This window comes from Teredinibacter waterburyi, assembly GCF_001922985.1.
Classification (GTDB): domain Bacteria; phylum Pseudomonadota; class Gammaproteobacteria; order Pseudomonadales; family Cellvibrionaceae; genus Teredinibacter; species Teredinibacter waterburyi.
Window position 1 is genome coordinate 346,029 of record NZ_MRUH01000022.1, and the last position, 48,928, is coordinate 394,956.

General features: G+C 48.3%; 38 protein-coding genes (1 of these 38 running past the window's edge). 27 read left to right on the top strand and 11 right to left on the bottom strand.

All coding sequences use genetic code 11. The features are described from left to right. The 6 genes from IDZ20_RS04455 to IDZ20_RS04480 form a co-directional block, all read left to right on the top strand. Positions 1 to 1,355, top strand: the 3' portion of a protein-coding gene (locus tag IDZ20_RS04455) for a cellulose binding domain-containing protein (RefSeq protein ID WP_188150209.1). Its footprint begins 625 nt before the window's first position; the window shows 1,355 of its 1,980 coding nt (coding positions 626-1,980); its start codon lies off the left edge, out of view; it ends in the stop codon at positions 1,353 to 1,355. 28 nt (positions 1,356 to 1,383) lie between these two features. Beyond that, positions 1,384 to 4,587 carry a DUF1592 domain-containing protein gene (locus tag IDZ20_RS04460; RefSeq protein WP_188150210.1) on the top strand — a complete coding sequence of 1,068 codons (3,204 nt, stop codon included), beginning with the start codon at positions 1,384 to 1,386 and terminating at the stop codon, positions 4,585 to 4,587. A gap of 87 nt (positions 4,588 to 4,674) precedes the next feature. Continuing rightward, positions 4,675 to 5,961, top strand: coding sequence for a DUF1552 domain-containing protein (locus IDZ20_RS04465; protein WP_188150211.1), 1,287 nt, complete (start codon positions 4,675 to 4,677; stop codon positions 5,959 to 5,961). 103 nt (positions 5,962 to 6,064) lie between these two features. Continuing rightward, complete coding sequence (locus tag IDZ20_RS04470; protein ID WP_245792101.1) at positions 6,065 to 7,003, top strand: Lcl C-terminal domain-containing protein; 939 nt, start codon at positions 6,065 to 6,067, stop codon at positions 7,001 to 7,003. Positions 7,004 to 7,049: 46 nt separating this feature from the next. Beyond that, a complete protein-coding gene (locus tag IDZ20_RS04475; RefSeq protein ID WP_188150212.1) occupies positions 7,050 to 7,580 on the top strand; it encodes an Lcl C-terminal domain-containing protein in 531 nt (176 codons plus the stop codon). Positions 7,581 to 7,668: 88 nt separating this feature from the next. Then, positions 7,669 to 7,875, top strand: coding sequence for a cold-shock protein (locus IDZ20_RS04480; RefSeq protein WP_188150213.1), 207 nt, complete (start codon positions 7,669 to 7,671; stop codon positions 7,873 to 7,875). 124 nt (positions 7,876 to 7,999) lie between these two features. On the opposite strand, the gene IDZ20_RS04485 is transcribed toward IDZ20_RS04480, so the two are convergent. Next, entirely contained in the window at positions 8,000 to 8,431 is a 432-nt protein-coding gene (locus IDZ20_RS04485) for a DUF4124 domain-containing protein (RefSeq protein ID WP_188150214.1), read from the bottom strand. Between the two features lie 247 nt (positions 8,432 to 8,678). Continuing rightward, positions 8,679 to 10,127 carry a glycosyltransferase family protein gene (locus IDZ20_RS04490; RefSeq protein ID WP_245792102.1) on the bottom strand — a complete coding sequence of 483 codons (1,449 nt, stop codon included), beginning with the start codon at positions 10,125 to 10,127 and terminating at the stop codon, positions 8,679 to 8,681. A gap of 293 nt (positions 10,128 to 10,420) precedes the next feature. On the opposite strand from IDZ20_RS04490, the gene IDZ20_RS04495 reads away from it, so the two are divergent. Continuing rightward, positions 10,421 to 11,836: a methyltransferase family protein gene (locus IDZ20_RS04495; RefSeq protein WP_245792104.1), complete on the top strand. Its 1,416-nt coding sequence runs from the start codon at positions 10,421 to 10,423 to the stop codon at positions 11,834 to 11,836. A 407-nt stretch (positions 11,837 to 12,243) separates the two neighbouring features. On the opposite strand, the gene IDZ20_RS04500 is transcribed toward IDZ20_RS04495, so the two are convergent. Beyond that, positions 12,244 to 12,963 carry an OmpA family protein gene (locus IDZ20_RS04500; protein ID WP_188150215.1) on the bottom strand — a complete coding sequence of 240 codons (720 nt, stop codon included), beginning with the start codon at positions 12,961 to 12,963 and terminating at the stop codon, positions 12,244 to 12,246. Between the two features lie 388 nt (positions 12,964 to 13,351). Here IDZ20_RS04500 and murJ point away from each other — a divergent pair, with 388 nt between their 5' ends. The 12 genes from murJ to IDZ20_RS04560 all read left to right on the top strand — a co-directional run bounded on the left by murJ (position 13,352) and on the right by IDZ20_RS04560 (position 28,274). Continuing rightward, positions 13,352 to 14,887, top strand: coding sequence for a murein biosynthesis integral membrane protein MurJ (gene murJ / locus IDZ20_RS04505; protein WP_425443414.1), 1,536 nt, complete (start codon positions 13,352 to 13,354; stop codon positions 14,885 to 14,887). A gap of 58 nt (positions 14,888 to 14,945) precedes the next feature. Beyond that, complete coding sequence (gene ribF, locus IDZ20_RS04510; protein WP_188150216.1) at positions 14,946 to 15,926, top strand: bifunctional riboflavin kinase/FAD synthetase; 981 nt, start codon at positions 14,946 to 14,948, stop codon at positions 15,924 to 15,926. A gap of 69 nt (positions 15,927 to 15,995) precedes the next feature. Next, a complete protein-coding gene (gene ileS / locus IDZ20_RS04515) occupies positions 15,996 to 18,788 on the top strand; it encodes an isoleucine--tRNA ligase (RefSeq protein WP_188150217.1) in 2,793 nt (930 codons plus the stop codon). Beyond that, entirely contained in the window at positions 18,781 to 19,311 is a 531-nt protein-coding gene (gene lspA, locus IDZ20_RS04520; protein WP_188150218.1) for a signal peptidase II, read from the top strand. Before ileS ends, lspA begins: the two co-directional genes overlap by 8 nt. After that, the gene (locus tag IDZ20_RS04525) at positions 19,304 to 19,756 is read left to right on the top strand and encodes an FKBP-type peptidyl-prolyl cis-trans isomerase (protein WP_188150219.1); all 453 of its coding nucleotides are present in this window, start codon (positions 19,304 to 19,306) and stop codon (positions 19,754 to 19,756) included. Before lspA ends, IDZ20_RS04525 begins: the two co-directional genes overlap by 8 nt. A gap of 61 nt (positions 19,757 to 19,817) precedes the next feature. Beyond that, positions 19,818 to 20,753, top strand: a complete 936-nt coding sequence (gene ispH, locus IDZ20_RS04530; protein ID WP_188150220.1) for a 4-hydroxy-3-methylbut-2-enyl diphosphate reductase — start codon at positions 19,818 to 19,820, stop codon at positions 20,751 to 20,753. 324 nt (positions 20,754 to 21,077) lie between these two features. Further along, entirely contained in the window at positions 21,078 to 21,635 is a 558-nt protein-coding gene (locus IDZ20_RS04535; RefSeq protein WP_188150221.1) for a GspH/FimT family pseudopilin, read from the top strand. Further along, a complete protein-coding gene (pilV, locus tag IDZ20_RS04540; protein WP_188150222.1) occupies positions 21,626 to 22,165 on the top strand; it encodes a type IV pilus modification protein PilV in 540 nt (179 codons plus the stop codon). The genes IDZ20_RS04535 and pilV overlap by 10 nt, the downstream gene beginning before the upstream one ends. Before the next feature lie 10 nt (positions 22,166 to 22,175). After that, the gene (locus IDZ20_RS04545) at positions 22,176 to 23,231 is read left to right on the top strand and encodes a PilW family protein (protein ID WP_188150223.1); all 1,056 of its coding nucleotides are present in this window, start codon (positions 22,176 to 22,178) and stop codon (positions 23,229 to 23,231) included. A 95-nt stretch (positions 23,232 to 23,326) separates the two neighbouring features. Beyond that, positions 23,327 to 23,968, top strand: coding sequence for a pilus assembly PilX family protein (locus IDZ20_RS04550; protein WP_188150224.1), 642 nt, complete (start codon positions 23,327 to 23,329; stop codon positions 23,966 to 23,968). A gap of 51 nt (positions 23,969 to 24,019) precedes the next feature. Then, positions 24,020 to 27,700: a pilus assembly protein gene (locus IDZ20_RS04555; protein WP_188150225.1), complete on the top strand. Its 3,681-nt coding sequence runs from the start codon at positions 24,020 to 24,022 to the stop codon at positions 27,698 to 27,700. A 34-nt stretch (positions 27,701 to 27,734) separates the two neighbouring features. Further along, a complete protein-coding gene (locus tag IDZ20_RS04560; protein ID WP_188150226.1) occupies positions 27,735 to 28,274 on the top strand; it encodes a type IV pilin protein in 540 nt (179 codons plus the stop codon). 95 nt (positions 28,275 to 28,369) lie between these two features. Here the strand turns inward: IDZ20_RS04560 and IDZ20_RS04565 are convergent, their stop codons facing one another. The 3 genes from IDZ20_RS04565 to IDZ20_RS04575 all read right to left on the bottom strand — a co-directional run bounded on the left by IDZ20_RS04565 (position 28,370) and on the right by IDZ20_RS04575 (position 32,098). Then, on the bottom strand, positions 28,370 to 28,936 hold the full coding sequence (locus IDZ20_RS04565) for a GspH/FimT family pseudopilin (protein ID WP_188150227.1): 567 nt from the start codon (positions 28,934 to 28,936) through the stop codon (positions 28,370 to 28,372). A 199-nt stretch (positions 28,937 to 29,135) separates the two neighbouring features. After that, positions 29,136 to 30,503 (bottom strand): sigma-54-dependent transcriptional regulator, encoded by a 1,368-nt coding sequence (locus IDZ20_RS04570; protein ID WP_188150228.1) that lies wholly within the window; start codon positions 30,501 to 30,503, stop codon positions 29,136 to 29,138. A gap of 2 nt (positions 30,504 to 30,505) precedes the next feature. After that, positions 30,506 to 32,098 (bottom strand): sensor histidine kinase, encoded by a 1,593-nt coding sequence (locus IDZ20_RS04575; protein ID WP_188150229.1) that lies wholly within the window; start codon positions 32,096 to 32,098, stop codon positions 30,506 to 30,508. Positions 32,099 to 32,370: 272 nt separating this feature from the next. Between IDZ20_RS04575 and IDZ20_RS04580 the strand changes: the two genes are divergently transcribed. Further along, positions 32,371 to 33,999 (top strand): NAD+ synthase, encoded by a 1,629-nt coding sequence (locus IDZ20_RS04580; protein ID WP_188150230.1) that lies wholly within the window; start codon positions 32,371 to 32,373, stop codon positions 33,997 to 33,999. Positions 34,000 to 34,161: 162 nt separating this feature from the next. On the opposite strand, the gene IDZ20_RS04585 is transcribed toward IDZ20_RS04580, so the two are convergent. Continuing rightward, positions 34,162 to 35,073, bottom strand: a complete 912-nt coding sequence (locus IDZ20_RS04585) for an outer membrane protein assembly factor BamD (protein WP_188150270.1) — start codon at positions 35,071 to 35,073, stop codon at positions 34,162 to 34,164. Between the two features lie 396 nt (positions 35,074 to 35,469). Here IDZ20_RS04585 and rluD point away from each other — a divergent pair, with 396 nt between their 5' ends. Both rluD and pgeF read left to right on the top strand, forming a co-directional pair. Beyond that, positions 35,470 to 36,534, top strand: coding sequence for a 23S rRNA pseudouridine(1911/1915/1917) synthase RluD (gene rluD, locus IDZ20_RS04590; RefSeq protein ID WP_188150231.1), 1,065 nt, complete (start codon positions 35,470 to 35,472; stop codon positions 36,532 to 36,534). A gap of 71 nt (positions 36,535 to 36,605) precedes the next feature. Continuing rightward, positions 36,606 to 37,316 carry a peptidoglycan editing factor PgeF gene (gene pgeF, locus IDZ20_RS04595; RefSeq protein ID WP_245792106.1) on the top strand — a complete coding sequence of 237 codons (711 nt, stop codon included), beginning with the start codon at positions 36,606 to 36,608 and terminating at the stop codon, positions 37,314 to 37,316. A gap of 51 nt (positions 37,317 to 37,367) precedes the next feature. Here the strand turns inward: pgeF and IDZ20_RS04600 are convergent, their stop codons facing one another. Further along, on the bottom strand, positions 37,368 to 38,105 hold the full coding sequence (locus IDZ20_RS04600) for a hypothetical protein (RefSeq protein WP_188150233.1): 738 nt from the start codon (positions 38,103 to 38,105) through the stop codon (positions 37,368 to 37,370). A gap of 313 nt (positions 38,106 to 38,418) precedes the next feature. On the opposite strand from IDZ20_RS04600, the gene clpB reads away from it, so the two are divergent. Further along, positions 38,419 to 41,052 (top strand): ATP-dependent chaperone ClpB, encoded by a 2,634-nt coding sequence (gene clpB, locus IDZ20_RS04605; RefSeq protein WP_188150234.1) that lies wholly within the window; start codon positions 38,419 to 38,421, stop codon positions 41,050 to 41,052. A 126-nt stretch (positions 41,053 to 41,178) separates the two neighbouring features. Here the strand turns inward: clpB and IDZ20_RS04610 are convergent, their stop codons facing one another. Together IDZ20_RS04610 and IDZ20_RS04615 are read right to left on the bottom strand one after the other, a co-directional pair. Then, positions 41,179 to 41,628: a DUF4124 domain-containing protein gene (locus IDZ20_RS04610; RefSeq protein ID WP_188150235.1), complete on the bottom strand. Its 450-nt coding sequence runs from the start codon at positions 41,626 to 41,628 to the stop codon at positions 41,179 to 41,181. A gap of 172 nt (positions 41,629 to 41,800) precedes the next feature. Then, positions 41,801 to 42,784 carry an SDR family oxidoreductase gene (locus tag IDZ20_RS04615; protein WP_188150236.1) on the bottom strand — a complete coding sequence of 328 codons (984 nt, stop codon included), beginning with the start codon at positions 42,782 to 42,784 and terminating at the stop codon, positions 41,801 to 41,803. A gap of 573 nt (positions 42,785 to 43,357) precedes the next feature. Here IDZ20_RS04615 and IDZ20_RS04620 point away from each other — a divergent pair. Further along, entirely contained in the window at positions 43,358 to 45,094 is a 1,737-nt protein-coding gene (locus tag IDZ20_RS04620) for an acetolactate synthase 3 large subunit (RefSeq protein WP_188150237.1), read from the top strand. Further along, positions 45,094 to 45,585 carry an acetolactate synthase small subunit gene (gene ilvN / locus IDZ20_RS04625; protein ID WP_188150238.1) on the top strand — a complete coding sequence of 164 codons (492 nt, stop codon included), beginning with the start codon at positions 45,094 to 45,096 and terminating at the stop codon, positions 45,583 to 45,585. Before IDZ20_RS04620 ends, ilvN begins: the two co-directional genes overlap by 1 nt. Before the next feature lie 144 nt (positions 45,586 to 45,729). Here the strand turns inward: ilvN and ilvY are convergent, their stop codons facing one another. Beyond that, on the bottom strand, positions 45,730 to 46,605 hold the full coding sequence (gene ilvY / locus IDZ20_RS04630) for an HTH-type transcriptional activator IlvY (protein WP_188150239.1): 876 nt from the start codon (positions 46,603 to 46,605) through the stop codon (positions 45,730 to 45,732). Between the two features lie 146 nt (positions 46,606 to 46,751). Here ilvY and ilvC point away from each other — a divergent pair, with 146 nt between their 5' ends. Both ilvC and pssA read left to right on the top strand, forming a co-directional pair. Beyond that, complete coding sequence (gene ilvC, locus IDZ20_RS04635; protein ID WP_188150240.1) at positions 46,752 to 47,768, top strand: ketol-acid reductoisomerase; 1,017 nt, start codon at positions 46,752 to 46,754, stop codon at positions 47,766 to 47,768. 152 nt (positions 47,769 to 47,920) lie between these two features. Further along, complete coding sequence (pssA, locus tag IDZ20_RS04640; protein ID WP_188150241.1) at positions 47,921 to 48,769, top strand: CDP-diacylglycerol--serine O-phosphatidyltransferase; 849 nt, start codon at positions 47,921 to 47,923, stop codon at positions 48,767 to 48,769. Positions 48,770 to 48,928: the final 159 nt, after the last annotated feature.

The window sequence follows — 48,928 nt, forward strand, 5'->3', positions numbered from 1 at the left end:
CGGGCTGGGATAACTTTGTTGGTTGGGTACATAACAATACCAATAACAATGTTAACCAAGCTAACTACGCTCTAGTTGACGATACTCGCGCCTATACAGGTTCTCGATCTGTGCACTTTAAAGGCGGTGCTAGCCCAGCTCAGATCATCCAGGCGTTACCTGCTGGTGTTGAAACCCTATACATGAAGGCTCATGTTTATATGAGCAAGAAGTTGGGTAATGAAGCTGGCGATAACCACGAGCATATTTTTGCGATTAAGGCCGATGCGAGCGCAAATAATGAAGTTCGTTTTGGCCAAATCAAGGGTGTCCTAGGAACTAACGAAGTGCCTAGTGATGACATTTCTCCACGTCAAAACCAGTGGGAGAGTGGTCCAGAAATCACCGCAAATGAATGGCACTGTGTTGTGGTTGAAGCACTGGGTGGTAATCGTTCTTATCACCAATTAAATGCCTATGTTGACGGCGTACTTGTGCATACTATTGATTCCGCAGATGACTGGAATAATGGTAGCCCTGGCACTAATTCTTGGTTAGACGGCAAGTTTAGCTATGCGGCATTTGGCTGGCATTCCTTTAGCGGGAACGATGCTGATGTTTGGATGGATGATATCGTCTATTCCGACGCGCCAATTAGCTGTGATACACAGACTAGCTCTTCTTCAAGTTCTAGTTCTTCTTCAAGCAGCAGCTCTAGTTCTTCTTCAAGTTCTAGCTCTTCTTCAAGCAGCAGCTCTAGTTCTTCTTCAAGTTCTAGCTCTTCTTCAAGCAGCAGCTCTAGCTCTTCTTCAAGTTCTAGTTCTTCTTCAAGCAGCAGTTCTAGCTCTTCTTCAAGTAGCGGTAGTGCAGCCTCTTTGGATAGCTCTGCGTCTTACTTGAACTTTGTAACGATCAAAAATACTCACAAAGTTGAGAGCCATATTTTTGAAGCGTTATCGGGTTCTATTGATACCGCCGGCGATGCCACTTTGGTGATCGATTTGTCGAGCGTTAACACGAATAACACCACGCGTGATCCACGCATGCGTAATATTCTGTTTGAAGTGGATTCATATCCAGAAGCTGTTATTACTATTGATAACGCGACTAGTTTGATCCCTTCTGACGTTGGTGCCACTCAAATAAGCGATGTAACTGCAAGCATATCTCTACACGGAGTTAACGGTGTTGTTGAAACCCAACTTCTTGTACAGCGTTTGTCGGCGAACCGCGTGATGGTGAAGAATGTTTCACCTATCTTAGTAACAGCAGCAGACTACGGTCTCGATGTTGGTATCGAAGAATTGCGCAACCTCGCAAGTCTTAGTGTTATCAGCACCGTAGTGCCTGTCGACTTTGTTCTGTTTTTTGAGTGAACCTAACGAAAACTAAAGAGTATTAGTCATGAATAAATTTATAAAACAAGCAATGCTCTCGCTAGGGTTCGTAGCATCAGGTACTGCGTTCGCGCAGGACGAGTTGTGTACAGTTTCCTACGAGGCCGCCAATAGCTGGGGCAGCGGAGCACAAATTGCCGTTGAAGTTACCAACAATGGCTCAGCGATTAGTAGCTGGGACCTGGGTTGGACCTACAATGGTTCCGAAACAATCCAAAACCTTTGGAATGGTAGTTACACCCAAAGTGGCGCTGATGTAGTTGTATCCGACTCTGGGTACAACGGCAGCGTCGCCTCTGGCGGCACCTTTTCATTCGGCTTTATTTTAAGTAGTGGTTACAGCACCAACTTCCCTACATCATTCACTTTAAACGGTGAATCATGTAGCGGTGGCTCTAGCAGCTCTTCCAGTTCTTCTAGCTCTAGTTCTTCTAGCTCTAGCAGTTCTAGTAGTTCATCTAGCTCAAGTAGCAGCTCAAGCGGCGGCAACTTGGCGTGGGTAATGAACGAAAATGCTTCCACTATGAAGTTTGTTACTGTTAAGAAAGAACACACCTTTGAAGTTCAGAACTTTGATAGTGTTTCTGCGACAATCGACACCAGTGGTAACGCTGTACTTGAATTGCCGCTAGACAGTGTAAACACCAACAACACTACGCGTGATCCACGTATGCGCAGTATCCTGTTTGAAACAGGTATCTTGCCGAACTTGTACTACGCGGTACAGTTGGACCTAAATGCAATTAGTAACCAGTCTGCAGGTACTTCTACGGTGATGAGCCTAGACGGTACTTTGACACTACACGGCGTGAGCAAAACACTTGCTACCGACGTACTGGTAACTAAGTCTACTAGCTCTAAAGTCAGTGTTAGCAACGTTAAGCCCATTTTGGTTAATGCTGCTGATTTCGATCTTGCTGGTGGTGTAGAAGCTTTGCGTTTGGTTGCTAGCCTAAGCAGTATTTCTCAGGTTGTTCCAGTTTATTTCTACATGGAAATGAATCAGAACACTGATCCTAATGCCGCAGCCTTGGCCGTGTCAGCTGCTCCAGCTGCTCCGTCTAACTTGGGTGGTCAGTACGATTCAACTAACGAAGAAATTGACCTCACTTGGAACGACAACGCTAATAACGAAACTGGCTACTTGGTTCGTAACTTGGATGAAAATGGCTACTGGGTAACCGCAGCTGATTTGACTTCCAATGCACGTAACTTTAGTGACGTTGCGTTAAACGAAGGCGATTACACCTATAAAGTATTGGCTTACAACGGTAGTGTTCCATCTACTGCTACAGACGCTTTAACTGTAAATGTGACCTTTACCGGTGAACCAACTCCAACACCAGACGAAACTGATCCGGTACAAGCTGGCCACGATCTCTATATGGATCAGTGTTCTAGTTGTCACGGAGAAACTGGTGATGGCTTCCCGATTGGTGTACCTCTAGATAGTGCTACTGACTTAAATAGCATGATCAGCTACATCGAAACTAATATGCCAGCTGGCGACTCATCTAGTTGTGATGCGACCTGTGCTGCCAATATTGGTGCCTTTATCGAAGCAACTTTCTGGTCGACTGAAGAGCCTCCTCTTGTTTGTGAAACAACTAACTATGGTGTACGCCAGTTGAAGTTGTTGACTACAGCAGAGTACCAGTACTCTCTAGAAGACTTGGTTGGCTTGAACTACAGTGCTGCTGATGGTTTGGCTGCTGATACGGTAGTAGGATACTTCGTCAACAACGCTCAAAAGGCTGTTGTATCAAGTATTTACGATCGCTATTTGACTGTTGCTAAAGATGTGGCGCAGTGGTCTGCAGACCGTAACTTCCAGGACGCACTAAGTTGTGGTGGTAACTTCAACCAGTCGTGTGCTACTCAATTCGTTGACACCTTTGCACCTAAGGTATTCCGTCGCGCATTGGATACAACTGAGCGTTCTACATACTCCAACATGGCTAACGGTAACCTCACCAGTGGTGACGTTAAAGCCGGTATTCAGTTGGCTATGGAAGCGTTGTTGTCTTCTCCGCAGTTCTTGTACCGTCACGAAATTGGTGAAACTAATAACAATGCTGGCATAGACAGCGATGCTTATCAGTTAACTGATTACGAAATGGCGACCTTCTTGGCGTATACCTTTACCGGTTCTACTCCAGATAGCACAGCTCTGCAAAAAGCGTCGAATAATCAGTTGAACACTGAAGCTCAGATCCGTCAGGAAGCTCAGCGTTTACTTGATAGTGCTGGCGCACAGCGCAAGATGGGTGACTTCGTAGGTAGCTGGTTAGCGACTGACGATCTTGAAAATGCACCTAAAGATGGCAACACTTGGGCTAACTTCGATAACGTCATTCCATCGATGAAAGAAGAGATTCGCCAGGTATTTGCTAACGTAATGTTGGATTCTGGTGAGAGTTTTGCCTCTCTTTACGCTGGTGATTACACCTACGTAGATGGCACGCTAGCTCAGCACTACGGTATCAACGGTGTTAATGGCAGCAACTTCCAGCGCGTAAGCACTAGCGATCGTGGTGGTATCTTGGCAAACGGCGCTTTCATGGCTCGTTGGGCTGAGGATGTTGAGTCTTCGCCAATCCGTCGTTCGGTGCGTGTACGTCGTCGTATGTTGTGTCAAGATCAGCCAGAACCACCAGCGAATATTGCTTTAGGCCGTGAAGCGGCGCTAGAGGAAAACGCTGCGATTCTTAATGATCCTGCAACGACTAACCGTATGAAGTATGCCTTGATTACCGGTTCTGATGATTGTTCTGCTTGTCACAAAGAGTGGATCAACCCATTAGGTTTCGGTATGGAAGACTTCAACGCCGTTGGTAACCCACGTTCACAAGACTTACGTGGTAATGCTATCGACGCTAGCGGTATTCTTTACGCTCCAGAAAACCTGAACGATAAAGCAATCGGTATCGACTTCAGTGGTACTCGCGGTCTAGGCAGCGTATTGGCTACATTGCCAAGTGCTCAGGCTTGTGTGTCTCAGAACATGTTCCGCTATGTTTACGGTATTGGTGTAGATGGTATCGACGTTAAGAACCCAGAAGGTCCTCAACTCGACGCAACCGAACAGAATGGTTATGCCTGTGAAGTTCAAAACCTAACAAACACCATGATGGATCAATCTCCACGAGCGATGCTTGAAGGCATGGGCGCTATGGATGCAATTCGTTTCCGTAAGGCCTGGTCTCGCTAAGCGAAACGCGTGATTACCGCGAGGTAATCACGCACTCGTTCTACGAACAGATTCAGAAATGAGTGACAAAAATTAAAGGTTTAGATCATGAAAAAGCGATTCAAAAATATATTTGATAAAGAGCGCCGGGATTTATTGAAAATCTTTAGTGCTGCAGGAATCTCGAAAGGCCTGCTTCGCGCTTCTCCGCTGGTCTCAGGCATGATGATTTCGCGTCTTGCCGATGCACAGCAGACCGGACCAAACAAATCTGTAGTGGTATATACCCCAGACGGTTGTATTCCTTCGCAGTGGTTTCCGAACAGTAACCTAACTTCATTCCCACCAATGTCAGAGCCATATTCTGCCGTTGCTAACGAATGTAACTTTTTACGGAACATGGGCCATCACCGTGGTGGTCACGGCGTAATGCCAACTCTGCTAAACAATCAGTGGACTGGCGATAGCTTCGACGTAAACATGGGACGTACTATTGGTGAAAACCGTCCATTTATGTACCTTAATTTGGGTGTACATTCAAACGGGCACGGTTATATCACGCGCGATAACAACACTGAAGTTCCATTTGAAGACAACCCCTTCAACGCCTTTAACCGTTTGTTTGGTAACGGCGGAACGGGTGGCGGCGGTGGCGGCACTACGCCAACCGATAACACTGGAAGTGTTATCGATGCGCACAAAGATGCCATCAATGCTTTGACTAATAAGTTGGGCAATCACGAGCGACAGCGCTTGGATTCTCACTTGAGTGCGATCGAAGAAACTGAGCGTCGCATACAGGCGTTAGCGGATCAGAATAGTAATCCAGATTCTGGTACAAGCACTTGTAGCGTTCCTGCCGCACCAGGTAGTTTTGCGTTAGATTTTGCTAACTTTGAGCGTCACGCAAACTTGCAGGCGGATATCATTGCGTTAGCGTTGAAGTGTAACTTAACCTCATCTGCCTCATTGGGTCTTGGTAATCACCAGGGCGAGTTCAGCTTCCCATACCTGAACTTCACCGGTATCTATCACCAGTCAATTCACGGTGGTAACGGTGGTGATTCAAGTTACCCGCACTTCACTGAGACGCGTCGTCATATCAGTGAAATGACGGTTTACTTGATTCAGAAGTTGAAAACCGAAGGTGTATTGGATTCAACTATTGTTATGAACGTTACAGAGATGGGCGATGGTGATGCTCACTCTAGTAATGACATACCTTTGGTTATGTCTGGTGGTGGCGGTGCAATTCGTCGCGGTGTTTCAAATGCTGGTGGTTCTTCTTACACACCATTGCATATGCTTCACACGGCTGCGGTAGCGCTAGGTGCAGATCAGCATCCGTCCTATCAGGGCTATGCATCAAGTGTAATTCCTAACGTACTTGCGTAATTAGAGTTACACCTGTCTAACAAAAAACCCGACCTCGTTGTCGGGTTTTTTGTTTTGTTCTTAAATCGTATTTAGATTAACCGTCAAATGTAGTGTAAATGTTATGTGCGTTATAAAAACTCTGAAAATTCGTGTCGCGTTAGTGTCGGTTATTACTTGTCTCGGTTTGGCTTTCAGCGGTTGCTCTAAACATGAGGCAACAGTGGCGGAGGTCGGCGAAGACGGAGCTCCACAAACCGATTCGACTAGTACAATGGTACCTCTGACTAAAGTAGAGCGAACTAAGCACAGTCGCAAATTAAACGATACAGGTATCACATGGGGGGGGAACTACCCCAAAGATATTAACTATGAATGCACTGCGCTAGTTAACGTCGATCAGCTGCCGGACGGGGAAACGGTCACCGGTGATATACTCGCGCAACAAGATTGCGCCAACGGATGGGATAAAACGGCTGGTGAAAATGGTTTAGCGGCTTACTTGTACAAAAAAATAGGTACAAAAGGTGAACTGCTAGCGGATGACGCCAGCTCATGGTCTTGTGTTCTCGATGAAGTTACAGGTTTGGTTTGGGAAGTAAAACAAGATGCTGATGGTGAGTATGGAAAGGGCGTACTTAATGACGCGGACGACCTGTTCATGTGGTACAACTCGAATATTTATAATAATGGAGGCGCGATTGGTAACTGGAATAGCCAGTTTGATCAATGCGCAGGCTATGAAGCCGGTAAACCTACAACCTACTGTAATATCGAGCAGTTCGCTGCACGCGTAAATGAGCAGGGTTTGTGTGGTGCTAACGATTGGCGAATCCCTAGTCGTCCTGAGCTGGAAAGCCTTGTTAATTTTGGGCAGACGATGCCTGCAATTGAAAACGCTTACTTCAGAGACACCAAAAACGAATTCTATTGGAGCAACACACCGGTCGCCGGCTTTAAGGGTTCGGCTTGGGCGGTAAGCTTTCAATTTGGTTTTTCGGCGCCATTACCACGGGATAACAGTCGCCATGTGCGCCTAGTACGCAGCTACGTAAGCCAGTAGCTCGGCATTTGTATAATCATTTAAGATATTTTTAGGAATAGTGACGATGTCTACTAAATCAAATAGTCTTGTTCTTTTACTGCTAAGTTTGCTATCCGGCTTTGCGCTTGCCGAACAAAACTGCCAAACTGACACTATTGCCGCGAGTACACCGCTCGAACGCTTCAAACAAAGCGAAGATGGTACTGTTGTTGACGCTGATACTGGGTTAATGTGGCGGGAATGTTTAGAGGGTGTAACTGGGGCTAGTTGCGACGAAGGCGAGCCTGTGGCACTAACTTGGGCCGGAGCGCTTACTTATGTGCCAACATTAAATGCTAATGGTGGCTTCGCAGGGTATAGTGATTGGCGTTTGCCCAATATTCGCGAGCTAAGTACGTTAGTGGAATTGCAGTGTTCTAACCCAGCGATGAATGTTGTTGTATTTGAGAATGCGCCGTCGACCCATGTTTGGGCGTCGTCGCCCTATCATTTTTATACGCACTACTCTTGGTATGTTGACTTTTCGAACGGTGCAGCGACCTATGATGAGCGAATAGTATCGAAAACCTTGCGCTTGGTTCGAGATATAAAATAGAAATTATGTAAAAATTCCCAAAACTTAACCCGTAATGGTGATGGCGGGTTAAGTTAACTAAAATTCACCGCATAAAGAAGAAAGCATTATGAGTAAAGGTATAGTTAAGTGGTTTAACGCCGATAAAGGTTTTGGTTTTATTACTCCAGAAGACGGAAGTAAAGACTTGTTTGTTCATCACTCTGAAATTCAGGCTGGTGGTGGATATGCGACACTAAATGACGGTCAAGCGGTTGAGTTTGAAGTTGGCCAAGGTCAAAAAGGCCCGTGCGCTAATAAAGTTACACCTATATAAGCTTGGCACGGTAATACAGGCCCGTTTTTGACGGGCTTGTATTTCTTTAATTTCGGATTTTTTTGCCTCAGAGTCTTAAGTTAGGCGCCTTCAAGTTACTTTTTGTATTAGTAGCGCTTGTCGGCTATGGGGATGCAGATTTGAAGCAGTTGACTCGCGCGGCAGTATTTGACTGGTAAGTGTCGCGACATTCGCTGCGTGTCATTACCTTTGCTGGCTTGGCTGTCGGTGTTGGTGGGGCTATATTGCTAAGATCTGGCGCCTGACGTATTTGGGCGGGTACACCTTCACCAGCTTTATCGTTTCGGAAAACGCTCTGTTTATACGCGTCTACTTTCTTTTTCTTCTCCGCTAACTCCGCATCCGTAAGTCCTTGCTTAGGCGCCTCTTTAAGCGGTACTAACTCGCTTTTAATTTTTGTATTGGTTGGCGGTGTGTCACTAAAATGTACTTTGCCGTCTTCATCAATCCACTTAACCATGTCCGCCTGAGTGGCTGGCACTGTAAGCGACATTGTGCTGACAAGCGTGATTAAAAAGATCCAAAAACGACTCATAGCATCACTCTCTTTCTACGGTTTTGTATCGGTCTGAATTTGGTTTGATTTAGATGACTGCTTTCTGCTCAAAACATGAACGGCTCGCGCGGCTTACGCAAGTCATTATCTACTGAAAGGCGAGTGATAAAGATAAGTGGTTTACAACCTCCTTATCGATACTTATCACTTCCTACTATTTTTACACCCTCAGGCCGAATCTAGCCGCTAAAAATTGGCGTCTAGTCTTCGTCTTTTGTTGGTAATCTTATACGTTTTCCTTTTCCTTTTCCTTTTCATTTACCAGTGTCTTTGTCGCCATTACGGGCTCCCCGTTAAGCTCGCTACTGTTGTTTGGTGGTCTGATACTTCCATTGGTCTGTGCAATTCTGGCGATTGGGTTAAAGCGGCGCGACGTCCCAGCAAGGAATAGGAGTTGAGCAACCACGAATAGTTCAAGTGGCTTTCTGTAGCGTCCTTCATTCACCGCTAGTGGCATAAAGCCTTGAATGATAAACCATCCGGCAAATATCCCAGGTAGCAGCCAGTGATGTGAGCGTACTAAGGGTCTGTCCTTAATCGCAAATAAGCTGGTGCAAACAACCGCAAGCAGAAGCAGTGGTAGCCAGATCCAGCGCATTTGATAGTTAAGGTACCCGACTACGTAATCAGGATTCGAGTCTGGCCAAGAGGGATCAAACATCAGCATTATGAGGTTTTCGCTGGTAATCCAAAGGTAGTTGCGAAACGATAGCTGGTTCTTCTCGAAGTTACGTTCCCATTCTTCGGCGCCTTTATCTACGTCAATATCAACCATCACTTTACCTGTTCGCGCGGTGTGCCAGTCGCTAAAGGGGGCAAAGGGGCGGCTGCCGGTTGCCGGCGATCCATAGCCGTAATACCAAACGGCGCCTTGGCGCTCGTATTTGATTTTCAGCTCTTTCTTGCCGGACTTGGAATAGATCATATTCATTTGACCTATTCCGTGGGGGGCCAAAATGTTCATTTTGTCGTAGGCGCGGTAGGTTAAGGGGCCGAGTACAATACCTAGGATCAGAATGGAATAGAGCGCTTTACTGATTTTGTTGGGTTGCGCTATCCAGAGCCAAGTGGCCGCTACGGCCGCCATCGGGATGCAGACGCCGCGAGTTAGACCCGCTAGCACCCAAATAAAGACCATTAATAAAAATGCATTGAGCGATTGCTTGCGGTGACAGCGCCAAGTGGCCCATAAGGCGGCGCCTAACAGCGGCATCATCAGCGTTTCTTGCATAAAGTAAGCGTATATCCCAAGCCAAGAGGGTACCCAGCTGACAATAGCCCAGCCCAGCAGTGCGATATCTTTGGACGGTTGCAGTTCGCGAAAAAAGCGATACCACAACCAAGGCATTGAGATGGAAAGTAAAAAGGTATAAAAAGCGGCTAGGTGACCGTTGCCAAAAGTGAGCTTAGCAAGAGCGCCAATGTAAATCTGATAGAGCACTGGGTCCGTCATCGACATGGGGTCGTCGCGAAGCACATCGATACCCTGCTCCCAGTGGCGCTGTGGATCGCTCCAGATATGGCTCATTGGATTGTGATCGACGAGATACAGTGCTCTGTAAAGGCTTCCAAAGATAATCAGCGTATAGATTACGCCAATAATAATTGAGCGTGGGTCAATGCTAGAGCTTGATTTAGTTGGTGGCGCAGGCGAATGGTTAGGGGTGTCGGTCACTTTGTCGGTACCTATTTATTATCGTTATAAAGGTTGTGGTCGTTCGAATGCAGTCGGTTATCGGTATGCGATTATTGCCGGAATGAGCATTCCTTAATCAAGTCGCCGATTATAGACGCCCCGCGAGTAGAGTACAAAAGGAGACGTTAGTGTTTTTTTGTGAGCTGGGGGCCTACTCCGTGTACAGCCAAGGAGACAAGTGCCCACTAGATTGGTAGTATTGGCGGCTTGTCCAGCCTCAGTGGCGACAAAAACACAATAATAAAGAAATACTATCTGTCGGGGCCACCGCTATGAGTAAGACCGCAATGCCGAATTCTTCGGTAGATTCTTTTGCCAGCACCAAAGAAAACTCTTGGGTAACAGACCGGGCTTGGGTCTGTGGTGTCATTGGCGCATTAACACTTTTGTTGCTGGCCTATTGGTATAACCGAGCGGATCTACTTAATACCGGCGTCAGTATTTTCGGCGTACAGCTTACTGATAATCGTCTGGACTCGATTCTAGCCGCCGTGTTTATGTCATCCTTGGCGATGTTGGTCGCCGAGTTCGTACGCCTTTGGCTACGCGACAAAAGCAACTTTTTTGTGGTTGATCCACTGTTAACTAGCAAGCAATACGGTGTGTTTTTAACCCGTGCAGTTTCCAACTACTTATTGTTTTTGTTGGCTCTTTGGCTCGTGGTGGTGTTTTTCCACACAGCGGGAGAGTACGGCTTTCGGCGTCAGGAGCCCTTCTATCGAGGCTGGTTTCGGTTTCTAGATTTAGCGCTAACGGCTTATATCTGGGCAGGTTTGCCCTATGTGCTGATTACCCGCGCAGTTAAGTACAACCCTGATGCCGATCAGCGCGATACCTCGTCCTTGCTATCCAAATTAATGCTATATCCTGTCGGTCGCCTAAGCGGTATCTCGGCATTGCGTCCAGACTTCACTGAATATGATAAAAAGATAGCGCGAGCACTCTTGGTGAAGATGTTTTTTACCCCGTTGATGACAGTCTTTTTTGTTGATCAATTTCCGCATTTAGTGGCGAATGTGGGCTATCTCCTTGATACCTTACCGCAAAATATTCTCAAAGATGTATACACTCACCGAGCCTTCAACCGCGATTTCTTTAATATTTCCGTCGCGCTAATTTTCTCTATTGACGTAGCTCTCGCTTGGTGTGGGTATGTCGTTTCCTCCCGTTGGGTCGATAACCAAACCATTTCTGCTGAGCCCAGCATGCTAGGTTGGATGGTGACGATTATTTGTTACCCGCCGTTTCAAATGGTTCTTGGCCTTTACTATGCATCGCCAGGTGAGCGCGAAGTGCTGCGTTTTGCCAACCAGTACGCCGTGTCTATTTTTACCATCATGATGGTAAGTAGTTACGTTGTGTATATGTCGGCTACGCTGTGGTTTGGGGTTCGCTTTTCCAATCTGACTAATCGCGGCATTATTCGCAAAGGGCCGTTCGCGCTTATTCGTCATCCCGCCTACGCATCGAAGAACTTTGCTTGGTGGTGTGTGATGTTTCCTGCCATCATTTATAACGCCTCGCATACCGGTATAGAGTTGGCGTTGATGCAGACGCTGGGTCTGGTACTAACCACGTGGATCTACTACATGCGTGCGATTACCGAAGAACGCCATCTCAGCGCAGACCCCCAATATTTAGAATACTGTAAACAAGTTAAATATCGCTTTATCCCAGGGGTGATTTAACGAGCTGATATTTGTACTGCCGTGGCTGTTAGGTAGTGGGGAACTAGAAACGGCTAGTTGCGTGTGGTTGTGGGGGGATTACATCCTTGTAAAGGGCTCAATTCCTCCATGCCTGAGCCTCCCTAAATACTCTTGAATAGAGTCGTGCGGAGCTAATCTCAACCACCGCCTCCTCGGTGGTGTTGGGTAGCGGTTAAAAAAGGGGACATCCTTGTCCCTAAGGGCTACGGTTAAAGTATTCTTGGGTCTATTGGTGTTAGTGGCTAGTCTCCGTGACTAAGCTGGCAATCTGCTTAACTAGTGTCTGTGTCTTTACCTGCGATACCTTTCGGGTTAACGACTTTTGCTGTCAACCGCTTCTTGCTTTTAATAACTTCGTTTTAAACCCGCGCTTTATTAATACAGGCTTAGTCGCTTGTTGCTACGGCTTGTTGGTCGGTATTGGCAAAGACCTCTATCCGTACGCGCCGCTCAAGGGCATAGCCTTCAATATCGCCTTGGCTCGCCACTGATTTGTTTGCGCCGTGAGCAAAGTGCTCAATCCGCTCTGCGGCTACCCCACGTTCTTGCAGCGCGTTGACGACATTCAATGCTCGCTCGTTCGACAGCACATTATTGTATTCATCGGTACCCCGCGGATCGGCATAGCCGTCTAGACGCACCTGTAGCTTTTGATTGTCGGATAGGTACTGTGCGAGTGCGTCCATTCTTTGTAGGTCTTGCTGCGTAAGTTCATCGTCTCCGGTCATAAACAGTACTTGGAAGGCGAGGGGGGCGAGTGTCGCCTTCTCCAGTTGACTAATTTTTTCTTCCTGAACGGTGTAGCTATGGGCCGCGGCGTTTTCAACGGTGGCGAGCGCTGCTTGAGTTTCCATTAAATTGTCCTCGACTAGATCTAGCTTTTTACTTTTTTCCGTGAAGTAAACGGAGGTGAGTGCGCCAACAACCATGCCTACTGGGCCACCGGCGATAAAGCCCGCAACCGAGGCGCCGGTGAAAAAGGTGGCACCGGTAATTTCGGTTTTTGTCTTGTTGGATAAAAGTGGTTTTGCGTTGGCTTGGCTGCAGGTTACGGCAAGGCTGATTGAGGTTGCGATGGCTATGAGGGTGCGTTTGCGGTTATTCATAATGTGTTCTCCTATTGAGTTAAAATCACCGCCGTTGGTTGTAGCCCTCTGTGCGGTGTTGCTGTTTTGCGTAAATCGCTGTGTCGCTATGGGTGGTTGGCTCGATTTGCTTGGCTGCTTTCCACGGTTGTTATTTAGCGCTTAAAAGTAGGCAGGGATATGCGCAGGTTAGGGCGAGTTGGCGATGAAAAGAGGCAAATTGTGGCAATCACAGATAATTGCGCCGGCTCGTTATTCGCTATAGAGTTGCGCAGCCAGCCATAGCGGGAGTGAACCTCAGGGGATCGCGTGGTTAAATCTCGGTTTGCTAGGAAAAGGGCCACAATTGAACAACGAATCTGAACAGCAAGGGTCGGCGACGGCAGCATCGGGTAAAAAACGCGGTATTCTGCAGTCGAGCCTTATCGTAAGCAGTATGACCATGCTGTCGCGAGTGATGGGGCTAGCGCGCGATGTGTTGTTTGCCCGATATCTAGGTGCAGAGGCGTCGGCGGATGCGTTTTATATCGCCTTTAAAATCCCCAACTTTCTGCGGCGATTATTTGCGGAAGGCGCTTTCGCCCAAGCCTTTGTTCCCGTGTTGTCGGAATATCGCGCGCGCGGAAGTCACGCAGCAGTGCGGCAGTTTGTCGACGCCATTGCTGGTAGTTTAGGTTCTGCGCTTATCGTTATTACCTTATTGGTCGTGGTGGCGGCACCATTGGTGACCGCTATATTCGGCATGGGTTTTTTTCTCAACAACCCAGAAAAATTCGAGCTTACGACTAGCTTGCTGCGCATAACCTTTCCCTACTTACTGCTAATATCCTTAACCGGCTTTGCTGGCGCGATATTAAATAGTTACGACCGTTTTGCCGTTCCCGCTTTTACGCCAGTATTGTTGAATGCCGTGCTGATTATTGCAGCCGTTGTGGTTTCTCCGATGCTCGAAACACCTGTTTATGCGCTCGCTTGGGGTGTTGTGGTGGCGGGTGTCATACAGCTGTTGTTTCAGCTGCCGTTTTTGATGCGGCTGGGTTTGCTGCCGCACCCGCGTGTGGACTGGGGCGATGAATCCGTACGTAAGGTGTTAAAACTTATGGCGCCGGCCATGTTTGGCGTGTCGGTCGGTCAAATTAACCTTTTATTGGATACGATTTTGGCCTCGTTTCTACCGGACGGCAGCATAACTTGGTTGTACTTCTCCGACCGTCTTACCGAACTTCCATTGGGCGTATTCGGTATTGGTATCGCTACTGTGGTTTTGCCGACCTTGGCCCGTCAGCATATAGATGATGTGACCCAATTTAGTAAAACCTTGGATTGGGCGTTGAGGATGATTCTGTTAATCGGTTTGCCTGCAGCTTTGGCTCTGGCTGTATTGGCAGAACCAATTTTGTTCGCGCTATTCCAGTACGATAATTATCGCCCAGAGGACGTTCGCATGTCTTCTTACAGCTTACGGGCCTACGCGATTGGTTTGACGGCGTTCATGTTGATAAAAGTATTGGCTAGTGGGTTCTTCTCACGGCAAGATACTCGAACGCCGGTTAGGGTGGGCGTTATCGCGATGGTTGCGAATATGGTGCTAAACCTGCTGTTCGTTGTGCCGCTACATTACCTTTGGGGTATAGGTCACGCGGGGTTAGCGCTAGCCACTTCGGCATCGGCGTTTTTAAATGCCGGCTTATTGTTTCATTTGCTCCGTAAACAGAAGGCGTACTGCCCGCAAAGCGGGTGGGGGCGGTTTGCCCTGCGCTCGCTATTTGCGAATTGCATGATGGTAGCGGTGCTATTGGTTGGCTTGACTTGGGCCAGCGATATGGTAACTGTGGCTTGGCATACGCGAATAGCGGAGGTTTTAGGCCTCTGCGGGGCTGGAATGGCAATTTATCTTACTTGCTTATGGGTATCTGGGCTGCGGCTGGCTGATTTAAAGGCTTAAGCTGCGCTATAATCCCCGCCTTTCGCGAATAGTCCGCCCATACAACCGAGCCGTAATTTTGACTGAAGTTCTAAGCCCAGCAGCGCAACCTGAGTTTATCCATGGCTTGGCTAGTCTCCAATCACGCCACTATGGTTGTGTGGCGACAATTGGCTCGTTTGACGGCGTACATCTAGGCCATCAAAAAGTGTTAGCGCACCTGCGACAACAAGCCGAGCAGCTCGGTCTGCCGTCGCTGGTGATGGTATTTGAGCCTCAGCCCTACGAATACTTTTCCCGTGAGGCGGCACCAGCGCGATTAATGCGGTTGAGAGAAAAGGTGGAAGCGTTGTTTGCTCAGGGTATCGATCGCGTCTTGTGCTTGAAATTCAACCAGCAATTGCGCACCCTCTCGGCCGAGGATTACATCGAAAAGGTGTTAGTCGACGGGTTGGGGGTGAAATATCTTGTCGTCGGTGACGATTTTCGTTTCGGTTGTGACCGCAGTGGTGATTTTTCGCTACTGCAGAAAGCGGGGGAGCTTCATGGCTTTGCCGTGTGCGATACGCAAACAGAGCAAGATAATGGCGAGCGCATTAGCAGTACACGTATTCGCAGCTTGCTGGAGCAGGACGACTTTGCAAGTGCCGCGCGCTTGCTCGGTCGAGATTATCAGGTTTTGGGTCGGGTTATACACGGCCGCAAACTTGGTCGCAGTATTGGCTTCCCAACGGCAAATATCGGCTTGGGCCGTTATCGCGCGGTGGTGCAAGGGGTTTACGCGGTTACAGTTCGCATCGAAGGAGCAGCTGATCAACTCGATGCCGTTGCCAACGTTGGTGTGCGGCCGACAATAGTGGGTGGCCAAAAGCCGTTACTGGAAGTGCACCTATTAGATCGCACAATCGACCTCTATAGTCGCTGTATTCGTGTGAAGTTCAAACATAAAATAAGGCGCGAATTGCGCTTTAGTGATGTTGCTGAATTACAGCAGCAAATAGCGCTGGATGTTAGCGCGGCAAAAGCTTGGTTTGCGACGGCCGATATTCCTAAAGGTTAGGCAAACACAAAACCCGTTGCGGTTAAACGTAGCGATAATTAATACCTCTAACGACATACCAAAAAGCACATGACTGATTACAAAGCAACCTTAAACCTGCCCAACACTAGTTTTGCGATGAAAGCCAATTTGGCGCAGCGTGAGCCCGAGATGCTTAAGCGCTGGCAGAAGCAAGATTTGTATCAGCAAATTCGCAGTGCGCGAGCGGGGTGCGAGAAGTTTATTTTGCACGACGGCCCCCCCTACGCTAATGGCGATATTCATATAGGTCACGCGGTAAATAAAATTTTGAAAGACATCATTATTAAGGCGAAAACCTTAAGTGGTTTTGATGCGCCCTATGTGCCGGGTTGGGATTGTCACGGCTTGCCTATTGAACATAATGTAGAGAAGAAAATTGGCAAGGCTGGGGTTAAAGTTGATTACGCGACGTTTCGCAAAAAATGTCGAGACTACGCCGCGCGTCAGGTAGACGGTCAAAAGAAAGATTTTATTCGCTTAGGTGTGTTGGGTGAATGGGATAATCCCTATTTGACCATGGATTTTAAAACCGAAGCCGACATTGTTCGTGCGCTCGGAAAAATTGTCGATAACGGCCACCTGCATCGCGGTTTTAAGCCCGTGTATTGGAGTGTTGTCGGTGGTTCAGCATTGGCCGAGGCCGAAGTTGAATACCAAGACAAAACGTCATTTTCTATCGACGTAAAATTCCCCGTGGTCGACAGCCAAGATTTTTCTAAAAGAGTTGCGGTGCTTGGGGGCGAAGGCCAAGTCAGTGTTGTTATTTGGACGACAACACCTTGGACACTGCCGTCGAACCAAGCGGTAAGCCTGCATGCAGAGCTGGATTACATTGTTGTGCAAGCCGGTGCTGAGCGTCTTGTGATTGCCGAAGCCTTGTTGGAATCGGTTAGTCAGCGGGCAGGCCTTGGCGAGGTAACAATTGTCGGGCGCTGTAAAGGTGTCGATTTAGAGCAACTTCAGTTGCAGCATCCATTCTACGCTCGGCAAGTTCCGGTTATTCTCGGCGATCACGTTACCACTGAGGCTGGTACTGGTTGCGTTCATACCGCACCAGACCATGGCGCCGATGACTTTGTAGTGGGCGCCAAGTACGGAATTGGTACGCTTAATTACGTTGACGAGAATGGTATTTACCGCAGTGACGTAGAGATATTTTCCGGCGAGCATGTTTATAAAGTTGACGAGAAGGTTATTGCCTTACTCGAAGAAAGGCAGGCGCTGCTCCATCAAGAAAAATTTGTACACAGTTTCCCTCACTGTTGGCGGACAAAGACGCCGCTAATTTTTCGTGCAACACCTCAGTGGTTCGTGAGCATGAATAAAAATGGGCTGCTCAGCTCGGTGAAAAAAGCGGTTGACGGGGTTAAGTGGATTCCAGATTGGGGCGAGGCGAGAATTCGTTCAATGTTGGATTCCAGCCCAGACTGGTGTATTTCTCGGCAGCGTACTTGGGGTGTCCCGATTGCGTTGTTTGTTCATAAAGAAACGCAAGATATTCATCCAAATACAGCCGAGTTAGTCGAGAAGGTTGCCAAGCTAATTGAAGTGTCGGGAATCGAGGCGTGGTTCGATTTAGATCCCGCCGAGCTTTTAGGTAACGATGCCGAAAACTATACGAAAGTGACTGATACTTTAGATGTGTGGTTCGACTCTGGTGTGACTCACTTTTCTGTTATGCAGCAGCGAAGTGAGTTGGGCTATCCCGCCGATCTTTATTTGGAAGGTTCTGATCAGCATCGCGGTTGGTTTCAATCATCGTTAAAGACGGCGATGGCGATTAATAATACCGCCCCCTACAAGCAAGTATTGACCCACGGTTTTGTGGTGGACTCCGACGGGCGCAAAATGTCGAAGTCGATTGGCAATACCGTGTCACCGCAAAAAGTGATGAATGATCTCGGTGGTGATGTACTGCGCCTATGGGTAGCGGCTACTGACTTTAGCGGTGATATGAATGTTTCCGATGAAATTCTAAAGCGCACCGCTGATTCCTATCGACGTATCCGCAATACCACGCGCTACTTATTGTCGAACTTAAACGGTTTTGAACCTAGCGAACACTCGGTTGCTTTTAACGATATGGTTGCCCTTGATCGCTGGGCGCTCGATAGAACCGCGCAACTGCAAGAAGAAATATTGAAATGCTACGACAGCTATCAATTCCATTTGATTTATCAAAAAATTCATAATTTTTGTGTGGTCGATTTGGGCGGGTTTTACCTCGATATTATTAAAGATCGGGTTTATACCATGCCGGAAAATAGCTCCGCTAGACGTTCGGCTCAGACCGCTCAATACCATATTGCGCAAGCGTTTGTGCGCTGGATTGCACCCATCTTGTCGTTCACTGCCGACGAAATTTGGCAGGCCATTCCCGGCGAGAAATCCGGCCCAGTGTTTACCTCTGAGTGGTATTCGCTACCGCGTTTGGCGGCTGACGAGGCTATGCCAAATAGTTACTGGCAATTTGTTGCGAAGGCCAAAACTGCGGTGAACAAGGTGATTGAAGCGAAGCGTGGCGCGGGTGAAATTGGTGGCTCACTTGCGGCTAATATTACCCTGCACTGTAGTGATGAGGTGTACGCTAAATTGTCAGCGCTGGCCAACGAACTGCGTTTCGTTTTGATCTGTTCAACGGTAACCCTAGTTAAAGGCGCTGGCGGTGATGCTACTGATGTCGACGGTTTAGCTGTGTCAGTAGAAAAATCTGGCGCGGCTAAGTGCGTGCGCTGCTGGCATCACCGTGAAGATGTTGGCAGCCATGCCGAGCACGAAGAAATTTGTGGCCGCTGCGTCGAAAATATAACGGGCACAGGGGAGCAGCGTGAGTTTGCTTAAGTCATTTAAAGTTAGTGAGTTGCCGTGGCGTTGGTATGCGCTTGCATTGTTTGCGATTGTGCTCGATCAATTAACCAAGCTGTGGGTGAGTGCCGAGTTGGCGCTTTACGATCGTGAAATTGTGACATCTTTTTTTCAAATTACCTTGCGTCACAACTATGGTGCAGCCTTTAGCTTTTTACACGATGCCGGCGGATGGCAGCGCTGGTTTCTTGGTGTGTTGGCTGCAGGTGTAAGTGTTTTGTTGGCTGTTTGGATAGCTAAATTAAAAAAGGCCCAGTGGTTAGAAGCTCTAGCGCTGGCGTTGATTTTGGGCGGTGCCGTTGGCAACTTGGTTGATAGAGTGGTTTACGGTTATGTTGTTGATTTTATTTTGTTTCATTACCAGCAGCATGAATTCCCCGCGTTTAATATTGCCGATAGCGCGATTAGTTGTGGCGCCGCGCTGTTAATTTGGGATGCGATCTTTACCAAGAAAAAGCAAGATAACGAAGCTGTTACACAGGGCGAACCGAATGAATAAAGAGCTGACTATAGGGTTGGATACCCAAGTCGAATTGCATTTTTCTCTTAAGCTCGAAAACGGCAACGTTGTCGATTCTAATTTCGATTCGAGCCCGGCGACCTTTGTGGTTGGCGATGGTAATTTGTTGCCCGGTTTTGAGCGGTCGCTATTTGGTTTGGTGGCAGGTGATAAAGCTGAACGGATTATTTTGCCGGAAAACGCATTCGGCCTTCCCAACGAAAATAATATTCAAGTTGTCGATCGCACCCGCTTTAGTAAAGAGTTTGAGTTGAGTGAGGGGCTGGTTGTCACCTTCGCAGATGCTAGCGGTGGTGAAGTGCCTGGCGTAGTGCGTAGCTTTGATGACGATAAGGTGACGATAGACTTTAATCATCCCTTGTCCGGCAAGACCATTTTGTTTCAGGTTCAAATTCTTAATGTAATGCCTGCAACCAGTCACTAATTAACGCTACCAGCGTTTATAAACTGACTAGCAGTGTTCATAGATTGAAGAGATATGCGGTATGGAAATTAAATTAGCGAACCCTCGTGGCTTTTGTGCTGGGGTTGATCGCGCAATTGATATTGTGAATCGTGCCCTAGATGTTTTTGGTGCGCCCATTTATGTGCGTCATGAGGTCGTCCACAATAAATTTGTTGTGGAATCTCTACGAGAACGCGGTGCAATTTTTGTCGACGAACTCGATGATGTGCCGGACGATGTTATCGTTATTTTTAGTGCCCATGGGGTTTCCCAGGCTGTACGCACCGAGGCTGGGCGCCGAGGTTTAAAAGTGTTTGATGCAACCTGCCCACTGGTTACCAAAGTACATATCGAGGTGGCGAACTACAGCGGTGATGGTCGCGAATGTATTTTGATCGGCCATCAGGGCCACCCAGAAGTGGAAGGCACCATGGGGCAGTACGACACTTCTAATGGCGGTGCGATCTATTTGGTCGAGGATGAAGCCGATGTGGAAAAGCTTGAAGTTAAGGACCCAGATCGACTTTGTTATGTCACTCAAACAACCCTCTCTATGGATGATACTGCGCGGGTTATCGACTGTTTAAGGCAGCGCTTCCCGAACATCGAAGGGCCTCGAAAAGACGATATTTGTTATGCCACGCAAAACCGCCAGGATGCGGTAAAGCAGTTGGCACTAGAGTGTGACCTTGTTCTTGTGGTTGGCTCTCCAAACAGCTCCAACTCGAATCGGTTGCGAGAGCTGGCCGAGCGCTGTGGTGCCAAAGCTTACTTGGTGGACGGGCCTGAAGACCTTGATAAGGCGTGGTTTACCGGTATTAAACATGTCGGCATTACGGCGGGTGCATCAGCTCCTGAGGTTCTGGTGCGAGACGTTATTGCTGGTTTAGAGAGCTTGGGTGCGCTAGCCCCGGTTGAGCTGAGTGGACGCGAAGAAAATATTAGTTTCTCGCTACCGAGAGAATTGCGAATCTAGAGTGTTCGTGATCTAGGTCTCGTTTTTTTGTAGGGTGTTACGCGCCTGCCTTTGTGTAACCCCTTTAATCAATCTGTTAATAATAATGAATTAAATGCCGCTTGAGTATGGGCCTTAAGTTAATAGGGTTAACACTTTAGTACGGGCCTTTGTTTTGCCTCGGTATTCTATCGCTTCTATATGCCGGTTATCCCTATCCGCACGGCATTCTCAATTACTTTTGGTATAACTACATCCATGAAAAATCTTCTGTGCGTGCAAAAGAGAGCCAACGGATCGGTGCTTCAGGCATCCCGCTCACGGTTCTGCCGTTTTAGCCGAGCTATGGCTGGTTTTACTTTAATCGAGTTGATGATCTCAATTGCTATTGTGGCCATTTTACTCGCCATGGCGGTTCCGAGTTTTCAGAGTCTACTGCGCAGCCGCGAGCTGGCTGCCGAGACAGGACGTGTGCGAACGGCTTTATCTTTTGCGCGCAATGAAGCCATTACGCGCAAGCAGCACGTGGTTGTTTGCCCCAGTTCAAATGGCACTAGTTGCGCGGCGAGTAATTCGTGGAGCAGTGGCTGGATGATTTTCGTCGACATCAACGAAAACGGATTGCGCTCGACCACTACATCCGACGGCGAAATAATTTTGCGGGTACAAGGTGTTCCAGAAGGTCAGGTACGTATTACCAGTGGTGTCGAAACCTCACCATCTACGAATGCCAAATATACGGTGCGATATAACGAGTCGGGTAGTAAAGAGCTCGGTGTTACTGAGTTGCGCGTCTGCGCTGGTAATGCACTCGCATCATCGGATACTGAGTTTTCTCGAACAATTGACATAGCCAATTCCGGCAGTGCTCGGATGAAGTGGGGTACGACAACATGTCCTTAATTACGGTTGATGGCTCTGTTGCTCTAGCAGCTAAACGGAAGCTGCCAAGTAGGTTATTACAACGCGGTGCAGCGATGATGGAAGTCGTGGTGTCGCTATTTATTTTAGCGGTGGGTTTGTTGGGGGTCTTGGCGATGCAGGCTCAGGGGCTTAGCAGTAACCAGCGCGCCGTGATGTTATCCGAAGCGGATATGTTAGCCGCGGATATGGGCGACCGTATACTCGCCTACAACGATGCTAGTGAAACTAGTGATGATGACGATTACGACAATATCAATACCTCAACTGGCAGTTATTCAATTCCTGGTTGCGTTGCAAGTCGGTCAGGCTGTACTAAGTCAGATCAGGTTGCTTGGGATGCATTTTATTGGCAGGCACAGCTGGCAAGACGATTACCTAGCGGTTTCGGCAAGGTTGATTATGCCGATGGGGTTTACACCATAACGGTACTTTGGGATCACGATAAAACCGGGACATCCAGTACCAGTTGCGACGCCTTAACTTGTTATACCTATCAATTGAGATTGTAGGATGCGCTCAGTGAAAAACACCATAAACCTAAATTTATCGAAACAGTTCGGCGTCGGCTTGGCCGAGGTCATGATCTCCATTGTGGTTGGCTTGTTTATTCTTGCTGGTGTGTTTCAGCTATACGCAACGTCTAGCCAAAACGCCAGCACTTTAAATGGTGTGCAGGTTATCCAAGAAAATGCGCGCTTTTTGTTTTCTCGTTTAGAAGACGATGTAAAGCAAGCGGGATATGCCGGTTGTTTAAGTTTGGTACGCGGTAATGAAACCTTAACTGACGAAAATCGCCGTATCACCAATTTGATCAAGACTAATGCTGGTGCGGGCCAGTTATACGATTTTACCCGTGTAGTCTCCGGTTCTAATAATGATGGTGCAGGCGCAATCGCCAGCGATTCATTGGTCGTCCGGTATGCGTCGGCAAGGGATCGTTACCCCGTTATTTCTACCTCGCCAGGCGCAGCTCAGTTGGCGATTGACGCGACAGCCGCCGCTACGGTGAAGCAGGACGACGTGGTGATGGCCGGTGATTGCTCTCGTTTAGTTATTTTTAAGGCAAGCGCCGACGGTAGTTCTGGGACTATTACTTATGCCGCAGGAGATACTGATCCAAATGTAAGTATTGATACTCAGCAGGTATTCTTTAGATCCTCGACCCCTGGAGCGCTCGATCAGTTAGGTAAAGGCACTTCACCGTCTTACGTTTATATTGGTGATACCGGAGCCGTCGAATACAAAATTGGTAAGAGTGCCTCTGCCACAGGAAGCCAAGATTGCAGTGCTACTACGCCGCAATTTTGTGCTCTTAAACGTAACGGTGAAGAACTAGTTGATGGGGTAGAGTCTTTTCAAGTTGAGTTTGGTTGGCAGGACCCCACAGATAACAACAAATTGTATTTTTCAGATGCTGCATTTGTCGCGTCGAATAACGCGTGGCATAGCGTTGATCGAGTGCGCGTAACGGCAATATTAAATTCGCTTGAAACGGCACAAAAGAATGATGGTATCGGTTTGCTTAATAAGACCTTCTCAAGGGTGTTTGTTTTGCCAAACCACGTGGCGATTTAGGTTTAGCTCGTGTAAATGTCGGTTTTTGAGTTGTTTGTTGGCGTAATGATATTAGACCTAGGCATAACAGTTGAACCCTTAGTGGAAGGTGGTGCATGAAAAAGTATTCGGATAAGCAGCGTCCAAATGGTGGCAGTTTCACCGGCCGAGAGTCGGGAGCGACTTTGGTTATTGCGTTGATTATATTGTTGGTTATGTCAGTGGTTGGTGTAGCAAATATGCAAAACTCAACCATGCAAGAGCGGATGGCTGCGAACGCTCGACAGAAAACCGTCGCTCGCTATGCCGCTGAATCTGCATTAGGTGCCGCTGAGTCTGTATTACGTGGAATTAAGTCGCCGGAAGCGATCGACACTCGTTTTAATGGCAGCGGTTATTATTCTTTGGTAGCAAGACCTAGTAACGTCGCTGTACCGCTATCGGCAAGTTTGTCTGGTGGGGCTCAGTTTATACCCGATAAGGACTCTACTTGGAGCAATATTACCTCCGTGGAGGTTGATTACGATACGTCCATAGTCGCTAAAAAGCCGCGTTATATTGTTGAGTATATTGGTCGTGATATGACGCAAGGTGCGAATAAGGTGGTAACGGTGATGGACGTTGATAATGACGGCGGTGATACCAAACCTTACCTTTATCGCATTACGGCGATCGGTTGGGGTAAAGACCCGAATATTTATTCAGTGTTGGAAAGTACCTTTCAAACCGGTTATGGCGATGATGTTTTTGTTTACTAAGTCTGGTTATTTAAGAATTTTGGGTGAGAGCTCAACATCAAGGTTAATGTTATGAAACAGTTTAACTCTATGTTAGTGCGGTCTGCCGCGTTAGTTGCTTCTTCTGTGTTCGCGTGTGCTGTAGCGACACAGTCGACGGCGGCGCCTGGAGTTTTAAGTGAGCAGCCTCTTTACTTAGGGGTATCAGTTAAGCCGAATATTCTTGTTTTGGTCGACGACTCACTCAGTATGGGTTATGAAATAATTAAGACGGAAGGGGCGAATCAGGTCTATCCCCGTAGTGCCCCCGTACCTGTGAGTTTCGGGCGGAATGAGTGGGCGTTAGATGCAGAAGGAAACCCGCAAGCGACGTGGGTAGATACTTCGCCCTTTGCCGGTTACACCGGCACCGTCCGCAATTATGAGGGGGATGGCTATGTTTCGTTATTGCCGTCAACTAAGAACGATATTCTTAACTCCTGTGTGGGTTATAACGCGTTGGCATATAACCCAAATCTTACGTATACACCGTGGGTTGGTCGGCCCGATGCCGCCACTTGGTGGTTCGCTAACAGGCGTTATGCTATTTGGAATGATTCAGGGCCAGGGCAAGTTGCAGATGGAGTTTTCCAAGAGGGGGAATGTGGTGAGCCAAGTTATGCGGCAGGGCACGAGCGTTTAGATGAATCTATACTTAGCGCAGCTCTGACAACCCCTACGGGTGCCGACCTACAAAATTACGCTAACTGGGAGGTTTATTACAAATCTCGTATTAATGTTATGAAATCTGTTCTTGGTTCGGTTATATCTCAGAACGATAAAAATGTTGGCCTTGCAACGCTGAATAACAACGCTAATTTACCTGTTGCTGACTTAGCTGTTGGAGATAATAAAAGTACATTAATTGATAAAGTTTATGTTATTCCGCCAGTAGGTAATGCAACCCCGCTTCGAAATGCCTTACAGAATGCTGGTAAGTATTTTGATCAAATTAGCGATAGCAACCCGGACAGCGGGTTTATGCCGGACGAGACACCAAGCCCTATAGCATCCCTTAGTGATGGCGGCTCATGTCAGCAGAATTTTACTATCGTTACTACTGATGGTTACATGAGGGATGATTTCTCACAAGTGGACTATTCAGCATTTGGCCTTTCATACTATGGAGATGGCGACTACCCAGCCCCAGCGGAGGGGGTGAACACCCTCTTGCTGCCAAAGTCGGGCGATATCGATAGTGATCGTTCATCACCTTATGATTCTGCGACGGAGGAAGACGAAAGTCTCCCGTTCGGTGGGAGCCCATTTGCCGATGGCGTTCCAAATACCATTGCTGATGTGGCGATGCTTTATTATGAGAATGATTTGGCTCCAGACCTCCCAAACTTAGTGCCGGTATCAACGACGGGGCTGGCTCCTGATACTAATACCGCACAGCATATGATCACCTATGCGGTTACCTTTGGAGTTAAAGGTAATATTAATCCCGACAATTACGTTTTTGGTACTACCGGCGTTTGGTCTACAACTCCGGCTCCTCAGAATACTATACACACCATAGATGATTTATTTCACGCAACTGTGAATGGTCGCGGGGGCTTTTTCAGTGCCGATGATCCCGTCCAGCTGGAAGAGAGCTTAAGCGCTGCAATGACCGGAATCGATGCGCGGGTCGAGGGCAGCGCTGCGTCGGTGGGGTTCAATTCTACTAGTATTTCTGAGGGCGCTCTACTGTTCCAAGCTTGGTTCTCGTCAGACGGTTGGTATGGTGACCTATTAGCGTATGCCTATACCGATGATGATGGTGATGGTGTTTTAACGCGCAGTAGTACTCCAGCTTGGAGAGCCGGTGAGTTGTTGTTTGCACGCACGGCAGCTGAGCCTCGTTCGATTATTAGCTTTAACAGTGAAGCTAACTCTGGGGCGGGCCAAGGTGTTGTTTTTAATGCAGCTAATATCGGAAACTTTTCTTCTGCACAGGTTGCCGATTTAGACTCGACGGGTGTTGATCGCTCGACCCTAATACAATACCTTCGTGGTGATATAAAAGGTAGTGCGGCAGAGACTGCAGCAGGATTACGTAATCGTAATAATGCGATACTTGGCGATATTGTTCATTCAAGCCCGCACTATGTGGGTAAGCCTAAAGCGAACTACCCGGATGCCTTTGAGGTGACTGATCCAGAAACACAAGCAAGCTTATATTACAGTGCTTATGTTACGAGCAAGAGCAGCCGTACTCCGTTGGTTTATGTGGGCGCTAACGACGGAATGTTACATGTATTTAACGGTAGCAACGGTCAGGAGGTTTTTGCTTACATTCCCGGGATGTTATTTTCAGATGAGCCCGGTAAAGGCTTGCATGCGCTTGCTGATCCAAACTACAGCCATCGCCCCTATATAGATTCTACTCCGACATCCGGTGATATAATTGTTGAGAATAGTGGTGTTAAATCTTGGGCGACCTATTTAGTTGGCGGTTTAGGTGCAGGCGGAAAAGGTGTATATGTTCTCGATGTGACTGATCCCGGGAGCTTAACGAGCGACGCTCAGTTTGCGGCGTTGATTAAGCGCGAATTTACCCATTCAAACTTAGGCTACACGGTGGGTCGCCCTCAAATCGGCAAGCTAAATAATGGCAAGTGGGCGGCAATTTTTGGTAATGGTTACAACAATACGGGGCATGGACAGGCATCATTATTTATTCTTTATTTAGACGTCGATTCGACTGATCCTTCGGTCTATTCCGTAGAGATTGCAACTGGCGTTGGCTCTGTGGCTAGCGCGCCTGTACTGGACATTTTTGGCACGGCAGTGCTGGACGGTGAGGGTAATGCTGTTACTGAGACCAGTTGCGAGTTAGGTGCTAGCGATTGTAATGGTTTGTCGGCGCCGACCATATTAGACCTTAATAGCGATGGGACCATTGATCGTGTGTATGCAGGCGATGTACATGGCAACCTGTGGGCATTTGACCTTAGTAGCGATACGGCCACCGATTGGGACGTTGCTCACGCTTCAGCTGGTTCGGCAGCACCGCTGATTCAGGCATGTCGAGGTACGTGTAGTGCAATTACTCGCCAACCTATAACGACTAAGCCGATCGTCTTCGCTCATGCAAATAAGCGTGCTTATGATACTGATCCTAATTTAATGGTGTTGTTTGGAACAGGTCAATACCTAACTGACGATGATGTGACTACTACCGATCAGCAGTCCTTTTATGGTGTTTGGGATGCTGGCAGTGGCTATGGTGATTTAACACGTTCTAGCTTGACTGCTCGAACGCTACAAAACTCTGAGGATGGCGCTACTCGTAATGTGACTGATACTTCTACGGTTATTTACAAGTCAGTAAGCGATGATGACTCTGATGAAAACTTTGGTTGGTACTTAGATTTCCCCGGCGGAGTGGGTGAGCGGGTAGCGGTAAATCCCGTTATTGCCGGCGATTATGTAATGGTGGTTAGCACGATTCCGGAGACTAGCGACCCTTGTGCAGCGGGTGGACGCGGTTTTCTTACAGCCGTGGATAAATACACCGGCGGTCAGCCTGATGTTAACGTGTTCAATGTTGTTGATGAAAATGGCGATGGCGTAGCTGGCGTTGCGCTGGATAATTTACCCGGTGGCGGTTTGATTATTGATAACAATATTCTCATTCCCGACTCGGAAGGTTTTATTAACGAGTTTGATGTACAGTTCGAAAAAAACAGGCCATCAAGACGAACGTCTTGGTCGGTATTAAAATAATTATAATCAACTCTAGTAGAGACAAGGCAAGCCAATGTTACGGATCAGAAAGTGTCGGATAAAGACAGAGTTCGCCTTGTCGCTACCAGATCGAACTAGATTCGAGAGCTGTGTCGTTCGAGCGCGGGGGTTTACCTTAATTGAACTCCTTATTACTCTTGCCGTAGTCGCCATTATTTCTGTATTCGCTGTCCCGTCCTATATGGAGCAGGTAAAGCGAGGTAAACGCGCAGAGGCCAAGGCCTTTGTTTTAGATATGGCCTCACGACAAGAGCGTTTCTATAGTTTATACAGCTCCTATACTTCGGTTATCGTCGCTCCAACTGGCTGTACTGGCGCGGCATGTGGTTTGGGTCTAGGTTCGAATTTAAGTGAGACTGAACACTACTCGACGAGTGTCGCACTATTGCCAAGTGGTTGTGCTCCAAACAGCGCTAGCCCTTGCTCAGCGTTTACCCATACGGTGAGTTTAGTTGTGACGACTTCTGATTCGGCCTGCACGGCTTTTACCTTAACGAATACCGGGGTCCGCGGTAGTACAGGAACAGAGACCACGCAGACGTGTTGGCGCTAAATTAAGTTATAACTCAGGTTATTGCGGCAGCTAGCTACTAATTTAAAGCAGCTAAAGATTTGATGGCTGTTTTAGTTTTAGCGAAGGCTATACGTTTAGTTGCAACTGCCAGTAAGCTCGTGGTGTTTCGCTATTCTGCTGCGCCCTGTGTGGTAAAAAATAATCCGCGCTTTCGTTTCACCTGCTGACTCACCGTGTGTTTGGCAAAGGTAGAAGCTTCCATTTTGACCTCGCGTGCTACCATCTGCTTGAAACTGTACATATTGACGGTTGGCGGATGACCTCATTGTAAGTTGCTGGCTTGTATCAATAACATCACGCACTCGCAGTAGTGTGTCTTCCTCTGAAATCTCTCGGTTGGCGTCCTTATCTAGAAAAACGATGACGGGGTTTCTCCAGTCGCGACTGCAGTTTATGAGATCTGTGCTGGGGCATAAGGTAATGTTCTCGCGTGTATCTATCGCTGTTTGTCGTGCAAAGTTCATCATATGAAGAATCGAGGACAGGCTGGTTTTTTTCTTGTGAGTATTGAGTATTTCGGTAAGGGATGGAACGCCTAGACCGAGTACTAAAGCGAGAATACTTATACTTAACAGTATGTCGAGTAGCGTAAAGCCACGAGTTTGAAGGCGGGGTGATTGTCTGTAGGCAAATTTATACATGGCTGGCGATCCTTGCGTTGTGTGGGATCATCCTGATCCAGTTGTTTGAAGAGCTTGTGCTTAAATATCAAAAGGTATCACTCATTGCTCCGGCGGGGCTGTGATACTGCAAATAAATTTACGTCTAGACGCGACTAAAATATGTAGGAAATATCGCAAACAGTAGGCTGATATTGTCGCTTTGCGTCGTCCGACAAACTTAGTCGCTGTCGTCCAATCCTAACTTGGCCAACCTATAGCGTAGTGAGCGGAAGCTTATGCCAAGCTTTTTAGCTGCGAGTGTTTTATTCCAGCGCACTTGCTCTAATATTTCACAAATAATTTCTTTTTCAATATCGGAAAGGTAATCGTCAATCGATGCATGTGTCTGGCAAGCTTGTAGGTGCCCGCCGATTCTGGTTGGCTTTATAGTATTACTGCTTGTCGAACGTTCGTCGAGTTGCAGGTCTTGGTCGGTAATTTGATCATTTTCACATAGTGTGAATGCACGCTCCAAAATATTTTCCAGCTCGCGAATGTTACCTGGGTATTGATAGTGTGTAAGTGCTTTTAACGCTGCGCTGGTAACTTTGGGAGCATTGAGCTGATGATCGTTGGCAATACGCTCTAATAAAAAGCCAATCAGTTCTGGAATATCTTCCGTTCGCTCACGCAATGGTGGCGTGGTGATTTGGATTACATTGAGTCGATAAAATAAATCTTGGCGGAATTCGCCCTTGTTGACCAAGTTCTCAAGGTCTTTGTGAGTGGCGCTGAGAATACGTACATTGGTAGCGAACTCTGCCTGCGCACCAATTGGACGAACAGCCTTTTCTTGTATTGCACGCAACAACTTTACCTGCATTTCCATCGGAAGATCGGCAACTTCGTCTAGAAAAAGCGTACCGCCTTCTGCCGCTTGGAATAAACCTTGTTTGTCGGTAGAGGCACCTGTGAAAGAACCTTTTTTATGCCCGAAGAATTCGCTTTCCATTAATTCTTTAGGGATGGCGCCGCAGTTGACCGCAACAAAGGGGTGCGGACCGCGTGGGCCTAATTCGTGAATAGATTTTGCGACGAGTTCTTTGCCGCTACCGGACTCGCCGCTGATGTATATAGGTGCTTGGGAGCGAGCGAGCTTCAAAATGGATTTTTTTAGTGTGGCGATTTGCGCCGATTGGCCGACTATGCGTGAACTCGACTCGCTTGAGGAGGGCAGTTGACTTGATGTTATTGCAGTGCCAACTAATTTACGCAGAGCGGAGAGCTCTATTGGCTTGTTGACAAAATCGAAGGCGCCGGCCTTCATTGCCTCTATTGCCGTATCCATATTGCCGTGCGCGGTAATAACGGCTACGGGTAATTCTGGGTGGTGTCGCTGAATATAACGCACTAGATCTATGCCATTACCGTCAGGTAATTTCATGTCAGTCAAACAAATGTTGTAGTTGACCTTCTCTAGAAATGCAGTCGCCTCGGCAATATCGGCAGCGCTGTCAACCGCCATATTCATGCGCGATAGTGTTATTTCGAGTAGCTCTCGAATATCGGGTTCGTCGTCAATTATTAGTGCTCGGATGTTTGACATGATTAAATCATTCGCTGGTGATGAGGGCAGTTGATTCTAAAGCAACTTTTACCCTGAGGGGTTCGTTGAAAAAAGATCGATGCTTGATTGATTTCACATAGCTCTCGGGAAATGTATAGGCCAAGCCCCGAACCTTTTTCATCTGTGGTGTAGAAGGGGTCGAATATCTGACTTAGCATTTCGTCGCTCACTCCGGGGCCGTTATCGATAACTTCGATAAATGGTGTGTCGTCATTTTCACTGATTCCCGCACGAATTTCTATCTGCGCTTTACCTGTCTGCCGTAGACTAAACCTTAAACCGTTATCACAGAGATTGGTAAGTATTTGGGTAAGGTGAACCGGGTCAAACTTTGCCGAAAGATGTTCTGATATTGGGTGTAGTTGTATCTCGCTGGCATTACTAGCATCGTATTCTGAAATAAAACGCGGTAACCATCGATTTAAATCGATTTGCTGTGCCTTGGGTTCTTTACGGCTGGATAATACCAAGGTGTTCTCGATTATTTGATTCACGCGATCTGAGTGCTGCAAAATAATTTCCATTAACCGGGAATCACTCGGGTGCAGGTGTTCCGATTCTTTTAACAGTTGTGAAGCGTGGGATATAGCGCCAAGAGGGTTGCGTACTTCGTGAGCAATGCTTGCGGTTAGGCGACCTAGTGAGGCCAGTTTCAATTGCTGTGCGTGCTGTGCTAGGGATCGATAGTCTTCCATGTACAGTATCGTTCGTTCTTGCCCTTCTGTTTCTAGCAGGGCAAAGCTTACCCGCGCTTCTTGACCCGCTCGTAGCAAGTGTTGTTTTGGAATACCAACAACGGGGTTTTTGTGCCAAGTGTTTACTAATGTTTCTAGGTTCGATATTTCAGCAATCGAATGGCCAATGTAGTTTTCTTGCGGTAGCCCTAACAATTGCATTGCAGATTGGTTTAACAATTCGATACGGTTTTTTTCATCGATAACCACAATGCCTGTGCGCATGCGGGTAATAATATGCTGCGCTAATCTCTGGAGGTGCTCTGCGTAACGCGCTTGAGAGGCAGCTTCAATGTCGCTAATACGTATTTTTTCGGTCAGGTAATGAAAGCTTATGGATGTAATAAAAATCAATACACCCAAGGACCCAGCAGAAAATAACGCGCTTGTTAAACTATCGTGAGTGTTGGGTAGATAAAATGAATCGCCAATAACAAATAGGCTGACCATTGCAGCGAAAGCAAAAGCGAGCTGGCCTCGAATAAAAATACTTGCGATAGCGACATTGATAAGTAATAGGTAGCCCAAACCCGAATCAATACCACCGCTGGCGTGAATCATCAGCAATAGGGCGATGATGTCGATTATGAGCAAAAAACTAATACGTTTGATCGAATGGGTTAGCTGTTTTGCTCGAAAGACGAATAGTGATCCAAAGCTAATCAGGCAATAGCCCGAAGCGGCGAAATTAAACAGGTCTGGCTGCAGCTTGCCCAATACCGATGCTGCCACGCCGCTAGTGTAGGTAAGCCAAAGTACGGCCCCTAAAATAAGTCGGTAGTAGAGATAGATCTGTAAAATTTGTAAATTGTGTGTCGGCGTTGTAGGTATTGCTTTCAATTATGGCCCCAGTGACGGTTGTATCGACCCTTCGTATAGTCCAATAGTTTCGCAATACAAAAGTTTCGCAGCAGTTTCTCTATTGTCTTGCGATGGCCGTGCAGTGATCTGCGTCGGCGTATTGGAACGGTCGTTGATTATTTTTGCCCTTTTAAGAGCTTTGCAGGACAATGCCATGCTTCGTAAATTGAATCTACTCTTGTAGGTAAGCGGATGGCATTAGATTGATGCCGTCAAGCCTCCCTTAGAATGTCGTGGAATGTGAAAAGTATATGTCAAAATTGATAATAGCACTGGCTCAAATCAACCCTTTAGTCGGCGATATCGACGGCAACTTGCAGTTGGTGGTGGACTCGGCACGCAGGGCCTACAACGAATACCAGGCTGATATTATCGTATTCCCAGAACTTACCTTAACGGGTTACCCGCCAGAAGACCTGCTATTGCGGCCGAGTTGCCATAAGCGCGTACAGAGGGGCTTGCAAGCCTTGTGTGACGCACAATTACCAATTTCGGTGGTTGTCGGCTACCCCAAGCAGATCGGTGCCGAGATGTTCAATATGGCGGGGGTAATCGAGGGTGGCCAGCTTGTATACGAATATGCGAAGCAGTGTTTGCCTAATTATCAGGTATTTGATGAGAAGCGCTACTTCACCGCTGGCTCGCAGCAGGGTGTGTTTAGCTGTAAGGGCGTATCGGTTGGGATTTCTATTTGCGAGGATATTTGGGATGGTAGCCCCGTTGCTCAGGCTAAATCCTGCGGCGCCGCGCTGCTGTTAAATTTAAATGCCTCTCCGTTTCATCAGCACAAGCAGCAAGAAAGAGAGTCCTTGGTATCGCAGCGAGCGAAAGAAATCGATGCGCCAATTGTCTACGTGAATCAGGTTGGTGGCCAGGATGAGCTGGTGTTTGATGGCGGATCTTTCGTCGCTGACGCTAGGGGCGAAATTGTTAGTCGAGTCGGCCACTTCGATGAACGCCTTGCCGTGGTTGTATTCGGCAGTGCCGATGGTGCTATTACAAGTACTACGGCTCCGGCCTCTGTAGAGCAGAATCCGCTGGCGGTTACTTATTCTGCCTTGGTACTCGGGGTTCGAGACTATGTGAATAAAAACGGATTTAAGGGTGTCGTTTTGGGGCTTTCTGGGGGTATTGATTCGGCACTAACACTGGCAATTGCGGTGGACGCTTTAGGGGCCGAACGTGTGAATGCGGTAATGATGCCGTTCCGCTATACCTCAGACCTTAGTAAAAACGATGCGGAAGATGAAGCTCGGCGCCTTGGTGTTGATTATCAAAGTATTAGTATTGAGCCGATTTACGAAGCCTTTATGGGCCAGCTTGAAGAAACGTTTGCGGGAACACAGAAAGATACTACGGAAGAAAATATTCAGGCGCGCAGCCGCGGTGTGTTGTTAATGGCTATGTCTAATAAGTTGGGCTATTTGGTGCTGACGACGGGCAACAAAAGCGAAATGTCGGTCGGTTACGCAACGCTCTATGGCGATATGGCCGGCGGTTTAGACGTGCTGAAAGACGTCCCCAAAATAATGGTGTTTGAGCTCTCCAAGTATAGGAACACCATTAGTGAGGTGATACCGGTGTCGGTGATTACGCGCCCACCTTCAGCAGAGCTGGCCCCAGATCAAAAAGATGAAGATTCACTGCCGCCCTATGAGGTGCTAGACAGAATCTTAGAGTTGTATGTGGAAGATGATTGTAGTGCCGACGAGATTGTCGCTGAGGGCTTTGATGAAGCCGATGTGCGTAGGGTATTACGTTTGGTGGATATCAATGAATACAAGCGGCGTCAGGCTCCTGTCGGTATTCGAATTAGTCGCCGCGCTTTCGGACGAGATCGTCGCTACCCTATTACCAACGGCTGGAAAATTGGTGATTAGCTTGTGTTGGAAATAGAATCTAGCAGGAACTTGTTGAACGGGTATTTGGAGCTGCTTTCGATAGCGGCGCTGCGGATGTAAGAGCTGAGAGTTAACCGTTAGACGGAGGAGCGGACAGAAAACTCTGTCCGCTAGGAATACTATTTTAGTCTCGAGCGAACCTTAGTTCGGTGGAACTGGGTCTAAGTCTTCGTTATAGAATGGGTCGTAAAGTTCACGGCTATCGAAGTTTACGGTCGGCTGCTTTTTGAATAGTCCCAAGGTTAGATAGGTAACCCAAGACGTTTTTTTGTCGCGACCAAATTGGTAGTTAAACTTGCCATTTTTAAGGGCCGGATGCTCTGGGAAGTTAGCCGCTAACACCTTTACAGCTTGCTCAGAAAGATCATCCATACCTAATAGATGGTAAGCCTGAATCATAACGGCTAAGCCATCGGGGACAGCCGGTGAGCGCTGGAAGTTTTCGACCACAAAGCGACCGCGATTCGCTGCGGCAAGAAATGCACGACGCTCAAAGTAGTAGTTAGCAACGTGAATTTCGTAGCGTGCCATTAGGTTGCGCAAATAGATCATGCGCTTTTGCGCATCTAGCCCGTACTGACTGTCGGGGTAGCGTTGCAATAACTGCGCAAAGTAGTCAAACGATTCGCGCGATGTACCAACGTCGCGGCGGGTGGTATCGGCGGTCATGATAGCGAAGAACGAAGAGTCGTTGTGGAAGGCCGCGATACCACGCATGTAGTAGGCGTAGTCAACATTGCGGTGTTGCGGATGCAAACGGATAAACCGGTCTGCGGCGGCAGTGACCGCTTCGTATTCTTCCGCACGGAAGTAGACGTATATTAGTTCTAGCTGAGCTTGTTCGGCAAAGGTGCCGAACGGGAAGTTTTCTTCCAGTAACTCCAGCGCTTCAATGGCTGTGCTCCAGTACTGCAAGCGGATATTTCGCTCAGCAGCCTCAAACAGCAATTGTTCGCTGCTTTTATCAAATTTTTCTTTGTTGCTAGAGCAACCGGTCAGTGCCAAGGTGAGTAGGATGAGGCACAATGCTAAGGCTTTAAAACGATTTATCATTAGGGTGTCTAAACTCTGATCATCAATGTCGGCAATAGTCGTTGAGCTGGAAGCCGCTAAACCGTGAGGTTTAACAGCTAAGGCTTCAAGCGATATGGAGGCCGCGCTAAATTTGGCTTGACCCAAGCGAAAAGCTGAGCACAATGCCGACTACTTTTAATATGGTTCTTCTAAATAAGGTGCTTTTAGTAAATACAGCTCTTTTAATAAAGCGCTTCTAATTCTGTTCGTTTTCTTGCCCATCGCTGGTAACGCGGGCATGAAACATCAAATTCCCGCCCAGTTGTAATCCGCTAGTTACGATCTTGTTGCAATCCCTAGCAGGCCTACAAGCTTTTACCCTAGCCAAGGCTATAATGGGGCGACAGTGTAATGCAGCTCAAGGTTTAAATACAAATGCCCATTGATAACAGCAAGTCAGAATCCGCCTTAGGGCAAATAGACCAAAATGCTGGCCTCGACGCGGGGCAAGCCCCCCTCCTAGATGCCGATGCCGAAGTGCTGCAAGCCGAGTCAATCAGCCTCTCCTCATCGGTACCGTTGGAGCGTGCGGGCGATAGGTTGGATGTAGTTGTCGCCGATTTGTTCCCTGAATTTTCAAGGGCCAAATTGCAGGGCTGGATTAAAGACGAATCTTTATTGGTTAACGGTCGAGCCTGCAAGCCAAAAATGAAGCTCGCGGGCGGTGAAAGTCTGCAACTGAATGCGACCCCCGAGGTGCAGGGCGAATGGATTGCCGAGCCGATGGATCTCGAAATTGTCTACGAAGACGCGCATATTCTTGTGGTTAACAAGCCTGCAGGGCTAGTCGTTCACCCCGCCGCGGGTAATTATCAGGGCACGTTGCTGAATGGTTTGATTCACTACAACCCGAGTCAACGTTTGTTGCCGCGAGCGGGTATAGTGCATCGCTTAGACAAAGACACCACGGGCTTGATGGTGGTCGCAAAAACCGAGTTGGCACAAACAGACCTAGTCCGACAAATGCAGGCGCGTACGGTAAAGCGTCAATATGAAGCGATTGTTATGGGCGACGTGCGTCAAAGCGGCGTGGTTCGTGGCGATATTGGTCGTCATCCGACTAGCCGCACGCGTATGGCTGTAGTCACCAGTGGTGGTAAAGAGGCGATCACCCATTACGCCGGATTGGCTCGTTACAATGGTTTTACCCATTTAGAGCTGCAATTGGAAACCGGTCGAACCCACCAAATTCGCGTACATATGGCACATCTGGGGCACCCATTGGTTGGCGATGCCACCTACGGCAAGCGCTTGAATGCAAAGGCAATGCGAGCTCAGCCAGACCTAGTTGCCGTCGACCAATTTCATCGTCAGGCGTTGCACGCTGCCAAGCTCGGCCTATTTCACCCAGAAAGCGGTGAAGCATTACAGTGGCAAGTGCCCTTGCCTGAAGACATGTCCCACCTTTTGGCCTTGATTAAAGCCGCCGCCACTTCATGAGTGAGCCCTTGCTCGTTAGCCTGCAGGCCTATTTTGAGCCTGTGTGGCCATGTCCTCCGAGAGTTCGAGCATTGATTAGCACTCGTTCTGGTGGCGTGAGTGAGGGCTTTTGTGCGTCCAATAATCTTGCCCTGCATGTTGATGATTCACCCGATCACGTCGCCATCAACCGCGCGCGTTTAAGCGCGAAGATCAGCGCCAAGCCCTATTGGCTAAATCAGGTACACAGCACTCAAGTAGTAGACGTAGATACTTTGGGCAATACCGCTGGCGGCATCGCAGTGACGGCCGATGCCGCGTTCACGCGTGCGGCTGGGCGTGCCTGCGTTGTTATGACGGCCGACTGCTTGCCATTACTTATTTGCTCTCAGGAGGGGGACGAAGTTGCGGCGGTACATGCAGGATGGCGCGGCTTGGCCGATGGGATTGTGACTGCTACCCTATCTAAGTTTCGCGCCAAAAATAGTGATTTGATGGTGTTCTTGGGGCCTGCGATAGGGCCACAGCGATTTGAGGTTGGTGAGGATGTTTACGATGCGTTTCGCGCTGCTGCAATCACTCGTCGCTATAGTGAGCCACCGGAGCAGAGCTTTGTCCCAGCGACACAGGGCAAGTACTTCGCCAATATTTACAGTTTAGCTAGCGCTGAGTTGCGAGGGGCGGGGGTGGAACAGATTTATGGTGGGGGTTTTTGTACCTATTCGGATTCCGATCGTTTCTACTCTTTTCGTCGCGACGGTCAGACAGGTCGAATGGCCAGCCTTATTTGGCTGGCCGATTAGTAACCTCTTTGTATCTTTTCTTTGCAGCTATCTCTATGTGGTCGCGTGTTTCTACGGATGTTCGCCACGGGTTAGAGCAAGCTGCTTAACAACCTTCTTCGACCACTTACTCATCAATACTTTAAATTGACGGAAGTTAGTCGCTCGATTGGCTTCGATTGGTGCCGCATTCTGAAAGCGAGTTTCATCTCGGTCGACAATTCTGGCGAGGGGTTTGTCGTTAGCGGCAAAATCCAGATCCATCACTACCCGACCAGCCTGCCAAACAAAGGATTTATCTATTGAAGCTTTGGGTTCTGGTGCATTTAAGTACAGGTCGACCAGTTTTGGCGTCAGGATTACCGCATAGTCTGCAGGCTCTTCTAGTAGCTTCCATCCGGCATTGGAAAAGGCTCGGGCGAGCTGGGTTTTAAGTTCGTCACCATAATCGGCTGCTATTTTTGCGCGGTGGCTATCTGAAACAGTATGGCGATATTCCTTTAGCCAGCGCTTATCGAAGCTAACTTCGGCTTCGGTGATGTGAATGCGCTGTAGGCCGGGCCAGTCCGCGGTTTTTGCCAGGTAATATTCGTCAAAGTAGCGGCTCGATACCTTCTCTAGTGCGGGAGCTGCGGCGACCTTGGTTTCCGGCTTTGGCATTGCAGTGCTATTGAACGCCATGAAACTGAAAGAAAGTAAGCCTGCGAGTGCGGCTAGTTTCGCTACAAGGGACAACTTTTTTGGCGTGCTTATATGATTTGTGAGTGATTGGCTGTGCATGCGGTTGCGCACAGCTTTAATAATGTTCATGTTGACGATCTCCTCAAATGAGTGGCATGCATAAGGCACATTCATTCTATTCACGCGCATGAGTTTATTCTTTTGGCGCGGGTGGCAACTATAACAGAATTGTAAACCGCGTCTGCACCGGAATCTTTAACCTCCGCGACGATTGAGTTTCTCGATCTCGCCCCCATCTTTTCAATAGCCCCGAAAAGCCTTATTCGAGTTGATTTCACGTGACGTTAAGGCTTAATTAGCTTCAATGGCTCAGCAGAAAGAGTAGAGCCGCAGCAGCTCGGAACCGTATTTTTCCAACATTTTAATAAGTGAGATTGCCGCTATGCGAATCGACCGTTTAACAAATCAGCTTCAGATGGCGTTGTCCGACGCACAATCTCTTGCCGTTGGTCGCGATCATAATCAAATAGAACCGCTACACCTATTGCAGGCCATGTTGGACCAGCAAGGCGGTTCAGTGCGCCCGCTATTGTTGGCGGCCGGTTTTGATACTCAGGGTTTGCGCAATGAACTAACCAAACAGCTCGAAAATTTGGCGCGTATTCAGAATCCTACGGGCGACGTACAGTTGTCGCCCGAATTGGGGCGTTTGCTGAATTTGGCGGACAAGCAGGCACAGAAGTCTGGCGATAAATTTATTTCCAGCGAAAGTTTTTTACTTGCCGCGATTAAAGACGGTGATAAATCCTTAGGTAAGCTGCTGCTGAGTTTTGGCCGTGCGGACAGCCTGCAAATGGCGGTTGATCGTATTCGTGGTGGCGACACCATTGATAATCCAGAAGCCGAGGGCAATCGCCAAGCCCTAGATAAATATACCATCGACCTAACCGCGCGCGCCGAGGCCGGCAAATTAGACCCAGTGATCGGTCGCGACGATGAAATTCGGCGAACCATACAGGTGTTGCAGCGTCGCACTAAAAATAATCCAGTACTTATCGGCGAGCCCGGCGTTGGGAAAACGGCAATTGTTGAAGGTTTAGCGCAGCGCATAATTAATGGGGAAGTCCCAGAAGGCTTGAAGAATAAACGGCTTTTATCGCTCGATTTTGGCTCACTTTTGGCTGGAGCAAAATTTCGCGGAGAGTTTGAAGAACGTTTAAAAGCGGTACTGACAGAGCTAGGTAAACAGGAAGGTGGAATCATTCTGTTTATCGATGAATTGCACACCATGGTTGGTGCCGGTAAAGCCGAAGGCGCGATGGACGCCGGTAATATGCTAAAGCCTGCCCTAGCGCGAGGCGAGCTACATTGCGTTGGTGCAACAACCTTAGACGAATATCGAAAGTATATTGAAAAAGATGCCGCCTTAGAGCGACGCTTTCAGAAGGTGCAAGTTGACGAGCCGAGTGAAGCCGATACTATCGCTATTTTGCGTGGTTTGAAGGAGCGCTACGAAGTTCATCACGGTGTGGATATTTCCGACGCGGCAATCATTGCCGCCGTGAAACTTTCCCAGCGTTATATTACGGATCGTCAGCTACCGGATAAGGCGATTGACTTGATAGACGAGTCGGGTAGTCGTATTCGCATGGAGATCGATTCTAAACCCGAGCAAATGGATAAATTGGAGCGGCGCTTAATCCAATTAAAAATTGAACGTGAGGCGGTTAAAAAAGATGACGATGTAGCCGCTCGCTCACGCTTGAAAAAAATCGATGTAGATATTGAAAGTATCGAGCGGGACTATGCCGATTTAGATGAGATTTGGCGCGCGGAAAAAGCTGCGTTGCAGGGCTCGCAGGAAATTAAAAGTAATTTAGAGCAGGCTCGCTTAGAGCTGGATACCGCGCGTCGAGCGGGAGATTTGGCGCGCATGTCTGAATTGCAATACGGTATTATTCCCGAGCTGGAAAAGCAGTTGGATATGGCGGGCCAGGCCGAAATGCACGAGATGAAACTGTTGCGCAATAAGGTTACGGACGAGGAAATTGCCGAGGTGGTTTCTCGTTGGACCGGCATTCCAGTATCTAAGATGTTAGAGGGTGAACGCGACAAGTTACTGCGCATGGAGGAGTCGTTACATCGCCGTGTGATTGGTCAGGGCGAAGCGGTGACGGCCGTTGCCAATGCCGTGCGGCGTTCACGTGCGGGGCTTTCAGATCCTAATCGCCCAAATGGCTCATTTTTATTTTTGGGCCCAACTGGTGTCGGTAAAACCGAGCTGTGTAAGTCCCTTGCGGAATTTCTGTTCGATAGTACTGACGCCATGGTGCGTATCGATATGTCTGAGTTTATGGAGAAGCATTCGGTTGCACGCTTAATCGGAGCGCCGCCCGGATACGTGGGTTATGAAGAGGGCGGCTACTTAACCGAGGCGGTGCGCCGCAAGCCATACTCTGTGCTCTTGCTGGATGAAGTTGAAAAAGCTCATCCGGATGTCTTCAATATTTTGTTACAAGTGTTAGATGATGGACGTCTAACCGATGGGCAGGGGCGCACAGTCGATTTCCGCAATACGGTAATTGTTATGACGTCCAACTTGGGGTCTGATGCGATTCAGGAAATTGCCCAAAACCGCGCCTACGACAGTATTAGTTTTGACGAAAAAACTGAAGGCGCAGAAATAAATGAAAACCGCTACCAAGCTATGAAGGATGCCGTAATGCAGGTGGTCGGGGGACATTTCCGCCCAGAGTTTATTAACCGTATCGATGAAGTGGTGGTATTCCATCCTTTAGGCCGCTCGCAAATACGGGGCATCGCTGAAATTCAATTGGAAATTCTTCGTAAGCGTTTGCAGGAACGAGATCTTGAGTTGGCTATTTCTGATGAGGTCATGAATCGACTTTGTGAGGCTGGGTTCGATCCCGTTTATGGGGCTCGCCCATTGAAGCGAGCAATCCAACAGATGATAGAAAACTCCTTGGCTCAGGAGGTGCTCGCAGGGAAGTTTCCAGCGGGTGCAAAAATTGAGGCTCGCTTAGACGGTGATCGCGTTGTCTACGTTTTAGCTTAGGTGTTGCTTGAGTTGACAGTACTGGGATGTGCTGTGCAAATAAAAAAACGCCCTAGTTGGGCGTTTTTTTATTTTGCGTAGCTGCTACTTCGGTAGTTGCTACTTGGATTGGCGAGAGGCGTCGCTCTATTTGCAAATATCGTCGATAACACGTTGCGTGGTAGCAATCTCACTATCAATTTCTTCTTGAGTTAAATATCGAGCATCGCCATCGGCATTTTCCATGCGGACTCGTGTCGATTGTTGCAGGGTTGCAAGTCTTTGGCGCTCTTCGTCACAGCGACGATTCTGTTGTTCGGTTAGGCGGCGCTGACGCTCAGGGTCGGCGGCGGGCTCGCTTGTATTTGAGTTTGGCTGTTCTATTGAGGGTCTGGATGTACCGTAGGTTTTTACCAGTACCGCATCAACGCCTTTTGGTGGTGTCGAGCCGTAGTGAGTGACGCCTTTGTCATCTTGCCAGCGGTAATAGTTCTCAGCAAACAGCGAGCCGCTAGAGGCTAAAAGTGCCAGCACAAGGCACGCTAGGCCAATTCGGTGAGTCAAAGATTTGTCTGAAGGCTTGTTTGCACTGCTCATTGTTAAATCCCAAATGTCAAAATCATACTCTAGGCGTCACCTAACGGCTGACGGCCAGTCGGTATTAAAGCTCTATTAATAACAGCCGCTTAGTCGAAGTCTAGTTCAGTCTTAAGCATTGCTTCAAGCATAAGCGTAAATTACCAAAGACTTTATGTGATCTATGCCAAGTCTAAGCGAGTTCTGCTTGTATCAGTTGCTCCATCATTCGGTTGCTTTCGGTGGATATAACCTGACGCGCAGGGTCGGCGGCAAACCAGTCGAGGGTGGTTTTAATACCTTCGGCGAAGGGGATACTGCACTGGAAATCAGGTATCAGTACTTTGATTTTGCTGTTGTCAAACATCACGCTGGCAGATTTGTCGCCCAATAGAGAGCCGATATAGCTGTTGTCGTAGCGGCAGATTTTATCGGAGGTGACGTGAACAAGCTTGGCTTCTACCTCTAGTGCGGTAGCGATGTGCTGATAGATCTGGTTCCAAGTAAGCACTTCATCAGAGGTGATATGGTAGGCCTCGCCGATGCTGTCGGGGTGGCCGAGTAACCCCACTATACCTTTGGCGAAGTCTTCGGCATGGGTTAGCACCCAAAGTGAAGAGCCGTCTCCGTGAACGACAACCGGCAAGCCGCGTTTCATCCGATCGATAGCTGTGTACTCTGTCCAGCCGCCGATAGCGATGGGGATAACCGTTGAATAGGTGTGGGAGGGGCGAACAATAGTAAATGGAAATCCACTTTCACGGCCTGCGCGAGCAAGGCGTTGTTCGCAGGCGATTTTATTGCGCGAATAGTCCCACATCGGGTTCGATAGAGGGGTTGATTCTGTAATGATCGGGTGGCTGGGTGGTGTTTGATAGGCTGACGCGGAGCTGATAAAGACGTATTGATCGGTGCTGGTGCCGAATAAGCGTAAATCGCGCTCAATCTCCGCTGGTGTAAATGCGATCCAGTTCACCACCGCATCCCAAGTGTGACCTGCCAGTACGCTGGCTGCTGCGGCTTCATCGTTTATATCGCATTCCAGTGTGCTAACGCCTTTTAAGCGTGTGCCACTGAGGCCACGGTTTAGGTGCCACAGCTCGATACCGCGCTCCAAGGCTAAACAACTTACGGCCGTGCTGATATTACCGGTACCACCAATAAATAAAACTTTCATCGATCTACTCTTTTCGTCACGTCACAAAGCGGGTTGCTAGCGAGCGGTAGGCTAGGGCGTTGGTCGTTATTTAAATCCGATTAAGTTGAGCGAGTGTAGCAAAAATTATCCTCGCTGCCGCAGGGCTTTGGCAAAAACGCTGCAAACTGTACAAATTCAGCGCAATTGCTTGACATTGCTAGTTATATTGGGACAATTGGCGGTTCGCTAGATGGCTGTAGAACGCTGAGCAAACTCGGCCCCATCTCTACCCAGGCGTGCTAACCGCAGACCTGACCATCCTTTAGTGCGGGGAAGTTACAACACGACTTCCTGACCGGTGTTTTGTTTCGCCAAATTTTGGGTTTGTGATCCGAAGTGAGGGCAGCAAAACAACAGACCACAAGACTGTTCCCCGGACAATTAACGCATTAGTCATCGCAGCAGGGCCTCTGAACCTGCGCCTATTGTTGTAATTGATTAGATCTAAAATATGATTTCATTGCTTGAACTCGAAAACTAAATATTTTCGAGATTGCTGTGTAGTGCAGCAGTGACTTGAGCAAAACCTGAGTAAACCTAGAGGATATAAACGTGGAAAAGCTCTCCGGTGGAGACATTCTGATTCGCAGCCTCGCGGATGAGGGGGTTGAATGTTTGTTCGGCTACCCTGGTGGCGCGGCACTACATATATATGACGCTATATTTCGTCAGCAACGCGTAAAGCACATCCTTGTTCGTCACGAGCAGGCGGCCACGCATGCTGCGGACGGCTACGCTCGTTCGACAGGTCGAACGGGGGTGGTCTTGGTAACGTCCGGCCCTGGCGCAACCAATGCGATTACGGGGATTGCGACGGCCTATATGGACTCGATCCCTATGGTGGTGATCTCCGGTCAGGTCGCGTCTGAGCGCATTGGTGAAGATGCGTTCCAAGAGACCGACATGGTCGGTATCTCTCGCCCTATCGTAAAGCACAGCTTTTTAGTCAAAGACCAGCGCGATATTGCTGAGACGGTGAAAAAAGCCTTCTATATCGCTTCAACAGGCCGGCCCGGCCCTGTGGTTATTGATATTCCTAAGGATATTACTAACCCCGTCGACAAGTTCGATTATGCCTATCCAGACAAGGTCAAACTTCGTTCTTACACGCCGGCATTGCGCGGTCATACGGGGCAAATAAAGAAAGCCGTACAGTTACTCTTAACTGCGCGCCGTCCTGTTATCTATGCCGGAGGTGGTGTAGTGCAAGGCAACGCTTCGCCGCAGCTCACCGAATTGGCGAAGATGTTGAACTTCCCTGTTACCAATACTTTGATGGGGTTGGGCGCGTACCCAGGTACTGATCGCCAGTTTTTGGGCATGTTAGGTATGCACGGCATGGTAGAGGCGAATACAGCAATGCACCACGCTGATGTGATACTCGCTGTGGGCGCTCGCTTTGATGACCGTGTAACCAATACGCCGAACAAGTTTTGCCCTTCGGCAAAAATTATTCATATCGATATCGACCCCGCATCTATTTCGAAAACCGTGCCCGCCGATGTCCCGATTGTTGGCCCGGTCGATACTGTATTAGATGAAATGCTGGAGCTCGTTAAGGCGGCCAAAGAACGCCCAGACAGGAAGGCGATAGATAGCTGGTGGAAAGAAATTGAAGAGTGGCGCAGTCGCCACGGGATTATCCTAAATCCAAATTACGACGTTGATTCAGACATGATGAAGCCTCAAGAAGTGGTTCGTGCACTGTTTGAAGCTACTGGTGGTGATGCCTACGTGTGTTCGGACGTTGGTCAGCATCAAATGTTCAGCGCTCAGTATTACCAGTTTGATAAACCGCGCCGTTGGATCAATTCTGGCGGCCTTGGCACCATGGGGTTCGGCTTGCCTGCAGCAATGGGTGTACAGATAGCTCATCGTGATGCTGTAGTTGCTTGTGTTACCGGCGAAGGCAGTATTCAGATGTGTATCCAAGAGCTGTCGACCTGCACGCAGTATTCGTTACCGATCAAGATTATTTGCATCAACAATCAAGCCCTAGGCATGGTTAAGCAGTGGCAGGATATGCAATATGACAGTCGCTACTCCGAGAGCTTGTACGAAGATTCGTTACCCGATTTTGTGAAGCTGATGGAAGCCTACGGTCATGTTGGTATGCGTGTAACCAAGCGCTCTGAATTAAAAGCCAAGCTGGCGGAATGTTTTGCCATGAAGGACAAGTGTGTCTTTATGGATATTTACGTCGACCCCAAAGAACACGTATATCCAATGCAGGTTGCCCCCAATGGCTCCATGCGGGATATGTGGCTGAGTAAAACGGAGCGCACCTAATGAAACGTATCATTTCTTTGTTAATGGAAAATGAGCCGGGAGCACTTTCGCGCGTTATCGGTTTGTTTTCTCAGCGTGGCTACAATATTGAAACCCTTACCGTCGCACCTACGGAAGACTCAACCTTGTCGCGCCTCACGCTGACCACTATGGGGGATGACCATAAAATCGAGCAGATCACCAAGCACTTAAACCGCTTGGTTGATGTGGTCAAGTTGGTCGACCTAACGGAAGGTTCGCATATCGAACGTGAACTTATGATGATCAAGGTGCGTGCCACGGGTTCGCAGCGCGCAGAAGTAAAGCGCTGTGTAGACATCTTCCGCGGTTCGATTATTGATGTAACGGCGTCGGTGTACACCATTCAGATAACCGGCCCAACCGACAAGCTAAATGCGTTTTTCCAAGCGGTCGGCGAAGCGTCTATATTGGAGGTTGTGCGGTCTGGTGTTACCGGAATTGCACGAGGCGAAAAAGTCCTTAGTCTCTAATATGTACTCAGGCGCGTAACGCTATTGTTATTTTGCGCCGCAATAATGATCTGCGTTATACCGTTTGAGTCTGTTCAGTGGTTTTTTAAACTGAGCAGACTCAAATTTCTTTAGCTTCATACCTCGGCAATGTCTCCCTTCTTTTTATATTTGTGACCAAAAGGCTTCGACTACCGGGCTCTTAAGACGCTTCTCTAAAACGCAAACACCCACGTCGTAAGGTTTTAACTTGGCTTGATAGCGAAATGGCCGAACGCGATCTTTCAGCGGGCTGTTGTCCATCGCTATGCGCGGTACCAGCCCGACACCAAACCCCAAGCTAACCATGCTGACCAGTGCTTCGTGGCCAGCAACTTGCGCATGAATATTGGGGGTGATTTGGTTTTTGCGAAACCAATCGTCTAGCTGCTCGCGAGCGACGCCACGCTCAGAGATGATTAAGGGAATCTTATGCCAGAAATCTGCAGGGTATTGTTCGGCGATCTGTTCAAATCTGTGCCCCTCTGAAGGCGTAATAAATATGAGCGGGGACTGCGCAAAGCTTTTGAAGCTCAGTTCACTTGGTAGCCGCTCTGGGCGAGCGGCGATGGCGATGTCTTCGCGTCCAGACTGCACTCGTTCCAAGGCTTCGGCGGGGTCACCGGTATGGAGCTTTATTTGAATGTCTGGATGCAGGCGCCGAAAGTCCGTGAGCATGTCATACAGGAAGCTATAACTGGCGGTTACCGAGCAATAGATGCTGATCGAACCCGAAAGTGAATCCTTGGCGATTAAAAGTTGGTCTTGCAGCGTTTCCCACTGCTGAATCATCGCCCGAGCATGCTGCAGGAATAGCACGCCTTGCGCGGTTAGGGATACAGATCGGTTATCGCGGTCAAGCAAGCGAGCGCCAACCTCGGCTTCAATTGCTTGCAAGACACGACTGAGTTTGGACGGGCTGACATGGCTGCGTTCTGCCGCACGATGAAAGTGTTTAAGGTCGGCCAGAGTCTTAAATAGCCTAAGCTTTTCGATGTCCAAATGTGTATCCCAGTAAGTGCAACAATAGGTTGCAAATATATCATTTTACGGGATAAGTGTAATCACCTACACTGCGCATCGTTCTCAGCCCCCTGCGGGCATTGATTTTGCTCATTTCCATCACTTCCTATCTAGGGTAGAAAAACATGAAAGTTTATTACGATAAAGATTGTGATCTCTCGATCATCAAAGGAAAAAAAGTTGCCATCATCGGTTACGGTTCGCAGGGTCACGCTCACGCCTGCAACCTAAACGATTCCGGTGTTGACGTAACTGTAGGTTTACGCGCTGGTTCATCATCCATCGCTAAAGCTGAAGCTCACGGTTTAAAGGTGTCTGATGTGCCTGCTGCTGTTGCTGCCGCTGATGTTGTTATGATCCTTACTCCTGATGAGTTCCAGTCTCAGTTGTACAGGAACGAAATTGAGCCAAACCTAAAGCAGGGCGCTACCTTGGCGTTCGCGCACGGTTTTGCCATTCATTACAACCAGGTTGTGCCTCGCGCCGATCTTGATGTAATCATGATTGCTCCGAAAGCGCCTGGTCATACCGTGCGCTCAGAGTTTGTTAAAGGCGGCGGTATTCCAGACTTGATCGCTATTCATCAAGACGCTTCAGGCAATGCTAAGAGTGTTGCGCTTTCATACGCTTCCGGCGTTGGTGGTGGTCGTACCGGTATTATCGAAACTACTTTTAAAGATGAAACTGAAACCGACCTATTTGGTGAACAAGCCGTATTGTGTGGTGGTGCTGTTGAGTTGGTTAAAATGGGTTTTGAAACCTTGACCGAGGCAGGCTACGCTCCAGAGATGGCTTACTTTGAGTGTTTGCATGAGTTAAAGCTTATCGTTGACCTTATGTACGAAGGCGGAATTGCCAATATGAACTACTCAATTTCCAATAATGCGGAATACGGTGAGTATGTTACCGGCCCTGAAGTTATCAACGAAGAGTCGCGTGCAGCCATGCGTAATGCGTTGAAGCGTATCCAGAACGGCGAATATGCGAAGATGTTTATTAGCGAAGGCGCTACTAACTACCCGTCGATGACCGCTTATCGTCGCAATAACGCTGCTCACCCGATTGAGCAGGTTGGTGCTCAATTGCGCGGTATGATGCCTTGGATTGAATCTAATAAAATCATCGATAAAGCTAAAAACTAGCAGTCGGCAAGATGATTATAAAAGGCGCGGTTTACCGCGCTTTTTTTTCGACAGTAAAAAGGCCGTGTGTTTTCGGCGGCACCACTTGGAATGTAACGGGAATCGCTGTTTAATATTGCCCCCGCAACTGGACTCTCTACAAAGGTAATGTAATGACTGACCGAGATGATCAAAAATCAGATGACGAAGGTTTGGCACTGTCCGTACCCGATGTGCTGCCTGTAGACGAGCATGAGGAGGTCGTATCCGAGAACGGTGAGCGAGTGAGGCGAAAAGGCGTATATCTTCTCCCGAACCTAGTCACCACTGGGGCGTTATTCGGCGGCTTTTTTGCAATAGTGTCTGCAATGAACGATAACTTCGCAAATGCGGCTATGGCGATATTTGCGGCACAAATCTTAGACGGTTTTGATGGCCGCGTGGCACGAATGACAAACACTACGAGTGCCTTTGGTACTGAGTACGACAGTCTATCCGATATGGTCTCATTTGGTTTGGCGCCAGCGATAGCTTTGTTTAGCTGGGGACTAGAGCCGCTAGGTAAGTTCGGCTGGGCGGCAGCGTTTGTGTACGTAACCTGCGCAGCGTTACGTCTGGCACGGTTCAATACCCAGACTGCTACCGAAGATAAACGCTACTTCACGGGTCTTGCCAGCCCCCCCGCAGCAACACTGATGGCTTCGGGTGTGTGGATGGGGAGCGAGCTAGATATGACACCCCAGTTATCGGTTGCTGCAGCGCTAGTAACCATTTTCGTAGGCTTGATGATGGTGTCGAACTTCCGTTACCAGAGTTTCAAAGGCTTGGACGATAATCACCGCGTACCGTTTGTATCTATGTTTATCGTTCTGATGGTGTTTATTGTGATAACCATTGATCCTCCCAAAGTGTTGTTCCTACTCGCGTTCACCTATGCTGCGTCAGGGCCAGTTGGCTGGATGTGGTCGGCTTGGCGCAATCGTGCGGCTAAACGCGAGCCCGTCAGTGAGGATGAGAGTTAATAGAGCATTGGTATCGCGGCGGGGGTTTGATGAAGCTTGTCTTTGTTTTGCGTGGTCGCTAAGCAGGCAAAATGCCGCATTATTGATCGTCAAAAGGGTTAATTTAAATAAGTTAAGAAAAGGAGTTGACGGTGCGGTGCTGGATCAGCATAATGCGCG

What these genes read in the sequence shown, in the direction of transcription:
- IDZ20_RS04460 (WP_188150210.1), top strand. Translation starts at nt 1,384, where the DNA reads ATGAATAAATTTATAAAACAAGCAATGCTCTCGCTAGGGTTCGTAGCA.
- IDZ20_RS04465 (WP_188150211.1), top strand. Translation starts at nt 4,675, where the DNA reads ATGAAAAAGCGATTCAAAAATATATTTGATAAAGAGCGCCGGGATTTA.
- IDZ20_RS04470 (WP_245792101.1), top strand. Translation starts at nt 6,065, where the DNA reads ATGTGCGTTATAAAAACTCTGAAAATTCGTGTCGCGTTAGTGTCGGTT.
- IDZ20_RS04475 (WP_188150212.1), top strand. Translation starts at nt 7,050, where the DNA reads ATGTCTACTAAATCAAATAGTCTTGTTCTTTTACTGCTAAGTTTGCTA.
- IDZ20_RS04480 (WP_188150213.1), top strand. Translation starts at nt 7,669, where the DNA reads ATGAGTAAAGGTATAGTTAAGTGGTTTAACGCCGATAAAGGTTTTGGT.
- IDZ20_RS04485 (WP_188150214.1), bottom strand. Translation starts at nt 8,431, where the DNA reads ATGAGTCGTTTTTGGATCTTTTTAATCACGCTTGTCAGCACAATGTCG.
- IDZ20_RS04495 (WP_245792104.1), top strand. Translation starts at nt 10,421, where the DNA reads ATGAGTAAGACCGCAATGCCGAATTCTTCGGTAGATTCTTTTGCCAGC.
- IDZ20_RS04500 (WP_188150215.1), bottom strand. Translation starts at nt 12,963, where the DNA reads ATGAATAACCGCAAACGCACCCTCATAGCCATCGCAACCTCAATCAGC.
- ileS (WP_188150217.1), top strand. Translation starts at nt 15,996, where the DNA reads ATGACTGATTACAAAGCAACCTTAAACCTGCCCAACACTAGTTTTGCG.
- IDZ20_RS04525 (WP_188150219.1), top strand. Translation starts at nt 19,304, where the DNA reads ATGAATAAAGAGCTGACTATAGGGTTGGATACCCAAGTCGAATTGCAT.
- ispH (WP_188150220.1), top strand. Translation starts at nt 19,818, where the DNA reads ATGGAAATTAAATTAGCGAACCCTCGTGGCTTTTGTGCTGGGGTTGAT.
- IDZ20_RS04535 (WP_188150221.1), top strand. Translation starts at nt 21,078, where the DNA reads ATGGCTGGTTTTACTTTAATCGAGTTGATGATCTCAATTGCTATTGTG.
- pilV (WP_188150222.1), top strand. Translation starts at nt 21,626, where the DNA reads ATGTCCTTAATTACGGTTGATGGCTCTGTTGCTCTAGCAGCTAAACGG.
- IDZ20_RS04550 (WP_188150224.1), top strand. Translation starts at nt 23,327, where the DNA reads ATGAAAAAGTATTCGGATAAGCAGCGTCCAAATGGTGGCAGTTTCACC.
- IDZ20_RS04555 (WP_188150225.1), top strand. Translation starts at nt 24,020, where the DNA reads ATGAAACAGTTTAACTCTATGTTAGTGCGGTCTGCCGCGTTAGTTGCT.
- IDZ20_RS04560 (WP_188150226.1), top strand. Translation starts at nt 27,735, where the DNA reads ATGTTACGGATCAGAAAGTGTCGGATAAAGACAGAGTTCGCCTTGTCG.
- IDZ20_RS04565 (WP_188150227.1), bottom strand. Translation starts at nt 28,936, where the DNA reads ATGTATAAATTTGCCTACAGACAATCACCCCGCCTTCAAACTCGTGGC.
- IDZ20_RS04570 (WP_188150228.1), bottom strand. Translation starts at nt 30,503, where the DNA reads ATGTCAAACATCCGAGCACTAATAATTGACGACGAACCCGATATTCGA.
- IDZ20_RS04580 (WP_188150230.1), top strand. Translation starts at nt 32,371, where the DNA reads ATGTCAAAATTGATAATAGCACTGGCTCAAATCAACCCTTTAGTCGGC.
- IDZ20_RS04585 (WP_188150270.1), bottom strand. Translation starts at nt 35,073, where the DNA reads ATGATAAATCGTTTTAAAGCCTTAGCATTGTGCCTCATCCTACTCACC.
- rluD (WP_188150231.1), top strand. Translation starts at nt 35,470, where the DNA reads ATGCCCATTGATAACAGCAAGTCAGAATCCGCCTTAGGGCAAATAGAC.
- IDZ20_RS04600 (WP_188150233.1), bottom strand. Translation starts at nt 38,105, where the DNA reads ATGAACATTATTAAAGCTGTGCGCAACCGCATGCACAGCCAATCACTC.
- clpB (WP_188150234.1), top strand. Translation starts at nt 38,419, where the DNA reads ATGCGAATCGACCGTTTAACAAATCAGCTTCAGATGGCGTTGTCCGAC.
- IDZ20_RS04610 (WP_188150235.1), bottom strand. Translation starts at nt 41,628, where the DNA reads ATGAGCAGTGCAAACAAGCCTTCAGACAAATCTTTGACTCACCGAATT.
- IDZ20_RS04615 (WP_188150236.1), bottom strand. Translation starts at nt 42,784, where the DNA reads ATGAAAGTTTTATTTATTGGTGGTACCGGTAATATCAGCACGGCCGTA.
- ilvN (WP_188150238.1), top strand. Translation starts at nt 45,094, where the DNA reads ATGAAACGTATCATTTCTTTGTTAATGGAAAATGAGCCGGGAGCACTT.
- ilvC (WP_188150240.1), top strand. Translation starts at nt 46,752, where the DNA reads ATGAAAGTTTATTACGATAAAGATTGTGATCTCTCGATCATCAAAGGA.
- pssA (WP_188150241.1), top strand. Translation starts at nt 47,921, where the DNA reads ATGACTGACCGAGATGATCAAAAATCAGATGACGAAGGTTTGGCACTG.